The following is a 57,671-nucleotide window of genomic DNA, read 5'->3' on the forward strand; positions in this document are numbered from 1 at the left end:
AGCGTATCACAAGTCATGCAAACAACGTTGTTATGGTTTCGACCATGATTTTTGCGGCGGGGATTTTTACCGGTATTTTGACCGGAACAAAAATGATTGATGCTATGGCGCTTTCTATGGTGTCGGTTATTCCTGAAGCGCTGGCGGGCTACTTACCTATTTTGACAGCTATAACAAGCATGCCTCTAAGTTTAGTTTTTACACCGGATGCTTACTATTTTGGAGTCTTACCTATCATTAGTCAAACCGCTTCTACTTTTGGAATTGATCCCATTGAAATTGGCCGGGCAGCTATACTGGGGCAAATGACAACCGGCTTCCCATTAAGTCCATTAACAGCCTCTACGTTTATTCTTATAGGAATGACAGGCGTCGATTTAGGGGATCATCAGCGTTTTATTTTTAAATGGGCATTTGGAACAACGATTATCATGACTATCGTAGCCCTGCTAACAGGAGCTATTACTATAATTTGAGGTGATTATGTTGATTAGAATCGGTTCAGGTGCAGGATTTTCAGGTGATCGGTTGGAACCCGCACTACTCCTTGCAGAAAAAGGGAATTTGGATTATCTAGTGTTGGAATGTTTGGCGGAACGGACAATCGCGCTGGCGCACAAGCGAAAAAAAGAGAATTCTTCATTAGGCTATGATCCGCTGCTTGAAAAGAGGATGGAGCTATTACTTCCAACACTCATTCAAAATGGTGTGCGATTAATTACAAATATGGGAGCAGCCAACCCGGTCAGTGGCGCTGAAAAAGTAATTGAAATTGCCCAACGACTAGGTCTTTCTATCAAAGTGGCGGCTGTGACAGGGGATGATGTATCGTCATTCCTGGATACAGATGCCCGGACTATGGAAACAAATAAGCCTCTACATTCGTATGGCCCAATTTTATCGGCAAATGCCTATCTTGGTGTGGAAGCTATTTTACCTGCGTTAGAAAAAGAAGCAGACATTATTCTGACCGGGAGAGTGGCGGATCCATCCTTATTTTTAGCGCCAATGGTTCACCACTTCGGATGGTCGATTGACGAGACAGATTTGATTGCAAAGGGCACCATTATTGGCCACCTTTTGGAATGCGGTGGTCAAATTGCTGGCGGTTATTACGCAGATCCTGGAAAAAAGGATGTTCCACACTTGGAGAACTTAGGATTTCCGTATGCAGAGGTACGAGCAGACGGTTCTGCCTTGATTACAAAAATTTCAAATACAGGTGGAGTTATCAATCTAATGACGGCGAAAGAACAGCTTTTATATGAAGTCACAAATCCGAACGAATACATTACACCTGATGTAATTGCAGACTTTATGTCAGTAAAGCTTCGAGAGGCAGGGCCGAATCGAATTGAAGTAACAGGAGGGAAAGGAAAGAAACGGCCGGAAACGTTAAAAGTAAGCGTCGGTTACCATGCAGGGTTTATAGGTGAAGGAGAAATTTCATATGCCGGTTCAAATGCATGGGGACGGGCACAACTAGCTGGAGACATTATGAGAACGAGACTTGAGAAGAGTTTTGATGAGTTGCGGATTGATTATATCGGTGTTTCATCCACACACCGGAATACGTTTGGACAATGGAATGAACCATACGAAGTCCGACTAAGGGTCGCAGCTAAAGCACAAAGTCTAAGCGAAGCCGCTAAAATTGGTGAAGAGGTTGAATCTCTTTACACAAACGGGCCAGCCGGTGGAGGAGGAGCAAGAAAGTATACACACGAAGTTTTAGGAATTGTTTCTTCTCTACTTCCTCGTGAAGAAATTGAAGTGAATGTTGTAATAAAGGAGAGTGTACTGCATGAAGAGAAAACTATATGAGCTTGCCCACAGTCGCGCCGGTGATAAAGGGAATATTTTGATGCTTTCGCTTATTCCATATCATGAAAAAGACTATTCCCTTTTATGCAAAGAAGTAACAATCGAGAGAGTAAAACAACATTTTAAGGACATTGTTGATGGTGAAATTTTTCGATATGAGATTCCAAATATCGCTGCTCTTCAGTTCGTTTGCCATCAAGCTTTGCTTGGCGGGGTTACAATATCACTCGGTATGGATACGCATGGGAAAAGTTTGAGTTACGCCTTATTGGAGATGGAAATAGAGGTACAAGAAGCGTTATAGGAGGGGGATAAAAAAAATTTATAAATAGTATCGGACGTTATATCATCTGTTTGAAGACCATCTGCATCAAAGAAAAGGGTTTCTTTTTCAACACTCGGTGCGTTAAGTGGTATAAGAAGGAGCTGTTCCAAAAAACTGTTCTTAAGATAAAAATGTTCGTTCATGAGCAAATCTAAAGATATATAAATGTGGTTCTTAGCCATACTAATAAAGATTAAAATTCGTTAGGAGGCAATATAATGGGAAGATCAAACAATCATAAACCATCTAGCAGCAAAAAGGCGTTACCTCAAACTCCCGAAAACTTAAAAATAGAACCGGATCGTGTTGATGAAGAGTTTTCTCGTGAGCTAGGTGAAAGTGGAAAAATAAGAGCTACAAGACCTAAATGAAACAAAAAAAGTGAAAGATACGGAATGATTTTTACACTCCTTTTTAAATTTAAGTAAAACAAAAAAACGCGCTGTTTTTTTATTTTCTTATAGAATCAAAGGTGCGTTAGTGAAACAATAATCGCGGAACGGAAGTGGTTTGGCGAAAAAACTTTGCAAGCTTACTTAAGAGATCGATTTTATAGTTAATGAAAAAAGGATCTTCAATTTGGAGATCCTTTCATACTGTTTCTTCAACTAAAGATAATCTTAGTCGAAGAAACAGTGTCACTTTCATAAATATCAATAGTAGTTAACACTCATTTTTTCCGGATTTATAAGAAAAAGCCTTACTGAGATAGTCTTTTTAGGTAGTTACATGTTAAAAATATCTATATTTGTTGGCAATTTATAAATCTTGGATGATTTATTTAGACTCTTTCTTACCTAGTTCCTTACATACCTTACTTCATGATCTAGAATATCAAGGCTTGCCCGCCGTAATCAGCCGTTTGATTCTAGAGGGCTTGCCATCCTCCAATTTAGCTGAAATTAGCCCAAGTACTACTCCAAGCAGCGCACCTGCTCCCACTTCCACAGGCTGATGTCCGAGCAGTTCATTCAGTTCTTTCTCACGCTCCACATACTCAAAGCTTGGAAACTCTCCAGAAAATTTCGCCATATTATCTTCAAGATCATTCACAAGCTTAGCAATTTCGCCTGTATGGCGCCGAATCCCCTGAGCATCATACATCACAATTACGCCGAACACTGTCGCAAGCGATGTTTCCGTATGCAGCCAGCCTTTATTAGCTGCCACATAAGATGCCAGTGCGGCCACACCTGCAGAGTGCGAACTTGGCATGCCACCTGTTGAGAAAGCCTGTTTCAAATCCCACTTTCCTGTCAGCTTATTATGCGTTAAAATTTTCAGTCCTTGTGCAATGCCGATCGCCGACAGCGCCGTTAAAATTCCCCGATTCATCTTTTCCATGAGCAACTCCTCCACTCCAGACCAGTCCAACCTAATCCAGGAATTTATCTTCTTTCTTTTGATACCCAAAAAATAATTTTTATATGCGGAAGATCCATGATTATCGGCATTTATTAAAAGTCTACTTGTGTTAAGTTTCATGTATATAATGGCCCTTTTTCAGTGTCCGTGTTCGATTATTTCATAATAATATTTATAGGATGGGTACCTTAAGGAAAATATATAACGGAAGATTATTAACATGGTGTTAAGGGTGGCAATGGGATGAACAAGATCAAGGATATAAATCCGGAAGAGTTAAAAAAGATCATGAAGGTAACCGAGCGAATGACTTTTACAAAAAACTTCAGGTCCGCTACGGCTGAAGAATGGTTTGTTTTCATTCCAGGCTTTAATGATCCAATTACTGAAGGAGCTGCTGGAAAGGCTATAGTGCACTACAATCTATATGGAAACAAAGATATGTTCATTAACACGACAGTAATTCTGGATGATCCTATACTATTTAAGGAAGAAAATTTTCAGCTGGTTTACTCAATTTGTGATGAACTTATAAATCGTCTAGTAGGATACGCTGATACTTTACTGTCAGTACACGCAGGTTCAAATTCTTATAATGCTGAATACAAACGATAATGTTCGTAAAAGAACAAGGAGGAAAAACAGTGCATCATAATCTGGTTCAGTCAATAATCGAACAATCAGTCAAGCTTAAAAGTGAAGCAGATTGGGATAAGCTCATTCAACAAGTCAAAAATTCAAAATTTGTTTTGCTGGGAGAGGCATCGCATGGAACATCCGAGTTTTACACGGCCCGAGTTGAAATAACAAAAAAACTGATTCAAGAAAAAGGGTTCACCTTTGTAGCCGTTGAAGGCGATTGGCCCGCATGCCAGGCAATTAATAGGTATGTTAAAGGCTATGACCAAGTATCTAAATCGGCAAAGGATGTGCTTAAAATTTTTGACCGCTGGCCGACCTGGATGTGGGCGAACGAGGAAATGATAGACTTGATTGAATGGATGAAAGAATACAATGAGTCTGGACAAAATCAAACAAAAGTAGGATTTTATGGGATAGATATCTATAGTCTCTGGGAATCCATGGATGAAGTTATCCATTACTTAAAACAAATTGATTCGCCTGACCTCGAAGCTGCAAGACGGGCGTTCACATGTTTTGAGCCTTTCAATCGTAATAATGAGGAGTACGCAGTTTCCGCAGGCATTTTTTCAGAAGACTGTATAGAGGAAGTAGCCAAATTACTGACAACGATACAACGAAAAAAAGAAAAATACCCCCATCATGAAGAATTGAATTTGAATCTTCAAGTGAATGCATTAGTAGCGTATAATGCAGAAAATTATTACAGGACAATGGTGGTACATGATGATAAATCATGGAATATTCGAGATATGCATATGGTGGATGCACTTAATGAAATTATGGATTTTTACGGTTCAAAAGGCAAGGCGATTGTATGGGAACATAATACCCATGTTGGCGATGCCAGCGCTACTGATATGAGAGATTCCGGGATGATTAACGTAGGTCAGGTCATTCGTGAGCAAAACCCAACCGAGGATGTATTTATCACAGGATTCGGAACCTACAGAGGAACTGTTATTGCAGCAGATGAGTGGGGCAAGGATCTTGAAATAAAAACAGTACCCCCTGCAATTAATGGAAGTTGGGAGGAGGCCATGCATCTTTCGGGGGCGTATGATAAATTGCTCATTTTCACTGATGAAAATCGTCAGCTATTCCAAGATAGGATCGGACATCGGGCGATTGGGGTTGTATACAGACCTGAATATGAACAATATGGAAACTATGTACCTTCTGTAATGTCAGATAGATATGATGCTTTTATTTACATTGATGAAACTCAGGCGCTTCACCCGCTTGTTCATGAAACAGAAACAGCACCCGTTGTGTAATATATTACAAGCCCTTAATGACATTCCATGTTATTAAGGGCTTGTTCGTGCTTATTCCTATTGCCCAATGTTGGTGTTTTAAAAAATTGTCCTCGCCAAAATGAAAAATATCACTGCCCCAATGACTGTGAAAGACGGAGAACTTTCACTGCTAAATATAAATCCGCTTTTTGTTGATTGAACTTTCGTTTTATTTTGAAGAGTCAGAAAAACGTTCGACTTTGGTATAACAATACTAAGACCTGTTATTAAAGCAGGTAGTAGAAGCATAAATTCTGGTTTCTTCCTTTCTTTTAAGCGAACTTAAAAGTATCGTGTGGAAAAAATCAGACCAGAATGGCAGCAAATGGTGAGGTTCCACGGTCTGATTGTATCGTTAAAGAACAACCTATAGTAAATAGCATGATCCCCTCAAATATAGGTTAATGTTTGTTTTATTCACATTTAACACACTTATTCATTCATTAATTCTTTTATCATTAAAAGATGTGGACCGCCATCTTCCATAAAGACATCGGATGAAGCCTGATAGCCGAGTTTTTTATAAAACCCCTCTGCCTGTGTCTGTCCATGTAATTTAACCTTGGATAATTCCTTTTCCATTGCGATCTCTTCTAACGTTTTAATTATTATTTTTCCAAGGCCAAATTTACGGTAAGGCTCCAATATGCAAATTCTCTCCAATTTACCTAAACCATCAACAACTCTTAACCTTCCAGTTCCTACTGGTTTTTCATTATAATAGACTAATATGTGTTCAGAAGAAGCATTAAGTGCATCAAATTCATCAAATTCAATTTCTAATTGGAAACCCTGTTCCTCAACAAATACTTCTTTTCTGATATGAAAGGCTATTTTTAAATCATTTTCAGTAGTAATTCTCTTTGAATCCAATGTTCTTCATCCCTTTTCTAGATTTATGCAATAAGACAAGTCATAATAAATGTATATCCTTTTTTAGTATAAACGAAATTATTTTTGTTGTAAATACAACAAAAAAGTTAGGGGCACTTTGAATGAAAGAAATACTCCGTGAAATTGGAATGATAGCAAGGGCATTGGACTCTATAAGTAATATTGAATTTAAAGAATTTGACCTTACAAAAGGGCAGTATTTGTATCTTGTCCGAATATGTGAAAATCCAGGAATCATTCAGGAAAAGTTAGCAGAAATGATAAAGGTTGACCGAACGACAGCGGCTCGTGCCATTAAAAAACTTGAAATTCAAGGTTTTATTGAAAAGAAAAATGATGAGGGCAACAAAAAAATTAAAAAGTTATATGCTACTGATAAAGGTGAAAAGGTCTATCCCTTTTTGAAAAAAGAAGGGGAGTATACCGACAAGGTTGCATTATCTGGGTTTTCTTTGGAGGAAACGGAAACGATGTTGCATCTTCTTCAAAGGGTCAGAAAAAATATTGAGGTAGATTGGGAATTTGTTAAAAAGGGAAATAAAAGGGGATATTGATACAGCTTATAAGTTATCGCTGATTTATGGATGCCTAATTGGTGTGAGCCTCCATGGAATGTTTGTGGATAGAAAATTTATAAAGAGAGGCTCGATTCCGATTGGAAATTGAGCCTCTTTCTTATTATCCAGCTGCATTTTCAGTAAACTGACTATTGTAAAGATCTGCGTAGAAACCATTCAGCCTCAAAAGGTCTGAATGGGTTCCCTTCTCTATCACTTTTCCTTGATCCATAACAAGAATCAAATCTGCATCCTTAATCGTTGAGAGACGATGGGCAATGACAAAGCTAGTTCTTCCTTCCATCAGTCGGTTCATGGCTTTTTGGATAAAGACTTCAGTCCGAGTGTCCACACTAGACGTCGCTTCATCCAATATCATGATTGGTGGATCTGCTAGAACAGCTCGGGCGATTGTCAAAAGCTGCTTTTGGCCTTGGGAGATGTTCGAAGCTTCTTCGTTTAAGACTGTCTCATAGCCATCTGGCAGTGTCCGAATGAAATGGTCGGCATGTGCCGTACGAGCAGCTGCGAAAATTTCTTCATCAGTTGCTCCATTCTTGCCATAAGCGATATTTTCTTTAATCGTGCCATTAAAGAGCCATGTATCTTGAAGCACCATCCCAAAGTTCTTTCGAAGATCACTACGGGACATACTCCTTGTATCAAGACCATCAATATTAATCTTTCCGCCATTTAGTTCATAAAATCTCATCAAGAGATTTATCATGGTCGTTTTTCCAGCACCAGTCGGTCCAACGATTGCGACCGTCTGTCCAGACATGACATCGATGTTCATATCTTTAATTAACATTTCTTCCCCATATCCAAAGTCCACATGTTCGAAAGAGACAGCACCAATTGCCCTTTTTATATTAGCTGTGGTTTGTTCTTTCATTTCCTCTTCTTCATCAAGTAGTTCAAAAACACGCTCAGCTGCTGCAACCGTCGACTGAATAATGTTTGCGATGTTAGCCGTTTGTGTGATTGGCTGGGTGAACTGCTTTGAATAAGTGATGAACGCTTGAATATCACCAATTGAAATCGAACGTTGCGTTACCAATATTCCGCCGACAACGCTGATGAGGACATAGCTCAAATTTCCGATAAAGAACATCAGCGGCATGATGATACCAGATATAAACTGTGCTCTGCTTCCCGCTTTATACAATTCTTCATTAACCGCAGTAAACTGGGCACTCGCCTTTTTTTCATGTCCGAATGCTTTAACGACTTGATGGCCGGTATACATCTCTTCAATGTGCCCATTTAATTGTCCGAGTTTACGTTGTTGATCGGCAAAGTACTTTTGGGATTTTTTCAAAATAGGCCGGATTGCAAATATTGATAAAGGTAAACTGACTATCGAGATTAATGTCAATAACGGGCTAATTGAAAGCATCATGATGATAATCCCCAAAATCGTTACGATTGATGTGATGAACTGCGTTAAGCTTTGCTGAAGGGTGCTCCCGATTGTATCAATATCATTTGTCATTCGGCTAAGTGTTTCTCCGTTTGGACGTCCTTCAAAATATTTGAGTGGAAGTTTCTCGAGCTTTTCGTTAACATCTTCTCGAAGATCATATACCGTGTCTTGTGCAACACTTGACATAATGTATTGTTGTACATAGTTGAAAAGGCTGCTTAAGGCATACAGTCCAGCAAGGAGCAGAAGGATATGACCAATTTTATCAAAGTTAATGGCTGCTCCTGGTATCCCTTGGAATTTTCCGTACGCTCCTTCGAATAATTCCGTAATTGCCGTTCCCATGATTTTTGGTCCGACAATCATAAAAATCGTACTCATGATTGCAGCAAAGAACACGGCAATCAATTTGTTGCGCCGAGGTTTTAAATAGGTCAAAAGACGTCTTAGTGTTCCTTTAAAATCTTTAGCTTTTTGACCCATCATCATCATGTTACCGCCACCAGGACCATGCCCAACATGACCGCCGCTTTGAGGTTTTTTTTGATTACTCATGCAATTTCCTCCTCCGTGAGCTGTGATAAGGCGATTTCACGGTATATGTCGTTTGTACTTAGCAACTCTTGGTGTGTGCCCATACCTACAATGTGTCCTTCGTCTAACACAATGATTCGATCAGCGTCAACCACCGTACTGACACGCTGGGCAACGAGCAGTACCGTCGAATTTTTCGTTTCATCTTTCAGGGCTGCGCGAAGTTTGGCATCCGTCTTGAAGTCAAGTGCAGAAAAACTATCATCGAATATATAAATATCGGGTTTCCGAATGAGTGCCCGTGCAATCGAAAGCCGTTGTTTTTGCCCGCCTGATAGGTTTGAACCGCCTTGTTCGATTTCTGCCTGATAGCCGTCTTTCATGTTGCTGATAAAATCTTCCGCTTGCGCGATCCGAGCAGCACGCTCGACTTCATCTTGTGTGGCTGTTTGTTTTCCAAAGCGAATGTTTTCAGCGATCGTACCTGTAAAGAGGACAGCCTTTTGTGGTACAAAGCCAATTTTTGAACGAACTTCATCTTGTGAAGACTTACGAATATCAACACCATTGACGCGAATCGTTCCGCTTGAAATATCATAGAAGCGGGGGATCAAATTGACGAGCGTTGTTTTCCCTGAGCCTGTTCCACCGATTATTGCGGTGATTTCACCAGGACTTGCAGAGAAACTAATATCCGATAATGCAGGTTCTTCTGCTCCTGGGTAACTGAACGTCACATGTTCAAATTCAAGTGTACCGTATTCACGATCTGCCTTTTCTGTACCCTCATCCAGGAATGAAGGTTTCATGTCAAGGACTTCGTTTATCCTTGTTGCCGACACGGCCGCTCGTGGTACCATAACGAACATCATGGAAGCCATAACGAGAGCGAACATAATTTGCATAACATATTGGATAAAGGCCATTAGGTCCCCGATCTGCATACCGCCGTTATCAATACGAACTCCACCAAACCAAATGATGCCAACTACCGTCAAGTTCATTACAAGCATCATTACAGGCATCATGAAGGCCATGATTTTATTGACTTTGATCGAAACATCCGTCAATTCTTTATTCGCTTTCTTTAGACGTTCTTTCTCTTGTGTTTCACGATTGAAAGCTCGAATGACGCGAATACCAGTTAAATTTTCTCGTAATACAAGGTTCAACCGATCTAATCGTTTTTGCACCGTTTGAAAGAGTGGTACACCTTTATATAGAATAAGCAAGATCGACCCAATCAATAAAGGCATTGTGACAACAATGACAAGTGATAATCTTGCATCCATGGATACAGCCATTATCACTCCGCCGATTAACATGATAGGTGCACTGATTACCATACGAAGCATCATGATAACCACTTGCTGGACTTGCGTTATATCATTGGTCGTCCGTGTAATCAATGACGCCGTACCGACTTCATCAAATTCTTGTAACGAAAATTTTTCAACATGATTAAAGACTTTCAGGCGGAGATCGCGTCCCATTCCCATTGCCGCTTTGGAAGAATAGTAGCTTGCGATTATGGATGCACAAGCGCCAAGTGCGGAAACCAACAGCATCAAACCACCGATTTCCCAAATGTATGGAATGTCTCCTCGAACGACGCCTTTGTCAATAATATCAGCCATTAGTGTAGGCAAAAAGAGGTCCGACATGGATTGAATAAAAACCAGACCGATAACTGCTGAAATAATCCACTTATAAACGGATAAATTTTTCAGTATTTTTATCATTTTGAACACTCTCCCTGTTCGGTAGCTTGCGCTTCTAAAAAGTTTGTAATTTGAAGATGCGTTTCTAGCAACCCTTCAAACTGTTCGTCGGAAAGCATTTCAATGGCCGTTTGAAAGACTTGGTGAATGCTTCCTTCGTGAAAATGAATCGTTTTTAATAAATTTTTCCCCTGATCGGTGATTGACAACTGAATCTCACGCCGGTTGCCCTCCACATGCTCACGGTGGAGCATGCCTGCCCGAACGAGACCATCGACCGCTTGGCTCAAGGTGCTTTTTGGAAGAAATGTTTTCTCCCCCACATTTTTTTGAGTGGTTTCTTTGTAAAGGGTAATGGTCATCAAAATGGAATATTGAGGAACTGTTAATCCATTTTCCGCGGCTGTCTTTTGAACGAAACGCATGATATTTTTCTGCACGCTCCAAAATGAACGCAATAGTTGTACGGAACGCATTAATTGTTTTTCATTCTCCACTCAACATCACCATTCTTTCTGTTTTGAACTGTTCCATTTCGAACATTTAATTTTATGAATCACTTTAATTTACAGCTATTTTTCCGCTTAGTCAACAAAAAAACGATCACATAATTTCGGTGTTTATCTAGACCTTGGTCGTACATAAAAATAAGCTTTGTTTCTTCAGCGAAAATCTGAATTGTCTAGGCAATTCATCATCGCGTGAGAAAACCCACTTTTCCATATACTTGATTCAATAGACATAAAAATGTCCTTTTAACAGAGTGAAATTAGTTGGAAATTTGAGATAAAAAGTGGTAGGATAATATTGCATTGAGTTAGTACCAGGTAATAATACTAGATGATAACGCATTTGAGGGTGTTAGATGGCAAGCATGCATACATAAACGCGATTTTTCTTCCTTAGATAAATACCGGATATAAAGTTTGTTTTAACAGAAAAATGTATTGATTATTAGGAGGGATGATGACATATGGTTGAAAACCGTCATCTACAGGCAGGTCTCAGTGATGAGCAGGTGCTTGAGATGTATAGAATAATGTTATTGGCAAGACGTATAGATGAACGGATGTGGCTGTTGAACAGATCTGGAAAAATTCCTTTTGTCGTTTCTTGTCAAGGGCAAGAAGCAGCTCAAGTGGGAGCTGCATTTGCATTGAATCGTGAAACGGATTATGTCCTTCCTTATTACCGCGATCTCGGTGTGGTGCTTGCGTTTGGGATGACCGCAAGGGATTTAATGTTATCCAGTTTTGCAAAAGCGGAAGATCCAAATTCGGGCGGGCGTCAAATGCCTGGGCATTTTGGGCAAAAAAAGAATCGCATCGTGACGGGATCTTCGCCAGTTACCACTCAAGTCCCACATGCAGTGGGGATTGCACTCGCTGCAAAAATGGAAGGAAAAGATATTGTTTCATTCGTTACATTCGGAGAGGGGTCATCAAACCAGGGTGATTTCCATGAAGGAGCGAATTTCGCAGGTGTACATAAACTTCCGGTTATCTTGATGTGCGAGAATAATCAGTATGCCATCTCCGTACCGATTGAAAAGCAATTGGCTTGCGGGAAAGTGTCGGACCGGGCGATTGGTTATGGCATGCCAGGGGTGACGGTTGATGGAAATGACCCGATCGAAGTATACCGGGTGGTGAAAGAAGCGGCAGAGAGAGGCAGGCGTGGTGAAGGACCAAGCTTAATCGAAACGGTTTCATACAGGCTTACACCACACTCGAGCGATGATGATGATAGTCAATACAGGTCGCCTGATGAAGTGGCGGAGGCAAAAAAAATAGATTCGATCATCACTTTCGGTGCCTATTTAAAAGAAGCAGGAATCATGGATGATCAAACGGAGAAACAAATGAACGAGGAAATAATGGAAATTGTGAACGAAGCGACTGACTATGCGGAAAATGCTCCATTTGCAAGTGAAGACACGCTCTCAAATTACGTTTACGCAGGTAAGTAAGGAGGAAAGAAGATGGCAGTGATATCTTATATAGATGCCGTGATAATGGCGATGAGGGAAGAAATGGAACGTGATCCCCGTGTATTTGTATTAGGTGAGGACGTAGGGGTAAAAGGCGGAGTGTTTAAAGCGACTACAGGGTTATACGAACAATTCGGGGAACAGCGTGTCATTGATACGCCGCTTGCTGAATCCGCAATCGCAGGAGTTGGTATCGGCGCGGCCATGTATGGAATGAGGCCGATTGCGGAAATGCAATTCGCTGATTTTATCATGCCCGCAATCAACCAAATCATTTCGGAAGCTGCAAAAATCCGCTATCGCTCCAATAATGACTGGCATTGCCCTATCGTCATCAGAGCTCCATACGGCGGGGGTGTACATGGGGCGTTATACCATTCACAATCCGTTGAAGCCATTTTTGCCAATCAACCGGGACTTAAAATTGTCATGCCCTCTACACCCTACGACGTGAAAGGTTTATTGAAAGCAGCCATTCGCGATGAAGATCCAGTCCTTTTCTTTGAACATAAACGTGCCTATCGCCTTATTAAAGAAGAAGTGCCGAATGATGATTATGTTTTACCGATTGGGAAAGCGGATGTAAAACGTGAAGGCGAGGACGTTACAGTGATCACTTACGGCCTTTGTGTTCATTTTGCGCTTCAGGCAGCTGAAAGGCTGGCCAGTGATGGCATTTCCGTTCATATTCTTGATTTACGAACCGTTTATCCATTAGATCAGGAAGCCATTATGGAAGCTGCATCTAAAACAGGAAAAGTCCTATTGGTTACTGAAGATAATAAGGAAGGAAGCATCATTAGTGAAGTATCGGCGATCATTGCAGAAAACTGCCTCTTCGATCTGGATGCCCCAATCATGAGACTCGCGGGCCCGGATGTCCCAGCGATGCCATATTCACCATCATTGGAGAAATCCTTCATGGTGAATCCTGAAAAAGTGGAAAAGGCACTTAGGGACCTTGTTGCCTATTGAACGAATCTTAAAATAGTACAAACAAAGCATCCTCCATCTGGGGGATGCTTTGTTTGTTCACGTGATTGATCATGCCCATGAAAAATCAATTAAGGAAATCGCCAAGGATGTCACTTGATCAAAAATACGCATGAATAAAAAAATCATTGAAACGGCATTTGAAATGCGTGGTATTATATGGTAAAGAATTCTATGTAAAGGAGCTTAAGATGAATACTGGACAATTCTCCAATAATAAACTATTAGATATAGTGTTTGAAAGTACATATTATGGAATTGTAATTGTCGATAGTAATGGGAAAATTCAATACATTAGCAATAAATATTGTGAATTTTTAAATGTTGAACGCGACACAGTGATTGGTGAACATGTGACGAATATAATTGAAAATACAAGGCTACACCTTGTAGTGCAAATAGGTAAATCGGAAATCGCTGATATACATTTTATTCGTGGTGATTTTGTTATTGCAAATCGCATTCCTATCATCGAAAATAATGAAATAATTGGTGCAATCGGGACAATAATGTTTCGTGATCTTGATGACTGGAATAAAATGAATAGTCACATTAAGGAGATACTGACAAAAAATAATTTTTACAGAAATGAAATAGATGTTACAAATGGAGTAAAGTATTCCTTACACAACTTAATTGGAACTTCTCAAGAAATACAACAGTTAAAAGAACGTGTGAAAAGGTTGGCTAGAGGTGATATCTCTGTACTAATTAGAGGAGAAAGCGGTACAGGCAAGGAAATAATAGCACATAGCATTCATCAGTTAAGTGGAAGAAGCGACAAGCCGCTTGTGAAAATAAATTGTAGTTCAATTCCGGAACACTTGCTAGAATCTGAACTTTTCGGATATGAAGAAGGTGCCTTTACAGGGGCAAAAAAGGGAGGTAAAATAGGAAAGTTTCAATTTGCTGATGGTGGGACGGTTTTCCTAGACGAAATTGGTGATATGCCTCAGCAAATGCAAGTCAAGTTATTAAGGGTCCTTCAGGAGAAAGAGTTTGAGCCTGTAGGTTCGCTTTACCCAAAAAAACTAAATGTACGAGTGATTGCTGCAACAAATCGCCCTTTAGAAAAATTGGTTGAAGAAAAGCTATTTCGTGAAGACTTATTTTATAGAATTAATGCTGTCCAATTATTTGTTCCTCCTTTAAGAGATAGAATTGAAGATATCCCTGTACTTGTAGATTATTTTTTTAAAAAAATCACAGCTCGAATAGGAAAACGAGTAACCTCCATACACCCAGAGGTGATTTCATTAATAGAGCGCCATAACTGGCCAGGGAATATCAGAGAACTAGAGAATGTGATTGAAGCAGGTGTTCACCTATCAAATGAAGAGGTAATGGGAAAGGATGCTTTACCTGATTATCTAAAACTTCATAAGGTGCATATGAAAGAATTAAGTTTAAAGGATTGTGTAGAGGAAACAGAAAAGAAGGAAATCGAAAGAGCGTTAAGGAGGTTTAAGTTTGATAAAAAAAGGGTTGCGGAAGCTCTTGGAATAGGGAATTCTACCCTTTACGATAAAATTAGAAAATATCAGATTTCTGACCAATAAAAATAAATCCGGGATTTCAGAATTCATTCCGAAATCCCGGATTTATTTTTTAATTTCCGTATTAATGTTGATAGAGTTCACATTAAAGGAGAAACAAGGCTATAAATTATGAAAATTAATGAATGAAAAATCAGCTGATCTTACTTCAGTTGATTTTTTTTGGTTATTTTCCGAAAAATCGGAAAATAAGTTTATTGGGTTTTCCTCGATTATTAAGGACAGTAAGTCAGTAAGGGTTTTTTCCGTTTTGGAATGAATCTTGCATTTAAAATTAGAAGAAAGGAGGAAAGAAAACGATAAAGATGAGTGGTCAAAATAATGGCATGTAAGAGGGCCCCGTTTAGAAAGTTTGAGAATTGATTTGAACATTATTGAATTTAGCGGCATTGCAGCCTAAATTTTGTCTGTATTTTTTTAATTAAAAAGGAGGGATTTCATTGGATGTCGGTTTTATCACAAGAAAAATGGCGAATGATTTAAATAATATAAATCCTAAAAAAATAGCAATAAAAGAAGAAGTAGGGAAGTCGATGACGTACATGGATCTCCACCTTATATCAAATGCGTATGCAAACAAGCTTTACGAAATTGGAGTGCGAAAAGGGGATCGTGTCGGTATTTTACTATACAACTGTCTCGAATATTTTAGTCTATATTTTGCCATTGCGAAAATCGGTGCAATTGCAGTTCGACTTAATTTTAGGCTTTCAAGTGCTGAGCTTGAGTATGCATTAAATGATTCACAGACAAAAATATTGTGCTTCCATTCTAATTTAGCCAATCAGCTGGAATCAGTTCGTAATCATGTTTCTGTTGAGCGTTATTTTTGTCTTCCTCATAGAAATGGCTCAGCTCCAGGGTGGTCTGAGTCATGGAGTGTTTTAGAAAGTGGTTCGGTAGATGAGGTCAAAGTCGATAATATTAAATTAAACGATCCAGTTATGCTTATGTACACATCAGGAACAACGGGAAGACCTAAAGGTGCGATTTGGACTCATGATACAACTTTCTGGTTTTCCACGATACAAGCTCTGAAATGGAAATTTACAGGGCGAGAAGTTGCGATGACGACAGGGCCACTATACCATGTTGGAGCGATGGAAGATATTGCACTTCCCATTCTACTGATGGGTGGAAGGGTAATAATTACAAAAAGCCAAGAATTCGAGATTGGAAGAATTCTTTCTGTTATTGAAGAGGAAAATGTGACCGATTCTTTTTTATTCCCTTTCATGATTTATGAAATGCTAAATTTGCCTGAAATTGAAAAGTATCAGCTTAAATCTTTAAAGACTATTTATACAGGTGGTGACCCGCTTATGCCATGGGCACTGGAACAATTAAAAAAGAGGTATCCTCAAATTGGAGTTGTTCAAGTTTACGGGTTAACTGAAGGACAGCCAATTGCGGCTTCGCTTGAACCAAAGGATGCTTTTACAAAAAGCCATACCGTTGGAAAGCCGATGCCACTTACAGAAATAAATATTATCGATGAAGAGGGAACGCCTTTGCCAGTTGGTGAAATTGGTGAAATTGCTATTAAAAGTCCAGCGGTGTCTGAGGGGTATTGGAGGAAACCAGATGCCACTATGGAAACATTTGTGAATGGGTGGTGTAAAACAGGAGACATGGGAAAATTCGATCATGATGGGTATCTATCAATTGCAGGCAGAAAAAAAGATATGATTCGGAGCGGTGGTGAAAACATTTACTCAGCGGAAATTGAAGATGTCTTATACCGCCATGAGGAAGTGAAGGAAGTTTCAATAATCGGTATTCCTGATCCCAAATATATTGAGGCTGTATGTGCTGTTATTGTTAAAAAAGAAGGAGCCAAACTGACGGAGGAAGATGTTGTTAATTATTGTAAGGAACATCTTGCTAGCTACAAAAAACCTAGAAAGGTCACATTTGTTGATGAAATACCACGTACCCCATCCGGGAAGGTTCAAAAGTTTATTCTTCGTAAACAATTTAGTGGAATGGATAAATAAGGGGTTTATGGAGGGGTGAAAAAGGTTTTGTGAATACATTATTTCACTTTGTTTTAAAAGTCACACAACCACAAAGGATTCTCTCATAAATATCTGGGGCACCCACTGATTCACGTTTTTTAAATATGCCAGAGCATTTGGAACCCACATGTACACTTTAGGTTTAGGAGGAAAGCTGATGAAGAATAAGGATCAAGTTGTTTCATGGTCAAAACAGAGTAATATTGCAACGATTATTATTGATAATCCACCTGTTAATGTATTGAGCGCAGATGTAATAGAACAATTGAATCTTGTGGTGGATGAAATTGAAAGCGATTACAATATTAAGGTCATTATACTTACCGGTGAAGGCGAAAGAGCTTTTGTTGCTGGAGGAGATATTAAAGAATTTCCGGAATGGATTGGAAAAGGAGTGGAGGAAGGAAAGGGGAAATCACTTTGGCTTCAGGAACCACTTAATAAAATTGAACGGTTATCTCGACCAACTATTGCTGCAATCAACGGGTTAGCACTAGGTGGAGGATGTGAACTTGCCTTAAGTTGTGATATTCGAATTGCGGAGGAACATATTAGGATTGGTCTTCCTGAAATTAAATTGGGATTGTTTCCAGGTGCAGGGGGAACTCAAAGACTTCCTAGACTGATAGGTAAAGCCAAAGCAAAAGAAATGATCTTTACTGGAGAACCACTGAATGCAGAAGATGCCAAACAAATAGGGCTTGTTAATCATGTTGTGCCAAAGGGCGAATCTTTAGAAAAAGCAAAGGAAATGGCAAAATGTATTTGCAATTATTCTTTACAATCTTTAACTTTTGCAAAGCATTCTATTGATTTTGGTTATGAACAAACACTTGAAGATGGACTTCTGGTTGAAGCTGAAAATTTTGGTCATGTTTTCCAGACTAAGGACGTAAAGGAAGGAGTTGAAGCCTTTATCAATAAAAGAGATCCAAACTTCATTGATCAGTAATCCCTCATGACTAAACCAGACAAGCCCAATGTTGAAAAAGGTTCTGAAGCTGGGATTGGAAAAATGGCAAATTCTAAAGTAACTCATCTTTGTTAATAAACAAAATCGTTTAATAGGAACAGTGGATTTACTCGGGAAATTAATTAGAGTTATTAACTAAATGTGCACCGGAAAACTGTCCTAAAATGCCAATAAGTCTTGGGGCAAAGCATTCAAACCAGCAACAAATGATCACATATTATATTTTAAGAAAAAAGGGGGAAGTCGAATTGGATGTATTGATCATTATTATTTCACTAGGATTACTCATGTTTCTAGCATATCGAGGATTTTCCGTTATACTTTTTGCACCATTGTGCGCTTTGTTTGCTGTATTTTTAACGGATCCTGGACATGTTTTACCTTTCTTCTCTAATATATTTATGGTTAAGTTAGTCGAATTTGTTAAATTATATTTTCCGGTTTTTCTACTAGGTGCTATTTTTGGGAAATTGGTTGAAATAAGTGGTGTTGCAAAAAGCATAGCTAAAATTATTGTCCGTTTTATCGGAGCTAAACAAGCCATTCTAGCCATTGTGATAATGGGCGCAATCCTGACATATAGCGGAGTTAGTTTGTTTGTTGCAGTGTTTGCCATCTATCCATTTGCTGCTCAGCTGTTTCGCGAAGCTAATATTCCAAAGCGATTAATTCCTGCGACAATCGCAGTTAGTGCATTTACCTTTTCCATGGATTCACTTCCAGGTTCTCCACAAATTCAGAATGTCATTCCGACGGGATTCTTTAAAACTGACATCTATGCTGCACCGACATTGGGGATCATTGGGGCAATATTCATCATTTCGTTGAGCCTTTTATACTTAAATCATTGTCGACATAAGGCAGCTAGAAACGGTGAAGGGTATTTTGGAATTGGTGATAAAGCTATTGATAAGGAAGCCGCTGAAGCAGAAATGGCAGCCAGTTCTGCTATATCAGTGGAAACGACTAACAAGTTGGGAATCGATTCTGAAAAAGCTATAAATAGAAAAGACTGGCTTGCTTTTATTCCGTTGGTGTTAGTCGGAGTGATGAATAAGTTTTTTACTGAGTCTTTTCCTCTTTGGTATGCCAAAGGATTCGATTTTGCTACGATTGGGTTAAAAGATTATGGTATTGTCGATATGTCTAAAGTTATTGGTGTCTGGTCTGTAGAGATGGCTCTTATTCTCGGAATAATAGCCATCGTCTTATTAAACTTTAAAGCTGTTAAATTAAATTTCAATACGAGTATTAATATAGGCATTAGTGGGGCATTGCTAGCAACCATGAATACGGCAACCGAATATGGCTTTGGAGGTGTGATTGCAGCTTTACCCGGCTTTACTGTGGTACAGGATTATCTCACTGGAATGTTTTCGAATCCTTTAATTAATGGGGCGATCATGACAAATGTTTTGTGTGGCATTACTGGATCAGGATCTGGTGGCATGAGCATTACGTTGAGTTTAATGGCGGATACGTATATACAAACTGCTGCTCATTTTGACATTCCGTTGGAAGTTTTACATCGTGTCATTTCTATGTCAGCAGGTGGATTTGATACTTTGCCACATAACGGAGCTATAATAACTCTTCTAGCTGTTACTGGACTCACACATCGCCAGGCATATAAAGACATTTTTGTTATTACCATTATAAAGACACTTGCTGTATTCTTTGTAATTGGTATATTCAGCTTGTTTGCAATCGTTTAACCATTTCCCGTTGAACATAGGAATATACATTTCTATTTCTAGCTTTAACCGCTATTTATATGGAATAATATGTATCATAAATGAAAAAAATTATTCGTGAATAATATTTAATATCAGAATCTTCCGACTGATGATTCAATCACAAATAAAGGGGGATGAAGTAATGTTTAATAAATATTTTCATCAATATGAAATCGGAGAAACATGGATGTCGAAAGGACGTACTATAACCGAGGCTGATTTAGTAATGTTTTCTGCATTTAGCGGTGACTGGTTTCCTCTCCATACTGATAAGGAGTATGCAGCAAATACACAATTTAAGCAACGCATAGCCCACGGAATGCTTATACTTTCGGTTGCAACCGGCTTATTTCATTTTGAACCGGGAATCGTTGTTGCATTTTACGGTTTGGAGAAAGTTCGGTTTATAAACCCAACTTTTGTTGGGGACACGATACATGTAGAATTAAAGGTGATTGACCTTTTTGAAAAAGGCTATCAAGGTGTTGTGACAGTCATCCAAGAAATAAAAAAACAAACCGGAGAAACTGTAGCCATAGCCAACATGAAAATAATGGTCAATTCTGATGCCAATGTAAAAATATAGTAGTCACTTGATTTATTAGGCGACAAACATAAAAATAATTGAAAAGGTAATACGAGCTTTGGACTACTATCACTATCATTAGTATAGTCAATCGAATTAGCTTATAGATAGAAGAGGAAATTCGGAGTAAATGTATTACACCAAAATTTAGCACTGAATATAAACGGGCGGTAGGAGGAAACGAAATAACATGCTGCGTTTTTAAGGCAAGCCTATAGACTGGTTTGCCTTTTTTATGACCTTCAGCACTTATATTTATTCACATGGTTGCAACCCTTTGACTCCGTTCGTTTAATCATTTTGGCAATTTCACTGATGGTTTTACCTTCAAGATAAAGGAAGCAGCATGTATCGTTCGAACATTCTTTTGCAATAGGAAAAAGCATGGCTTATCTTCATCATTCATTTGATTCGAAATCTGCGGCATTTTTTTTGCCTTTATAAGGTTTTGTTTATTCTATATCCAATTTGGCGGAAAATAACTTTCAAGTTCTTAAATGGCAAGATTTTATATGAAATCCATAACAATGTTTGTCATAATAAGAAAGTAGGAAGGGGGGAACATCATGCTTCGATTATACGGGGCTTTAATCGGCCTTAGTTTGATATGGGGTTTATCGTTCGTTTTCATGAAGTGGCTGCTCCCGCCAGCGGGAATTTGGGGGATTGTGTTTCTCCGCTGTTTGGCGGGTGCTGTTGTTCTGCTTCCCATTTTATGGTGGAAGCGCAGTGAAATCAACTGGGGATTGCCATGGAAAGCGCTGGTTGTTGTCGGAATCTTCAATTGCGGATTAGCATGGGGTTTAATTGCTTTAAGTGAAACAGAGATTAACAGCAGCACGGCATCGATTCTTAATGCCACCACTCCGATCTGGACGGGGATCATCGGATTTATCATTTTTTCTTATGTTTTAACCGCCCGACAATGGATGGGCATTCTTATCGGTTTTTTCGGAATTCTAGTGTTGATGGATTTTCAAGTCGGTCAGCTTTTCGGCAAGGAATTCATCGGGATCGGGACAATGCTGCTTGCGTCCACCTGTTATGGTTTTGCCGGCCAATATACGAAAAGATTTCTTTCCAGTACCAGCATATTGGTCATTACTACGTTTACGCTGCTCACGGGTGCCTTTATCGGTTTGATAGGGATGTTAATAACAGGTCCGATTAAGCCAGTGATGTTGATGGACCCGCTAACGATTTTCTCCATAGTCGGTCTTGGGTGCTTTGGCTCTGGGCTCGGCCAGCTGATCTATTTCTACATTAATAAAAATGGCAGCCCAGAGTTAGCCGCAACGGTTACATACCTTATTCCTGCAAGCGCTATGGTTTGGGGGTATGTCCTGCTTGGAGAAGCGATTAATCCTAATGTAATTATTGGCCTGCTGATTATTTTCGCAGGGGTTTATCTTTCTTCTAAAAAGTCAAAAGAAAAAGATGGTGCTAACTCTTCATCGGGAAAACAAGCGGAATTCCGTCATGTAAAATAAGTAACCAAAAAGAAATGGCCCTCACGTAAAGGTTTTGTCTTTACCTGGTGGGCTTTTGTATTGAAATACTGATTCTATTTTACAAACAACTGATTGATCGTCTTTGCCGCGAATTATATCTATAGACAGTAACCCCTATTCGGAATGGCATTTGCTTTAGAACATTCTGTTTCCATGATTCTTTCGAAAAACAATTAAATTCAATTGAAAATTGACAAATTTTTTTAGAATTTATTTTGACTTTGAGATATATTAATTTGAGATAATGTGGTTGACAGCGAATTTTATTCATGTTAAATTATCTTTAAGTAAAGATATATTAATTCAAGATAATAATGAAACCTTATCCAAACCCTATAATGAATAGCCACTCTTCTTGAAGGAAAAATATTGGGGATTAATTCAAAAGCTGAACATCCAAAAATTGAATCGTTTTAATGGGAGGAATAATTTATGAATGGATTAAAAGGTATACACCATGTAACGGCCATAACAAGCAGTGCAGAAAAGAACTATGAATTTTTCACAAATATATTAGGCATGCGTTTAGTCAAGAAAACAGTTAACCAAGATGATATCCAAACCTATCACCTGTTTTTTGCCGACGATGTTGGCGGTCCAGGTACTGACATGACATTCTTTGATTTTCCTGGTATTCCTAAAGGAGTGCATGGGACTAATGAGATTTCAAAAACATCCTTCCGTGTACCGAATGATGCGGCATTGGAGTATTGGGTTAAGCGATTCGACCGTTTGGAAGTAAAGAATACAGGGATCCAGGAACAGTTTGGTAAAAAGAACATTTCATTTGTGGATTTTGATGATCAGCAATATCAATTGATTTCCGATGAAAACAATGAAGGGGTTGCAGCGGGGATTCCTTGGCAAAAAGGACCGATTCCCCTGGAATATGCCATTACAGGATTAGGACCAATTTTCATTCGGATCGCCAACTTCGATTATTTTAAAGAAATGATGGAAAAAGTTCTATTATTCAAAGAAATAGACAAGGAAGGATCTTTTCACCTATTTGAAGTAGGGGAAGGTGGGAATGGTGCACAAGTGATTGTTGAGCATAATTCGATCCTTCCTCAGGCACGGCAGGGTTTTGGGACTGTTCACCATACAGCCTTCCGTGTTGAAGACCGTTCCGTTCTGGAAGAATGGATCAAACGAATGGAAAGCTTCCAATTCCATACGTCCGGTTATGTTGATCGTCACTTTTTTGAGTCGCTTTACGTACGAGTGGCGCCGCAAATATTATTCGAATTTGCCACGGATGGTCCTGGATTTATGGGGGATGAGCCGTATGAAACGCTTGGGGAAAAGTTATCTTTACCACCGTTCTTGGAACCGAAAAGGGATCAAATTGAAAAGTTGGTCCGTCCCATTGATACAGTAAGAAGCACCAAGGAATTCATTAAAGAATAATTGACAACCTTTAGCGAATGATATATTGGTTTATGCCCATACTAAAACAGGTAGAAATAATAAATGGAATAATCATTTGAAATAGAAAAAATGCTCTGGAGGAATGAATCATGACAAAAGATTTTTACACGGCGATTAAAGAGAGACGTTCATATTATGGAATCAATAAAGAGGTCCAAGTTTCGGAAGAGAAAATTAAAGAAATTGTTGAATTTGCGGTAAAACACACGCCATCGGCTTTTAATTCCCAATCTTCCCGCCTTGTTGTTTTGACAGGCTCTGCCCATGATAAATTATGGGATATTACGACGCAGGCTTTAAGGAAGGCGGTTGGTGAGGGGGATTTCTCTGGAACTCAACAAAAAATGGATTCCTTTAAAGCGGGATATGGGTCAATATTATTCTTTGAAGATGAATCTGTTGTGAAATCACTTCAAGAACAATTTGCAACGTATGCCGATAACTTCCCAATCTGGTCACAACAAACATCAGGCATGCATCAATTAGTTGTTTGGACTGCACTTGAATCAGAAGGATTGGGAGCAACTTTACAGCATTATAATCCACTAATTGATGATGATGTGAAAAAAGAATGGGATGTTCCGAGCAATTGGAAATTGATTGCGCAAATGCCATTTGGAAATCCAACAGCTCAACCGGGTGAAAAAGAATTCAAACCACTTGAGGATCGTATAAAATTTTATAAATGAGTGAGATGCTAAATATCTCTACAGAGAGCCAACCCTGATTGGCTCTTTTTTTCGTTGTTCCGCGATATCTTGACAATGACAATGTCATATTATATATTTACGTCAGTCGATACTGACATAAGATTGATGATAGAGGGTATTTAAATGAATGGTAATAGAAAACAAGACACTTCTGATAAAATTATGATCGCTGCTATAGATCTTATGGCAGAAAGAGGATACAATGGCGTATCCACCCAAGAAATAGCTGATGCGGCGGGTTTAAGCGAAAAGACGCTATTTCGCCATTTCGGCAGCAAACAAAACCTTCTTGAAACCGCGTTTGACCGATTTCATTATGCTGAAGAGATGAGAAGCCTTTTTGAGGGGAAACTCGTTTTTGATTTGTCTCAGGATTTGCTTCTGATCAGTCGAAAGTATCATGAAATTATGAACCATAACCGAAAGCTGATTCAAATCGGAATGAAAGAGCAAGTTAATTTGCCTGGTTTACACGAAAAAATGCAAAAGCATCCTCAACAATTATTGATGATCTTATCCAATTATTTAAGGGGAATGTCGGAAAAAGGAAAAGTCATTCGGTCCAATCCTGAATCGCAAGCCTTATCATTTATGATGATGCATTTTGGTGCTTATATGAACGAGATAGAAACCATCGCAGACTTTCCAAGCATATCATTGGATGATTTTATCAAAGAGAGTGTCACCATATTCACTAGGGCTTTAACCCCTTAATATATTTTTAAGACATTCCTATATTAAAATCATTTTCCAAGTGCTTTTCCAAAAAAGCAGGAGAATTCACAAAGGCTGGCCAAACTATATAAAAAACAAAGCAACAGGCAATCTTTTAGTTAAGAGAGCCTGTTGCTTTGCTGTTACCTGTCTTTGCAAAAGAAGGCTGGCGTGTTTTTACATTCATTCATCCAACGGCTGTGGTGTGATTTTTTCCATCTTCATTATAATGAATCCACTCCAGGCAAACATTAAGGAAGCAATGTAAAAGATGCTGCCGATCGTTAAAAAGTCGACTAAATATCCGGTTGCAATCACCGCAGCTGCAGCACCGATGGATGTCCAAACATGGTAGTTTCCAATTTCCTCACCCGCCGTTTTCTTCGTAACATACCTTGCAAGTACAGTTTTTTCTGTGTTTTTTTGTACTGCCCCTAGTACCCCCATAATGATTTGCAGGAGATAGACATGCCAAATTTCATATGCGAGAGGAAAGGCAAGAAGGATTAGTGCCATCCCCCATGAATAGAAAAGGAGAAATGCTTTGTCACCTGCTTTGTCAGTGAATTTTCCGATTAAAGGATAGCTTAGTGCTGCAGTCAATGAGAATATTCCATAAGCCCACCCGAATTGCGAATAACTGGTGCCTACATTTTTGATTAACAAAATATAAAAAGGGAAAATCATGCTGGCAGCCATTCCAACAGTGCCTTGGTAAAAAACAAAACGGTTATAATTCATGAATGATACTCCTCATAGAAAAGATTCATGAAGCGATTATCAGGATCATATTTCTTCTTTAATTGAAAGAATTCCTCAGTACGCGGATACGCTTCAAATAATTGTGTCTTGGTTGGATACCCATAATAGGGCAAATAGTAGCTACCGTTATGGTCAAGCGTCACATCAATCATGTTTCGGATGACCCTTCCGGTGTTTGCCTTACTTTCGTCATCAGTCCCTTGATTGATGAGCATTACAAGAGCGAACATATCATCCTTGGCATAGGACATGAGTGATTCATCATTATGCTCCACATAACGTATTGTAATATTTAATAAGTTAAAATCTTTTTCATCAGATAAGGTTTTTCTTAAATCATCGATATAATCAGCAAATTGATCAATCGGAACGAAGTATTCTTGCAGTACTTCAGTTTTGGTGGGGTTGCTGTAATCCATAAAGGCTGAGTCCGACCGCATCACATTATTCCTCGAAACCAAGTTACCATCAATATTGGCCGTGTAGGTTTTTTGAGTTTCCCAAAACTTTTCTTTACCCCAGTCATTATAACGTGAGAGTCCAAGAAAGAATTTAGGCACGGCAATGATCGTTTCCCGTTTGAGAGTATTGTAGTTAGATAGCTGTGTTTGGTCATTTGCTCTATGATAATCAGTTACATACATTTCATCAAAATAGGAGCCAGGAGCCACAGATATTCTTGCAAGATGCATTTTAACATCATCGTTTTGAAGAACTTCTCTTTTAAAGTACGAAGTATATTCATCATAATGGAGTGATTTGGTTTTAATTTTATAAAGTTCGTCATCGGTAAGGTGGAGTGTTACATCGAGTATTACTCCAAACAAACCATACCCGCCAATAACCGAATGGAAGAGCTCAGAATTTTCTTCGCGGCTCACTGTTAGGATTTGGCCTTTTGCGTTAAGCAACCTAAAAGATTCCACGGTTTCTATCAAGGCATGATGACGGATATCGCGGCCATGGACATTAACGCTCAATGAACCGCCAATGGTAAAAATGTTTTGAGATTGACTGACCTTCAGTGCAAGTCCATATGGGTTGATATATTCCTGAAGAGCAGCCCAGGTTGCTCCGCTTTGGACCGTGATGAGTTTTTCTTTTACATCTAAATCAAGTATTTTATCATGGTGCTTCATATCGAGCAGGATCCCATTTGGATATAATGTCTGACCTCCTTGGCTATGTTGCATACCGGCAATGGAAATGGGATCATCGTTTTTTTTGGCATCCAAAACGACCATTTTGATTGCTTCTTCACTATCTTCTGCCTTTATCGCTTTCATTTTAACTGGCATCAGACGGCTGATATCTTCTGCAATAGGGTGGTCAAGCTTGAAATTAAAAGCCTGCAGTGATAATCCAAATAATAGTGTATATAGGATGATAAAGAAAAATTGTTTCATGATATCTAGCTTTCGACTCCTCGTTTAATATGCCTGACACTCATTTGAATAATGAAAATGTATGAACTTATAGATTAATGGAGTTACCCTGACCATTCAGTGTGATTGAAAACGAATCCTTTGATTTATGTATTAGTTCTTCGTTTTCAGCCCATCAATGATTGTTTTGGTTAGCGGTATGGATAGCGATTCCAAGCTTTGTTCTGAGTTGTTTAATCCCCAATGATAGATGATTCCCATCAGGCTTTGGGTGATAAGTTGTGAAATTTCGTTAACTGATTGATCAGTGCCAATGGCGTTTTGTTCTTTCGCCTCTTCAACTAATGAACGAATAATTTGGAAGAGTGAGCGATTCGAATTTAAAAAATAAGTATGTTCTTTTGAATCTAAAGCGGAACTGTAAATCACTTTCATTAAATCTTTGCCCATTTCTTCTTCCAGAAAACGCATCAATTTGCGTATGAAAATAAACAATTTCTCGGTAGCGTCCATATCGACTGGGAACGAACGGAAGACTTCGCGATAGTAATCATCGACTTCTATGAATCTCGCTAAAAAAATGTCCGATTTCGCTGAAAAGTGTTGGTAAAATGACCCTTTTGATGTGCCGCTTTTTTTCACGATCTCGTCAACGGTAACTTTATCATAACCTTTTTCGCTAAATAGCTTTAAAGATATTTTTAAAATTTTTTCACGAGTCTTTTCTCCCCTAAGCTGTTTCTTTCTGGGTTCAATCATAAAAAACCTCCAAATGATAATTGACAGAATATTCCTTCTTAGTTTAATATCAGACTACAGTCTAGTTAACTGATTGGTGGTCTATTTAATCTAACGTAGATCATCAATAATCACAACGCTTTCTTAATTTCATTTTGTATATTTAGAAAGCGCTTACAAAAATGTTGTTGGATTCAGTAAATGTAAATGGAGGGAAGTGGTATCAGGATAAGTTGTTGGTCCTATGAATGAACCAGAGTGTCGGGAAACAGGAGAAGAGATGTGCGGTAAACGAATTATTTTTTGGGAAATTGTAGCATGAAAAGGGAGGAAATAATCATGAATCATTCCATTGGCGAAATAGAGAAAAGAACGATCGGTAAAACGATGAAACGTATTCTTCCATTTATCTTGCTCCTATACATCATTGCTTACTTGGACAGGGTCAATTTAGGCTATGCTGCTTTACAAATGAATGCAGAATTAGCCTTATCCGCTGAAGTTTTTGGATTGCTATCCGGCATTTTTTTTATAGGCTATTTCTTCTTTGAAGTTCCAAGCAACATGATCATGCATAAAGTGGGAGCTCGGATATGGATTGCCCGTATAATGATTTCGTGGGGACTCGTGGTAATATTGACAGGTTTTGCGCAAACAACGATGCATTTATATATTCTCCGTTTTTTATTAGGTGTCGCCGAGGCTGGTTTTTTCCCAGGTATAATTTTGTATTTAACTTATTGGTTCAGGGCCCGCGAAAGAGGAAGGGCAACAGCGGTTTTGCTTTTAGCCCTACCGATTGGCGGATTGATTGGTGCACCTGTGTCGACATGGATTCTTGACAATATTTCCTGGTTCGGTATGGCAGGCTGGAGATGGATGTTCATCCTTGAAGGCATTCCGGCCATTATGATCGGAATTGTTGTTGTTTTCTATTTAACTAATAGACCGACCAACGCTAAATGGTTATCTAAGGAAGAAAGTGAATGGTTAGAAGGGGAATTGAGTGCGGAAAGAAAGGTTAGTTCGAAAATAAATAAAGTCACTAAGCTTGATATGCTGAAAGATTTGAAAATCTGGAAGTTGGCCCTTTTTTATTTCGCAGGTTACACATCTATCTATGGATTGTCATTCTGGATGCCAACCATTATAAAATCTTTATCGGAAAATGCAACAACCAATTTAGAAATTGGCTGGTTAGCGATGATTCCATCATTAGTCGGAATACCTGCCATTATGTTTGTAGGCTGGAATTCAGATCGGACCAATGAACATAAATCACATTTGCTCGTTTGCCTCATGATAGCAGTTGTCGGATTTATCGGGTGCGGCTTTTCCGATAGTGTCTTTATGATGGTACTTATGTTAACAATCACATCTTTCGGGTTATACGGGTTCAGTGGATGTTTCTTTGCCTATATGACATTTTTCTTCACTGAGTCCACTGCGCCAGTTGGAATAGCCATAGTCAATTCATTTGCAGCTTTAGGCGGTTTTGTAGGACCGATGATTCTCGGAACTGTTGCATTTACTCAAGGGATGTTTATTTTATCCGGATTACTTATGATAGGAGTCATCACCCTATTATCATTAAAATTGACAAGTGCTTCAAATGAAAACATCGTAGAAGAAGTTGAAGTCAATATCAATCAATTATAAAGGTTCTAAATGTATTGAAGATTAAAAGTGACAATAATAGAAACATCATTGGAAATCATAACGTTTCAATGATGTTTCTTTTTATATTGGATTTCAGGTTGATTGGAGCGCAAGTGCGAGACTCCTGCGGGAGCAGCGGGACAGGTGAGACCCCACAGGCGCTTACGCCGAGGAGGCTCACCGCCCGCCCCGCGGAAAGCGAGCATCTGGAGGGGAAATCAACCACACCGCTTTACTTGGTAAATAGCAACAAAGTATGCGAAAACAGCCTTATATTTTCATATAGGAAATCCATATTGGGATGAAAATACCGGTTAAGCATGTCAAAATCCAATCTAAATCGAAGGTTCTGCCCAATAAGACTTGTTTGTGGTTTTCGGCGGGATTAGAATGGAGATGAGATACAAGTGCTTTTGAAAGACAAGATTCCTTTTCTTAACAAGTACTGACTTCATATTTATTCATTACAGGAATAACAGCAGAAATGAGGTGATGATGTGGAAATTCATTTGGTGGCGAAAGATGAGATTGAGGCTCAAGGAATTCGTTGGATAGTGGAGTCCCACCTAACGGGAGTTAGACTGATCTTTTGGAAAACGATTGAAGAATTTGATAAGGGCATACGCAATCAGCATCCTGAATTCGTTATTTTGGATATGGATATTTGGACGGATGAAAGTGAGGCGATGGGTGTTTCGTTAAAGCGGAAGGGAATACGATGGTTAGGCATATCATCTGAGCGAATCTTTCAAACGGCTTATCGAGCCTTACGTTTTCGTGCTGAAGATGTTTTATTCCGCCCTTTTTCTTCGGCGGATTTGGTAAAACATATCCAACAATTGCGTTTTCAATTGAGAAATGGTCCAGGGCTTCTTTCGACAAACACCATGGATGGTGGGAATGCTCTGGATATTGGATATCCGGATTTTTTCTTGACAGACCGGAGGCATGAAAGCCGAATAACCATGGTCGCTTTTTTGACACCTGATAACAAGACCCTTCCTTTGGTTTATGATGAACTGCAACGATATTCTTTTACTGGGAAGAATCAAATCTTCGCTTTATCGGATTTTATTTTATGTGTCCAGGAACCGAAGGAAAATGAGGTATATAAGGAAGAGTACCAAGCGTTCCTTGCCCACTGGAAAGAAAGAATGGATGAGCCCCTTGCCATCATAATAAAAGCGGCAACTTCAGATGAATCTTTAAAAAGGATGTATCAGCAAACACGTGAATTTACGAGACAAATCTTTTTCGATGGATACGATATCATTTTAGCCGAAAGTCAACAGACTTCGCCTCGAGAGATGGATCCATTCCTCACTCCCCTTGAACAAAGACTTTGGATAGAAATGCTCGAAAGGCGGGATGCAAAAGCCATCAGGAACTGGATTGAGCGTGAATTCCTTACTTTTGAACGACCATACCCCGACCCGGAAATTGTTCGTATCCGCCTTACAAGCGTACTCGCACAGATTCGTAGGCATATGAAATCATACGACTTGCAAAATGCTTCTCTAGAAGCAATATACTATGATGTATTTCAGCAAATTGTACATAAACCTGTCATCCATCAAATAGTAAAGGAGCTGCATGCGTTCACTACCCATATGCTTCTGCAAGATCATGGACAATTACAGGAAGGGGCACGCACACTTAGCGAAAAAGCAAGGGAGCTGATCGAGTCCAACTATTGGGACGCCCAGTGGAATCTAGCGAGTTGTGCAGATACTCTGCGTATCAATAAAAGCACACTCAGCCGTCGTTTTGCAGCTGAATCCGGCGAGTCTTTTCGAAATACTCTGCATCAAGTTCGAATTAGGGAAGCTAAACGTTTATTAAAGGAAACGGATTTATCACTGGAGGAAATCTCACAATTAGCCGGTTATTCACATCAAACTTATTTCAATGCCAAATTCAAACTGCTTGAAGGTTGTACACCATCAGCATATCGGTCTGGATTATAAAAAAGGACGATTCAATAAATGAATCGTCCTTTTTTATTTAGGCTCTTTTCCTAAAGATTGTTGTTTTTAAAACGAAACGATTTAAGGTTGATTGGAGCGGAAGTGCGAAACTCCTGCGGGAGCAGCGGGACAGGTGAGGCCCCACAGGCGTTCACGCCGAGGAGGCTCACCGCCCGCCCCGCGGAAAGCGAGCATCTGGAGGGGAAATCAACCACACCGCATTACTTGGTAAATAGCAACAAGTATGTGAAAACAACCTTTATTTATTTCATAACAATGTAATTCGTGAAATTAATCATAAAATAATAAAGTTAACTACAAAAATGTAAAATAAATTATAAAATAATCATTAAACTATAATTAATTATTCTGAATTTTTCTTATAGAATGAATATATAACAAAAACAAGGGGGAAATGAAAATGAACACGATTACAAACAAGGTTATCCGTTATACTGGAACAGAATTGCATACTAAAGGATGGCAACAAGAAGCAGTGCTTAGAATGCTTATGAATAATTTGGATCCTGAAGTTGCTGAACGTCCAGAAGATTTGGTGGTATACGGAGGGATTGGGAAAGCAGCTCGTAACTGGGAATGCTTTGATGCAATCGTCAAATCACTAAAAGAGCTTGAAGAAGATGAAACTTTACTTGTCCAATCAGGGAAACCGGTGGCCATTTTTAAAACGCATTCGGATGCACCACGTGTCCTGCTTGCAAATTCAAATATCGTGCCTGCATACGCGAACTGGGAAACATTCCATGAACTTGATAAAAAAGGATTGATGATGTATGGGCAGATGACAGCAGGCAGCTGGATATATATCGGATCTCAAGGGATCGTACAAGGTACATACGAGACCTTTGCGGAGCTTGCAAAACAACATTTCAATAACTCGTTAAAAGGCACCATTACACTAACGGCAGGTTTAGGCGGAATGGGAGGGGCACAGCCGCTTGCAGTTACGATGAACGGTGGTGTCTGTATCGGGATCGATGTAGATGAGACGAGAATTGACAGGAGGATTGAGACTCGTTATACCGATGTGAAAACGGATTCATTGGATGAAGCCATTCGTTTAGCCAATGAAGCTAAACTTGCAGGGAAAGCATTATCGATTGGTTTGATTGGGAATGCTTCAGATATTCTACCGGAAATGATCGCAAGGAACTTCATCCCTGATGTCTTGACGGATCAGACTTCGGCCCATGATCCGCTAAATGGATATACTCCTTCAGGCCTGTCAATGGTGGAAGCGGCAGAATTACGAAATTCGGATCCAGAAAAGTATATTGAACTCTCTAAAGCTTCAATGGCCAAACATGTTAGAGCGATGCTTGAAATGATGGAAAAAGGAGCCGTGACGTTTGATTATGGCAACAATATCCGTCAAGTTGCGAAAGATGAAGGGGTAGAGAATGCTTTTGACTTCCCGGGATTCGTTCCAGCTTATATCCGTCCACAATTTTGTGAAGGTAAAGGTCCATTCCGCTGGGTTGCTTTATCTGGGGATCCAGAAGATATTTATAAAACAGACCAAGCCATTTTACGCGAATTCGCTGATAATGAACATTTATGTAACTGGATCAGAATGGCTCAAGAAAAAATTCAGTTCCAAGGTCTGCCTTCCCGCATATGCTGGCTTGGTTATGGGGAGCGCGCCCGTTTTGGTAAAATCCTCAATGATATGGTTGCAAGCGGTGAATTGAAGGCCCCGATTGTGATTGGGCGTGACCATTTGGATTCTGGCTCTGTCGCTTCGCCGAATCGTGAAACGGAAGCAATGAAGGATGGTTCCGATGTTGTGGCTGACTGGCCGATCTTAAATGCAATGGTGAATGCTGTGGGCGGTGCAACTTGGGTTTCAGTACATCATGGCGGCGGCGTAGGAATGGGTTACTCCATGCATGCAGGCGTTGTAATTGTGGCAGACGGCACAAAAGAAGCAGCAGCCAGGATTGAGCGAGTGTTGACAACTGACCCTGGGATGGGTGTAGTGCGTCATGTTGACGCAGGATATGAACTGGCAGAGGAAACAGCACGTGAAAGAGGTATTAATATCCCGATGCTTGATAAAGGAATTGATAAATAATGACAAAACCAATTTGGATAAAACATGCCGCTCAACTTGCAACCCTTACCTCTGATAGGAAAGGTCCTCGTTCCAAAGAGGCAATGTCAGAGCTTGGGTTGATTGAAGATGGAAGTATATGGATGGAATCTGGTTTGATCCAAGCGGTCGGTACGACCAAAGAATTGGAAGAACTCTATGCAGATAGAATGCATGAAGCTGAAGTCTTTGATGCAACTGGTCATTTGGTGACACCTGGGCTAGTTGACCCACATACGCATGTTGTATATGGCGGGAGTCGGGAACGTGAATTTGAAATGCGTCTGGAAGGCGCAACATATATGGACATTATGAACGCAGGTGGGGGCATTCATGCTACCACCCGCATGACAAGGGAAGCAAGTGAAGAAGAATTGATGGAGCAAACCATGCGACGACTTGATTCGTTTCTCGCTCATGGTGTGACTACAGTAGAAGGTAAAAGCGGTTATGGAATGAATTTGGAAACCGAATTGAAACAGTTGCGGGTGATGAAGAAGTTACAGGAAGATCATCCGATTGATCTGGTTCCTACTTTTATGGGTGCCCATGCGGTTCCAAAGGATTACAAAGGCCGTGAGGATGAATTTGTCGATCATCTGATTAATGATATGCTTCCAATCGTCTCAGAAGAAAAGCTTGCAGAATTCAATGATGTCTTTTGTGAAAAGGGGGTTTTTACCCCTGAACAATCAGAGCGGATTTTAAATGCGGGGAAAAAGTACGGCTTGATCCCTAAAATTCATGCTGATGAAATTGAGCCATACGGTGGAGCTGAATTAGCTGCGAAGATAGGAGCCATTTCAGCTGAGCATTTGTTAAAAGCTTCCGATGAGGGGATTACTGCTATGGCGAAATCAGGCACCATTGCCTGTTTGCTTCCAGCTACCGCCTTGTATTTACGAGAAGAAGCGGCCCCTGGACGACGAATGGTTGATGAAGGTGTGGCTGTTGCCATTTCGACCGATTGCAATCCCGGATCTTCGCCGACGACATCCATGCCGCTTGTCATGAACCTGGCATGCATTTCGATGCGGCTTACCCCTGCAGAAGCTCTGACGGCGGCGACATACAATGCTGCTTGTGCAATCAACAGGCAAGAAAGGGTCGGATCGCTTGAAGTCGGAAAACAAGCGGATGTCGTTTTATGGAATGTTGAAAACTATCAGGAGTTGCAATATTTATTTGGAGTCAATCACGTTAAGTCTGTTTGGAAAAATGGTGTGCAAGTAGTGAATGATAAAGTGAAGACTGATTCCAAAAGCCTGACTGGTCTATAAAATTCACTAAAAGAAGAGAGGCTATACCCATCGACCCATCATTAGGTTGACCGGATCTCTCATGAAACGCCCATATAATGAACTTCTATCTATGTATCAGGAGCCTCTTTATATCCGCTGGAATTTTGGCGGATGTAAAAAGGCTTTGATACGTACAACCTGATCTAACAGTATTCCAAGTTGTCAAAGCAAGAAATGTATCTGATATTTCAGTTGCACTGGTATTTATGCTTCTACCTATGGTGGATTGCCTGCTGATGGGTTTTTTAAAATTTTACTAGAATTTGGCCAGTATCCGATTGTCATGCAAATTGATTTTTTCTGTCTTGATCAGAGCTTCTCTATGGGGGGTGAAACAGTCAAGACCAGGGTATTCATGGCGGTATAATGCAGACTAGATTTAGGGTTTTAAGATAACTGTTTTTATGTTTTAAAATCAGTCAGTATTGCTGCTCTCTAACAAACATCAAGGAGTGATTACATGTTGAGAAATAACTATCGTTATTTTATCATTTTTATGATCATTGTTATTACAATCATAAATTATATTGATAGAGGTGCACTTTCATATGCCCAAGCTGAAATAATCAAGGAGTTCAATTTAGATCCAGTAAGTTGGGGGGCGATCCTGGGGTATTTTGGATATGGATATATATTCGGTGCACTATTTGGTGGGGCTTTAGCAGATAAGAAAGGTCCTAAATTCATGTGGATCATTGCCGGAACGACATGGTCTTTTTTTGAAATTGGGACAATATTCGCAGGTCACATAGGTGCAGCATTATTTGGAGGCTCTGCCTTGGCAGGATTTGCGGTGTTTCGTGTATTATTTGGTTTAGCTGAGGGACCTACATTATCAACGATGAACAAAACGATGGCAAACTGGGTATCTCCTAAAGAAAAAGGGTTTGCTGTAGCGCTTGGATTAGTTGGAACGCCAATTGGAGCATTAATTACTGCACCCGTCGTAGTAGGTCTTCTAACATACACTAACTGGAAAGTAACATTTGTTATTCTCGGTATATTAGGCTTTATTTGGGTAGCAATTTGGAACAAGGTATTTACAAACTTACCTGAAGATCATCCAAGAGTCTCGAAAACCGAGCTAGAAGAAATTCGAAGTGCAGATATTTTAATAAAAGGTGAGACGAAATTAGACGAACAAATAAATGTACCATGGTACCATTTTTTTAAAAACCCTACGTTAGTATTTAATGCAATTGGATATTTTGCCTTTTTATATGTAAATATTTTATTACTTACATGGACACCCAAATATTTGCAAGATGAATTTAATTATTCACTTTCTTCTCTTTCATATATTGGCATGATTCCCTGGGTAGGAGCTATTATCACTGGATTATTAGGTGGTAAAATCTCGGATATATTACGTAGAAAAACAGGGAATTTACGTATTGCCAGATCTTGGTTCACAGTAGTCTCCTTATTTTGTACAGCTGTATGTTTTATGTTGATTCCGACTGTCGATAGTGCGGCGGCCGTACTTGCTTTAATGTGTATAGGAAATGCCTTTAATTATTTACCGAATTCCATTTATTGGATCGTGGTTCTGGATACAGAACCGAATAAAGCTGGAACATTTGGCGGGGTAACTCATTTCATTGCCAATCTGGCTACCATTATTGCCCCTACCTTGACAGGAAGTCTTGTCGCCATATATGGATATAATGCCATGTTTATTGCAGCATCAATAGCCGTCACGATTGGCATGATAGCCATGGTTTTCGTGAAGCCTGGCAAGCAAGGAAACTCATCGGAAACCACCAATAATATGGTTAGCTAAGATAAGGCATAAATGGATTTATATTGATTACGGATTATGTATTTCACTTTCAGAAGAAATTTACAAGAGGAGCATCCGATGCCTGAATCGCCTTTAAGAATCACTAAAAAAGATAAGGGCTTGATCTTCCATTTCACCAGATGAATTAGGCTTTTAGAAGTATTTATCCACATGTAATGGTGTTGAATAGTAGGATGGTGTTTTATCATCCTACCCATTGGCAGCGTTCAATGCTTTACTGCTTTACAGTGAAATTAAATGAAAGCGTTTCAGGAAATCGGGAAATTAATCTTCCATGTGGAGGGAATTTTATGTGGGTAATCACTATCCATTCGAAAAATGGCATAAAAATGTTTGAGTTTACCACAGAAAAGGAAGCTAGGGATAAACTTGAGGGAATAGAAGGCTGTAAAATCCTTAGTGAAGTCATTTATTTCAATGATAAACAATTGATCGAATCCTAAAACTATATGTTCCATAATGAAATAGAAATTAAATAGTATAATGGTTGAAATAAATCATAAAAAGATTACTATTTCATAATATTCTTTGCTGAATTTTAGTACTAGTCTCAACCATAAAATGAAAACTACCTGTAAGTGCTAGTTGTCTAACATGCATGCAGATGTACATTCCTTGTTGGGAAGGTCAGTAAAATGTCATCATTTAGTGTGTACTGAAATCCATTCATATAATTTCAGGTTCAATACCGGAGTATGGCAGTAAAATTTTTTTCGATCCATAAATCTGATAAATCAAAAAAATGGAGGGAATTCTTTGAACGAACAAAAATACACTATTGACGATGCCCCATTTAACAAGTTTCATTTTCGAATTGCAGGACTTACATTCGGTTCAAGCTTCTGTGATGGCTATTCACTTGGGATCATCGCGATGGCCCTTACAGTATTCGGGCCTCAAATGAATATGAATGCGATGTGGACAGGACTGATCGGCAGTTCTGCTTTAATCGGTCTCTTTGCAGGATCTTTAATACTTGGAAGACTTTCCGATCGTGTAGGCAGACAGAAAATCTTTCTCGTAAACTTTTTACTTATTACGGTAGCTACTATTTTACAATTTTTTGTCAGCAGTCCAGAACAGCTTTTTATTTTACGGTTGCTAATCGGTTTTGGACTTGGAGGAGATTACGCTGTCGGTACTACTTTACTCGCCGAGTTTTCACCAAAAAAGTATCGCTCCTCGCTCCTCGCGTCCATAAACGTAGTATGGACGCTTGGATATGTAGCATCAAACTTTGTTGGTCATTACCTGGGACAGGGTGGTTCAGACTCATGGCGTTGGATGCTTGTCAGTGCTGCCATTCCAGCTATAGTGGTTTTAATCTTAAGAATAGGAACGCCCGAATCACCAAGATGGCTTGTCAGCATGGGACGTGTCGAAGAAGCTCGCCAGATTGTAAAAAAACACCTTGGACCGAACGTTGAAATGGGAGAAATGACGGCTGGCACTGAAAACCAAAAGACTTTAGGGTTTCGTGGACTTTTCAGTAAAAAGCTTCGTAAGCGCATGGCTTTTGGTGGAATATTCAAATTAACTCTTGTTATTCCGTACTTTGCTATTTATACTTTCCTGCCGTCCATACTAAGTACAATGGGTTTTGAACAAAACTTTTTTGCCGATACGATGCTGAATCTATTCTTGCTTGTTGGGGCAATTGTTGGTCTTTGGTTGCTTGCAAAATTTTCTCGTAGAGGATTTACCATCGGGGCATTTACAATCCTTACAGTTTCATTGTTTTCACTCAGCTTCTTACACAATAGTTCTCAATTCTTAATGTTGATTGCCTTTTTGATCTTTACTTTTTTCATGTCGGCAGCATCGAACCTTACATTAGTATACCCAGCCGAGCTTTTTCCAACTGAGATTCGTGGATCGGGAATAGGTATGGTTACGGCAATTAGTCGAATTGGTTCTGCGATTGGAACATTTCTGCTGCCTGTTTCTTTAAGTTCATTTGGATTAAGTGCCTCAATGGCAGGAATGGCAGCCATTCTGCTGGTCGGATTGATCGTATCGATCGCTTGGGCACCTGAGACAAAATCGCTTTCCCTTAATGATGCCAGTAATCCTTTACTTGAAGCGGGGCACCTTCCGAAGGAAACCGATATTCCCTTTACAAAAAATGAAAAAATAACATAAGATTAAAAGCAATAAATGAGAAGGACCAAAACTTTTTTCTCCTTCTTGATGAGTCATATGAGAGGAGATGTGTAAGGATGACAACTACAGTTTGTTCACATCCTATGGATATTAAAGAGGTGGCACTAGGGGATGGCGCCATCTCGATCCAAGAGGTAATTGCGGTTGCAAGATATGGTGCAAAAGTTACTTTCACTGAGACATATTGTGAAAGGGTAAATAAATCGCGAAACTTAATAGAAAAGTTTTTAGATGATAATAGATTGATTTACGGTGTAACGACTGGTTTTGGCAGTAATATGACAGAAGTGATTTCTCCACAGGACGCAGAAACCCTTCAACGGAATATTGTTCGTTCACATGCTGTTTCAGTAGGGGAAACCCTTGAAAAAGAAGTCGTTAGAGCCATTCAATTGATGATCCTTGTGAATTTGGGCCAGGGTTATTCAGGAGTCCGTTTACAAGTTTTAAAGCTGATCGCTTCACTGTTAAATCACGATATACTTCCCTATGTTCCAGGTGAGGGGTCTGTGGGGTATCTGTCTCCTGAAGCGCACATGTCCTTATTGGTGATCGGGGAGGGGCAAGCGTGGTACAACGATGAGCTTCTCCCGGGAAAGGATGCGTTAGCGCAATCTGGATTGAAGCCAGTTACGCTTGGGTGTAAAGAAGGACTGGCTCTTATAAGCGGAACTCCTTCCGTCACTGCGATGGCCGTTCTGGCTTTATACAATAGCATGCAAGCAGCGAAAACCGCGGACATTACGGGAGCTATTTCCTTAGAAGTGCTAAAAGGGACAATAAAAGCATTTGATCCCCGTCCCCATGGATTGAAAAAACATGAGGAACAGGCAAAGACAGCCAGAAATGTAACAAGGATTCTTGAAGGTAGCCAGATCATTGATACATACAAGGATCATAGATTACAAGATGCACTTAGTTTACGATGCATTCCACAAGCCCATGGAGCGATAAAAAGAGTATTGAAAGACGCTGCAGTTTCGATTGAGAATGAAATGAATTCCGTAAGTGACAATCCTCTGATCTTTCCGGAAGAGGAAGATGGAATGGCACTAATGGCTGGAAATTTTGATGGTTCATTTGTTGGGATATACGCGGATGCGATGTCCATAGCGCTAGCAAACTTAGCAAAAATAACAGAACGCAGAATTGATCGGCTTGTAAACCATCACCTTAGTGAATTACCTAATTTCTTAGTGGTTAACCCAGGGTTAAATAGTGGCTACATGATTCCACAATATACAGCTGCCGGGCTACTAAACGAAATCAGGGTGCTCTCGCATCCAGCCACTATAGATAATATCCCTACATGCGCAAATCAAGAAGACGTGATAAGTTTTGCCTATTTCGCTTCGAAGAAAGCGTATCGGATTTCGAAGAAACTTGAATATATTTTAGCCATTGAACTGATGACGGCAACGCAAGCAATGGATTTTCATCTGCCATTGAAACCGTCACCGGTCACGGAGGGGGTATATCAGTTAGTTAGGAGCGAAGTCCCGATGGTTGAAGAAGATCGCTTTTTCCATCCTGACATTGAAGCGGTTTATCGGCAAATTCATGAAGGAGAAATAGTGAAGCTCGTTGAAATGAAAATCGGGGAAATAGAGTTCTAAAAACCATGTGGAAGCTGTTTTACTTTATTTTATAAGGTAAAGTGGCTTCCTTTTTTTAAAATGAAGGTTCATATTTAAAAGAGGAGGGATGTAAGATGCACTATGATGTAATTGTAATTGGAGCTGGATCTATGGGAATGTCTTCAGGTTATTACCTTTCAAAAAAAGGACAAAAAGTATTATTATTGGATTCCTTTGCTCCTCCTCATAATAAGGGCAGCCATCACGGGGAAACAAGAATTATTAGACATGCTTATGGTGAAGGAAGGGAGTATGTTTCGTTGGCACTTAAAGCCCAAAAGCTATGGGGTGACTTGGAAAGAAATTCGGGGGAACAATTATTTCTTCCAACGGGGGTCCTGAATGCTGGAAGCGAAAATTCCACTTTCATTAATCAAGTGAAAGTGGGGGCAAAGGAATATGGTTTACCTATGGAAATCTTGGATTCACATGAAATTCATGATAGATGGCCTGGTATAACACTGCCAGAAGATTACATTGGGTGCTATGAATCGACTTCGGGCGTGTTGAAAAGTGAAGAGTGCATAAGAGCGTATCAACAACTCGCGAATTCTAATGGTGCCGACATCATTGTAAACAGTGAAGTAAGGAACATAGTAGTTCATGGTGATGGGGTCACGGTTATAACGGATGAACAGTCATTCCACTCAGAATCTTTAGTGGTTGCAGTTGGGGCATGGGCCCCGAAAATACTGGCGATGTTAGATTTAAATCTGCCGCTAGAACCCATTAGAAAAACATTTGCTTGGTTTCATGCAAATGAAAAATTATATAATCATAATGATTTTCCGGCTTTTTCTTTTGATACTTCAGTTGGTACATACTATGGCTTTCCTAGTATAAATGGTTCCGGATTGAAAATAGGGAGACATGATGGAGGAAACCTTATAAATCCTGATGGCTGTATTGAAGGGTTTGGTGATTTGGATGATGATGAGGGTGATTTGGTGAAGTTTTTACGGAAATATATGCCTGCCGATCAAAAAATGAAATATGGGAAAACTTGCATCTACACCATGACCCCTGATGAGCATTTCATAGTGGATAAACATCCTCATTATCCACACATTGCTATAGCAGCGGGTTTCTCTGGACACGGTTTTAAATTCAGCAGTGTCATGGGTGAAATTTTGAGTGACTTGATTATCTCCGGTACTAGCCAGGAAGATATTTCATTGTTTTCGATTAATCGATTCAATAATTGAATGTCATAATATTTTAATGCTCTAATCATGGCCGTTGCTTTCTTCCAAAGGAAACAACGGTTCTTTTTATTGCTTATATTTATTAAGGGCTTTTCTTGAATCCAACTTTAATGTCAGGTTATCTAACAAAGTATTGTCGAAATAATTAGAATATGATAGAATGAGAATATTCCGAAATACGAAACTGGAATTCCGAATTTCGGAACTTATAGTGATGAGTGAATGAAAGAGTACCTACATATTCATATGGATTATTTACTGAAATTTTCGTTAATAAAGGAGAGGATCGTATGAACACGGTTGATTTGAATTGTGATTTAGGAGAAAGTTTTGGCGCTTACCGTATTGGTAATGATCAAGAGATTTTGGATTATGTAACATCTGTCAATGTAGCTTGTGGATTCCACGCTGGTGATCCGACAGTCATGAGAAAAACGGTTCAGCTTGCTTTAGGGAAAAATGTCAAAATCGGAGCCCACCCAGGTTTACAGGATTTAATAGGATTTGGCAGGCGCAATATGAATATTTCACCACAGGAAGCTTATGATATTGTCGTCTATCAAATTGGTGCATTAAATGGCTTTCTGCAATCCGAAGGCGGAAGTATGCAGCATGTGAAACCGCATGGGGCTTTGTACAATATGGCCGCAAAGAACAAAGAGTTATCCATGGCCATTGCCGAAGCTGTATATAAAGTGAATCCCGAGCTTATCTTATTTGGTTTGTCGGGCAGTGAATTAATACGTGCCGGACAGGCTATCGGATTGCAAACCGGGAGTGAAGTATTTGCCGATCGTACCTACCAACATGACGGTTCATTGACTTCCCGATTGGAAAAGGACGCAATGATCGAAAACGATGATGATGCCGTTGCGCAAGTCATTCGCATGGTGAAGGAAGGGAAGGTTCTGTCCCAACAAGGCACAGATGTGGCTTTAAAAGCAGATACTGTTTGTATTCACGGGGACGGAACACATGCTTTATCCTTTGCTCGGCATGTTAAAAAGTCTTTAGAATTATCTGAAATAACAGTCAAGTCCTTTTCTTGAAAGAACAAAACAATCAGGAGGTAGATTCCATTGGAGCCAATCAAAAATACAACAGCACAGGAAAAGAGTCCGAATAAGTCAAAAACAAACCGCACTTTATTGTTAGGTGCAGCATTCCTGATGGCAACATCGGCAATAGGACCAGGTTTTTTAATGCAAACAACGGTTTATACACAAAGTCTTGCGGCAAGTTTCGGATTCGTCATTCTTATTTCGGTCATTCTTGATATATTTGCCCAAACAAATGTATGGCGCATTATAGCTGTATCCGAAAAACGGGGTCAAGAGATTGCAAACATGGTCCTTCCTGGGCTGGGTTATGTACTTGCCGCACTGATCGTTATGGGCGGGCTGGCATTTAATATTGGAAATATCGCAGGAGCCGGATTAGGTCTAAATGCGATGACGGGAATATCCCCCACGGCCGGGGCGGCAATAAGCGCGGTCATCGCCGTACTGATTTTTGTAGTGAAAGAAGCAGGAAAAGCGATGGACCGTTTTACGCAAATTGCCGGATTTTTCATGATTTGTTTGATGATTTATGTTGCTTGGACAACCTCTCCTCCAGTCGGGGAAGCGGTAGTGAGGACTTTTGCACCTGATAAAATCGATATTATCGCAATCGTTACATTAGTGGGTGGATCTGTAGGCGGCTATATTACATTTGCAGGGGGACACCGTCTCTTGGATGCAGGCGTGAAAGGTGTTGGAGCATTACCTGAAGTCACAAAGAGTTCGATAATGGGGATATTGATCACTACGGTCATGCGTGTTGCATTATTTCTAGCCGTATTGGGTGTTGTTTCGAAAGGTTTACAAATTGATCCGGGTAACCCTGCAGCATCCGTTTTTCAACTCGCAGCTGGTAATGTAGGATATAAAATCTTCGGTATCGTAATGTGGGCGGCCGCAATCACATCAGTAGTTGGAGCGGCATATACTTCCGTTTCATTCATCAGAACATTCAGCGAAAAAATTAATAAGAAGGCGAACTGGATAATCATTGGTTTTATTGTCGTTTCGACCATTTGCTTTCTATTAATTGGTCAACCGGTTAAAGTACTGCTAGTAGTCGGGGCCATCAATGGACTCATTTTACCAATTGCCCTTGGGACATTGCTAATTGCCGCATATAAGAAAAACATCGTGGGTGATTATAAGCATCCTTTATGGTTAACGATTTCCGGTGTGTTCGTGGTAGTCATCATGGCGTTAATGGGCGTATATACATTAATGAAACAACTGCCAGCACTTTTTTAATGATTAATGAACGAATATCCATTAAATTTAGGTCGAAGTGGTTTGCCAGTTTGCCACTGGCTGCCATTTCTTAATAGGAGTTGAATACTAATGATCGATCTTTCTCAAGCTACCCCGGCTGAGTTGCGTTCAATGATTCGAAACAACGAATTGATTAAACCGACTGCCGGCATGGCTAACGGTTATGCACAAGCGAACTTAGCCATCTTAAAAAAAGAGCATGCTTTTGATTTTTTATTATTCTGTCAGCGCAACCCTAAATCCTGTCCATTGCTGGACGTTACGGAAATTGGTTCACCCATTCCTGCATTCGCAGCAAAGTCTGGGGATATACGTACCGATATACCTAAATATAGGGTATATAGATATGGGGAATTAGTGGAAGAAGTAACGGATATCTCAAACTATTGGGAAGACGATATGGTTGGATTTTTGATCGGGTGCAGCTTTACATTCGAACACGCCCTTTTGAATAATGATATTTCGATTCGCCATATTGAAGAGGGATGCAATGTGCCTATGTATAAAACCAATATTCCATGCATTGAAGCAGGGATTTTTCATGGGAAAATGGTAGCTAGCATGAGGCCGATTCCACAAAAGGATGTGGTGAGGGCAACGCAAGTGACATCGCGGTTTCCTGCAGTTCATGGGTCACCAATCCATATTGGTGACCCTGAAGCGATCGGAGTTTCCAACATTCAGCATCCGGATTTTGGTGATCCAGTCACGATTCGTGATGGGGAAGTCCCGGTTTTTTGGGCATGTGGTGTAACGCCGCAATCCATTGCTATGGAGACCAAACCGGAGATCATGATCACGCATGCACCTGGACATATGTTCATTACGGACATTCGTGATGAGAAATTAGGAGTTTTATAACTGACAGAAAGAGATGAGTCCCTATGCCTGAAAAGCTATTGAATATAACTGCATGTACACTTTCTCCATTGGGCGATTCCGCAATCGTGATTACATTCGGGAATGGAATGGAATACAGCATACACAAAAAAATAAAATTGTTAATGGATTTACTTGAAGATGAACCTTTTGCAGGATTTATAGAATGTGTACCCGCATTTACTAATTTGACGGTTTTTTATGATCCATTTGTTGTTTATAAGGATCAAAAAAAAAGCAATGATACGGAAATATCTCCTTATGAAGCGGTCCGTTCCATCATGGAAATGAAATTACAGGATTTAAAAGAAATTAAGGAAATCTCACATCGAACAGTTTCCATTCCCGTGTGCTATGGGAAGGAATATGGACCGGATTTGGAATATGTTGCCCGTTATAATGATTTGACTACTGATGAAGTCATTCACATTCATTCAACCGGGGAGTATTTGGCCTATATGATCGGGTTCGCACCAGGTTTCCCGTTTCTTGGCGGAATGTCGGAAGAAATAGCGACACCTAGGCGTTCCTCTCCCCGAATGACCATTCCTGCAGGGGCAGTAGGAATCGCCGGTATGCAAACGGGTGTATATCCTATATCTACACCTGGTGGATGGCAATTGATCGGACAGACGCCAACCAAACTATTTTTACCGAATGTAAATCCTCCAAGTCTATTACAAGCAGGAGACATCGTGAAGTTCCAACCGATAACGGATCAAGAATATAAAGAAATGATCCTTAAGGAGGGATTACAGTGAGCCTGCGCGTAATCAAACCGGGATTATTGACGAGTATACAGGATCTTGGAAGAAAAGGATTTCAGCAACATGGGGTGATCGTAAGCGGGGCGATGGATGGACATTCTTTACGAATTGCCAATATGCTGGTTGGCAATGAAGAAGGAGAAGCGGCATTGGAAATTACTTTAATGGGTCCGACCATTAAAATCGAGAAAAATTGCCTGATTTCGATAACGGGTGGAAATTTATCACCTACAATCGATAATCACGCTATTCCGATGTGGAGGCCCATTCTTGTGAAAAATGGATCGATGCTTCGATTTGAAGGGTGTAAATCAGGTTGCAGGGCTTATTTAACAGTGGCGGGAGGCTTCGCCATTCCTGAAGTTATGGAGAGCAAAAGCACTTATCTAAGGGCTGGGATTGGCGGCTTTATGGGGAGGGCATTAAAGGCTGACGATGTCTTGGAGTTTAATGAACCTTCGAAAACTCTTGGTGATAAGGCGTTCAACGGGTCATTTTCCTTCCCAAATTGGTTTGTCAATGAGAAGGAGTTCATGCCAGGAGGAAAACCTCTCATCCGTTTCATCGATGGAAGCCAATATGAAAGTTTCACAGATTCAAGTAAAGATAGTTTTGTAGCGGGGGCATTTAAAGTTTCCAATCAATCCGACCGCATGGGATATAGATTATCAGGACCGACACTGGAATTAAAGGATAATGGGGAGTTATTATCTGAAGCGGTCACAAATGGGTCCGTTCAGGTTCCTCCTGATGGAAACCCGATCATTCTCCTTGCGGATAGCCAAACGACTGGCGGATATCCTAAGATGGCACAGGTGATCACGGCAGATTTACCAAGTATCGCGCAGGTTAAACCAGGGGAATCCATTCAGTTCTCACGGGTGAACCTGAAGGAGGCTGAAAAGCTTTTGCTTCAAAAAGAACGACAATTGAAGGAATTGCAGGTTTCGATATCCTTAGCCCTGAACAAATGGCTGGATACATAATTCCGCCTGCAAAACGATGAGAAAGTACTCTTTAAGAGTACTTTCTTTTTTTGATTCCTTGTACAAAGTAAATGATAAGACGTTTCCGTTCTTAGCCCTTTACCAATTTAAAGTGTTGACCGTTCTGACATCAGTACGGTTTTTTTATTTGCAAAAGTTAAGGGGATTTTTCCAAAAGGATAGGGAAGTTCCCCGATATGGAACATTCGGGCAAGATCTTACAATAAGGGTATGGTAATTGTTTGTAATGAGGAGGAATAGTAATGCAGGCAAAGGTCACAGCAATTCAAAAAACAGGAAAATCGATTGATGATGCTTTTGCATCACATTTTGCCAAGTCTATGTTTCTAGCAGTTTGCGGACTTGTATTCTTATCGTTTATTGGTACGAGAATGTTTACCCACGTAGATTTAAACCTTTATGGCTATATGGTGGGGACGTTAATTTTTATTGGGGGTTTTTTTTACAGATTTATCGCATGGGGAGAAAGGCCGCCAACAAAGGTTTTCATAAAAAAAGGAATCAAGATTCTATTTAGGAAATCAACGCCTAAAACAACAGTTGAACAGTTAGCGACATACAACTTCATCTGGAACAGGGGAATTTACCGATGGACTCAGCACGTTCTAATGGGCTGGGGATGCATTCTTTCCTGCTTCGTGACATTTCCTCTGGTATTTGGATGGATGTATTTCACCATGGACGACAACGGTTACTACCACATCATCGCAATGGGGATCCAGGTAATGACAGTACCAGCTAATGGGATCATTGCGTACTTATCATATAACGCCCTGAACATTACCGCTCTAATGGTCATTGCCGGAGTATGCATGGCTCTTTATCGTCGCTTGAAAAATATGCAGGCAAGGGCGGAACAACAATTCATGTATGACTTCCTACCATTATTCATGCTGTTATTGGTCAGCGTTACAGGATTGGCATTAACGTTCATGAACATCTTTTTGCACGGTGCAGGACAGCCAGCCATGTCCTTGATTCACCAGTGGTCCGTCATCATTACATTGATTTATCTTCCGTTCGGAAAACTTGCTCACATACCATTCCGCCCACTGAGTGTATTTGCTAGAAACTACAGAGAGCATTATGCGGAACAATCGATGAAAGGATGCAAAGTTTGCGGTAATGAGTTTGTTTCAAAAGAACAATCAAAAGATGTCATAGAGGTTCTCGGTAAGAATGATATAGAATTTCAAACGAAGGATGGCCACCATCTTGCTGAAATGTGCCTACCTTGCCGAAGAAAATACCGGATAGCCCAATTTTCCGGTTTCCCTGTCCACGAGGTAAAAGTTAAGGAGGCGAACCAGAATGCAAAGGGATAAGTTTTTCAAAGAGGTGGAGAATGTGTTGCACCCTAATGAAACATTGGTTAAAACGCATTGTGCATATTGCGGAATGCAGTGCGGGATGAATTTACGGGTAAATAGAGCGACAAATAAAGTCATTGGGGTTGAACCACGTTATGACTGGCCCGTAACTGTTGGGAAAATGTGTCCAAAAGGGGTTACAGCTTACCAGCAGACGAACCATGATGATCGCATTTTAACACCGCTTATTCGTGATGATGCATCATTAAAGGGAACAAAGGAAGGCTTCCGAGAAGCAAGCTGGGATGAAGCATATGATTTAATCGCGAAAAAATTCAGTGCGCTTCAAAAAAAATATGGAAAAGATGCATTATCCGTTTTCAGCGGCGTATCAATGACGAATGAAAAATGTTATTTAACAGGGAAATTTGCACGTGTGGCTCTTGGAACACGCTACATTGACTATAATGGCAGATTCTGCATGTCTAGTGCGGCCGGGGGATTCCTTCGTTCTTTCGGTGTGGATAGAGGTTCAACTTTACCCTGGACAGATATTCATGAAACGGATTGTTTATTTCTTGCAGGAAGCAACACAGCAGAATGCCATCCAACTTCTATGTTCCGTGTTTGGAACGTTCAAGAAAGAGGCGGTTACATTATCGTGGCGGATCCCCGCGAAACGCCTGTTGCAAGAAGGGCGGATGTTCATCTTGATTTGAGACCGGGAACGGACCTTGCCCTTGCTAATGGAATCTTAAATGAATTAATTCAAAATGGTTATGCTGATGAAGAATTTATTAATTATCATACAAATGGATTTGAAGAAACAAAAGAGCTTGTAAAAGAATTTACGCCGGAATATACGAGTGAGCTTACAGGTGTTGCACCGGAAAAGATCATTCGCGCAGCAGAGATTTACGGAAAAGCACCGAATGCAGTTGTCATGTTTGCCCGTGGAATTGAACAGCAGCATAAGGGCGTTGACAATGTTTCGGGATATACAAACATGGCGCTTGTGACAGGTAAGATTGGCCGTCCGAAGTCTGGTGTAGCAACATTCACTGGTCAAGGAAACGGACAGGGTGGACGCGAGCATGGTCAGAAAGCGGATTTATTGCCAGGATACCGGAAAATCACGAATCCTGAACATGTAAAAGAAGTTTGTAACGTATGGAATATCACTCCGGAGGAAATGCCTAAGCCTGGTGTTTCGGCATATGAAATGTTTGAACTGATGGAGCAAAAAACGATTCGCGGATTGTATCTGCTATGTTCTAACCCTGCAGTATCTGCCCCTAATTTGAATTTTGTCAGAAGCGCGATGAAAAACCTGGATTTTATGCTGTGTTCCGATTTCTATCTTTCTGAATCAGCAGAGTTTGCAGATGTGATCCTGCCGTCCGTAACGTGGTCGGAAGATGAAGGAACAGTTACAAATCTTGAAGGACGCATTATAAAGATAAATAAAGCACAAGAACCAATCGGAGAATCTAAGCCAGATTGGCAAATGCAAGTAGAGCTTGCAGAACGTCTTGGGAGAGGAAGATATTTTTCCCATATGAAAACTGCAAAAGATGTGGCAGATGAATTCAGACTGGCCAGTAAAGGCGGAAATGCAGATTATTACGGCGCCACATGGGATAAGATTGACAAACAGGACGGAGTATTTTGGCCTTGTAAGGATGAAAATGACAAGGGAACGCCGCATATGTTCCTGGATAAAAAATTCTATCACGCAGACGGTAAAGCGAAAATTTGTGCACTTCCTTACCGTCCCCCTGCTGAGGAGCCAGATGACAAATATCCGCTTCGTTTAACAACTGGACGTGTCGTTTACCACTATTTATCAGGGAACCAGACGAGAAGAATTCAGTTCCTTCGTGATATGTGTCCGGAACCTTATGTGGAAGTACATCCGGATACAGCAAAAAAATACAATATGGACCATGAGGATAAGGTCCGCCTGTATACCCGAAGAGGTGAGGCAATCTATAAAGTGAAAATTACAGAAGCAATTCGTGAAGACACTGTATTTGTTCCATACCACTTTGGGCACGAGCAATCCATCAATCTATTAACCATTGCAGCGCTTGATCCAATCTCTCGTATGCCGGAATTTAAGGTCTGTGCAGCCCAAATGGAAAAAGTCGAAATAAAGAAGGTGCAATAAATGAAAAAGAGGCTCTACTTAGAACTTGAAAACTGCATAGGATGCAGGTCATGCCTAGCGGCTTGTACACAATGCGGAGGGCATGAAGAGCGGAACAGAAACTATGTATATGATGTAAACCCTCTGGTCAATCGGCAAACGATGCCTCTTATGTGCCTTCATTGTGTAAATCCTGCCTGTGCAAGGAGTTGTCCGGCCCAGGCAATCCAAATCCATGAGACAGGGGCCGTGTTATCAGCACTTGTTGAAAAATGTATCGGCTGTCAAAATTGTACGATTGCTTGCCCATACGGGATACCAAAATTTGACACTGAACAAAACTTAATGTACAAATGCGATCTGTGTATCGACCGGACAAAAGACAGGATCCCGCCAATGTGTGCAAGTGTTTGTCCGTCCAATACACTTCAATGGTTAACAGATGAAGAAATTGAAAATAAGAGAAATCAGTTTAATCTGGATAATGGAAAATGGGTGACTAGCCTTCCTTATCTTGAAAGTGAAACGAACGTTAAGGTGAATCTCCCAGGTATTTTACAGGGGATAACTAAGCTATATTAGGAGGGATTAAAATGCCGTCAGATAAAAATAATAAAATTCCCTTTAATGAAGATAATTACACTCATAATATTGAACGGAATAATGAAAGAAAGCTTGACAGACGTGGGTTCATGAAAACATTGGTGGGTGCTGCTGGCGTATTCGCCATTTCCTCCCTTCCTTGGGGGATGGTAGCGGCTAAAGAATTGATGGGGCTTGGGGAGAAGGAGTATCCTCACAAAAAAATCACAGATGTAAGCAAACTTGCAATTGGTGACGCAATGAATTTTAAATTTCCAGGTGATCATGATGATGCCATTTTGATCAGATTGTCAGAAAAGAAATACGTAGCATACCAAAATGCATGCACACATCTTCGCTGCCCGGTTTTCTGGGTGAAGGAAGAGGGAGAGATGATCTGTCCTTGCCATCATGGGAAATTTGATGTTGAAACAGGTGTTCCGACTGCAGGGCCGCCAAGAAGGCCGCTGCCTGAGATTCAGGTGAAAGTGGAAAATGGGGCGGTATACGCAGTAAGGGTGAAGCGTTATGAAGTTTAAGTTTATAGGTGTCGCATTGCTTTGTGCCTTCTTGATGATGAATATTGTATTTACCCAATTCATGGTTCACCAATTTTATTATGAAAATTATATAAATGTTCTAATTTTTGGTGGATTAAACATTGTTGTGTTTCCTTTAGCGTTATATACGTATAAAAAAACTAAATACGAAAAGGCGTGAATCAAATGAACAGCGAAACTTACATTGATTTATGTTTTGTAAAAGAGGCATCCGTAAACTTTTCTTCTGAAATCGATAAGCTTCTTTCAGAATTATTTAAAGGCTCCCGCCTTAACTGGTATTTGGATGAAAAGTCAATGGATGGGTTAGATATTGTAGTTGCCGAAGTAAAGGGAATGAGTGGTTGGGAATCTGAAGAAGAAACAATTGAATTCATCGAGAATCATGCAGATGATAGATTATGGAAATATTTACATGGTTATCAAATATATGTATACAGTGCAAAGAGAGGGTGCAATACATGTGGCACACATTAAATTGGAAGGTTTACAATCATTAGTCTCGGAAAATGCTAGAGTGGCAATCTTGGATGATGATGGACAGGATAAAGCGCATTTTGTTTCTAAAACGATTGTTAAGGTGGAAATTTGTCCTGACAAGACACATATACGGATATATTTTGACCACCATAATTTTTTCGCTGTCCCTTTGGCATGCAATATTGCTAAAAATAAAAATGAGTGGTCAGCTTTTGACGAAAGCACTGGTTTACAATATGTAATTAGAAGAGAGTGTGATCAGATTGATTAGGAAAATACAGCTTCCATTACAGACTTTAAACTTAGTAGTAGGATTTATGGTGTGGGTATTAATTTCCTCCCTGATGCCATTTATTAAAGAAGATATTGCTATACCGGAAGGTCAGCTTGCACTGGTGACAGCCGTTCCGGTTATATTGGGATCAGTACTTCGTATCCCCCTTGGCTTTTACGCCAATCAGTTCGGGGCAAGGAAAATTTTCCTGATTAGCTTTATTTTACTATTGTTTCCTGTTTATTATATCAGTATTGCCGATTCCCTTGCCGATTTATTGATTGGAGGACTTTTCCTTGGTATTGGCGGAGCCGTATTCTCTGTTGGAGTAACCTCTTTACCTAAGTATTATCCAAAGGAACGTCATGGCTTTGTAAACGGCATTTACGGTGCAGGGAACCTTGGTACGGCAGTATCGGCTTTTGCAGCACCTGTTGTAGCCGAGAATTTTGGCTGGTCAACAACTGTACAGCTTTATCTTGTGATTTTGGCGGTCTTTATCGCAGGTAACTTTCTGTTAGGGGATAAAAAAGAGCTGAAAGTAAAAACACCGCTTTTAGAACAAGTGAAGAGTGTCTACAAAAATGAAAAGCTATGGCTGCTAAGTTTATTCTATTTTATAACATTCGGTTCTTTTGTTGCATTTACTATCTATCTGCCAAACTTTCTGGTAGCGAACTTTGGATTGGATAAAGTTGACGCCGGTTTGAGGACAGCAGGCTTTATTGTTCTTGCCACTCTTATGAGACCAATTGGCGGATGGCTTGCAGATCGCTTTCATTCTCTCATTCTGCTCATGTTCGTTTTCGGAGTGTATACAGTTTCAGCTATGATTTTATCCTTTGCTCCATCGATTGGCTGGTACACTTTTGGTTGTTTGAGTATTGCCCTATGTGCGGGAATGGGAAATGGTGTCATTTTCAAACTGGTGCCCATGTATTTCCAAAAGCAGGCTGGTATTGTGAATGGTATTGTTTCCGCAATGGGCGGTTTGGGAGGTTTTTTTCCGCCATTAATTTTATCCTTGTTATTCAATATCACAGGACATTATGCAATCGGGTTCATGGCATTGTCAGAAGTTGCCCTTGCAAGTTTGATTTTAGTTGTCTGGATGTATTTCCAAGGCAAAATGGGGCTTGCCAAAGAAGTGATTGATCATACAATAGAAGGGATTCTCATTACCGATACCACCGGCAAGATCATTTCAGTAAACCCTTCGTTTTGCAGTATTACGGGTTATCAGGAAAATGAAGTAATAGGGAAGAACCCCAGTATACTTAAGTCAGGTAGACAGCCTCAAACTTTTTATGAGGATTTGTGGAAATCCATTGAGATAAATGGGTTCTGGCAAGGTGAAATCTGGAATAGCCGAAAGGATGGACAGCAATACCTACAATGGCTGACCATTAGTTCGATAAAGAATGATGCAGGGGATGTCGTTCAATATGCAGGAATGTTTAGTGACATTTCAAGTCATAGAGTGAAAAAGGCATAAAATGAACTGTGTACATGAAAACATTGGATTTGAAGGCTGAATGGGAGTTTTCAAGAACCAGAAATTCTAACTGAATGGCCAATAATCAGCGACAATCGAAGAAGGAGGGTGGGAATGAATACTCAGCCACTCAAAAACAACCTCAGTTCTTATATCATACAAACACATGAAGAAGAAATTAAAAGAATTGCCATGGAGCTTCATGAAGGAGTGGGGCAGTCCCTTTCCAGTCTCTTTTCCGGAATGCAGCTCATTGAAACGGCAATCGAACAGCCTGCCATGAAAAGCTATGCAGGTGATCTGAATCTATTATTGGAAAAGACAATTCAAGAAATCAGGCATTTGGCTGTAGAATTGCATCCGCCTACCCTTACAACTCTTGGGCTTATTTCAGCGATAAAAAGCTACATAAGATTATACACTTCAACCTACGGCCTTGAGGTTGAGCTGGAGAACCATGGGATTGAATCGCAAATCTCTGATAGGGTTAGCATTACACTTTTCAGGGTCTGCCAAGAAGCATTGGTGAATATAGCAAGGTATGCTGACACAACGAAGGCATGTATGATATTTAAATGGGAAAAAAGCAGGTTATTGATTATGATTAAAGATTCAGGGAAAGGGTTTGAGGTTGAAGCCGCTATGAATAAGTTGAGCGGGCTTGCTGCCATGTGTGAAAGAATGCATTTGATTGGCGGAAATTGTACCATTGTTTCAAAAATAGATGACGGGACTTCTATAGAGATTTCTCTGCCATTATATTAAAATGCTAAACAAGGGGTTTGCGAATTTTGCAATCCCCATTGTTGTTTCATATTCATTTATAACGATAGAAATACGAACAAAGCTAAGGGGGAGCTGCTTTGATAAAAATTTTGCTTTGCGATGATCACGCCGTTGTAAGGATGGGCTTAAAGATGCTATTAAACAATCATACGGATATGGAAGTGATAGGGGAAGCTTCAGACGGGAACGAGGGAATACAACGAGCACTAGAGCTTCAGCCTAATGTGATAGTCATGGATTTAAGCATGCCTCATGGGAAAGATGGCTTATCGGCGACTTCCGAACTAAAAAAATTAATGCCTGAGGTAGCCATATTAATACTTACCATGCATGATGATGATGAATATTTGTTCAGAACCATTCAAGCGGGGGCTTCAGGCTGTATTTTAAAAAGCGCACCCCATGAAGAATTATTGGTAGCCATCCGATCTTTAGCGAACGGAAATGCTTACCTTCATCCATCTGCAACAAAAAGGGTAATGGAAGAATACTTAGGCAGTGTGAAGCAGGGGGCCGCTGATTCTTTCAATCTGTTGTCTGACCGGGAAAAAGAGGTACTGACCTTGATAGCGAAAGGGTTTTCCAATAAAGAGATTGCCGGACAGCTTGTCATAAGCGTGAAAACGGTTGAAAGCCATAAAGGAAACCTAATGGAAAAGCTCAAGATGAAAACAAGGCATGAACTTGTTGCGTTCGCTTTAAAAAAGGGGTTATTAGGGTATGGAATTTAGCGGGGGGAGTAAATCGAAAGAGGATCAAACGTTTAAAGAAGCGTGTGAACATGCATTAGAAGAAATGAACTGTGACTTTGTAGGCCTTGCTTTACAAAACAGTAAAGGTCCTGACATAAGCTGGCATTATGCCGCCGGAAACAGCAATGATAAATACAAAAGGATAACTGTTCGATATGGAAAAGGAATAGCAGGTAAGGTCATATCAACGGGGAGGCCGATGAAAATCGAGGGCTTTCCAAATAATATTCATGGCAAAGCCTTGGAATATCCCATCATGCTTGCGGAAAATCTCAATTGTGCCTTCGCAGTTCCCATTCATTTTAAAGGTGTTCCAAAAGGGGTATTATTAGTAGGTAAACGAACAGATCAGCCTATTTCTGAAAGTGACCAGCATACGATCCTTGATGCAGCGGAAAAATTGGAAAAGGAAATGAACAGCTCGATTTAACATGGCAACAAGGAGGATTATGTATGGACTTGAATAAACATTTGGAAATGAATAAAGGGATTATTCCTGGATCTAGTGATGCGACAATCCTTGTCAATGAATCAGGAGTCATCTCTTTTGCGAATCAACAAGTATATGAAAGCTTTGGTTATGAACAACATGAATTGAATGGTGAAAATCTCCTGAATCTTATACCAGGGGTAAACCTTCAGTCAAGTGGGGAAGGGGAAATTATCCACCATTTTGGAATTCACCGGGATGGTCATGCTTTTTCGCTATTTTTCAGGGTGAACTCCTTTCAGCTTGCGAGTGAGCTCTATTCTTTAATCGTGGTCCATAAAGTGAAAGACCAATCACGGATTAACCAGCAGCAATCCTATCCGATAAATGAGCTGGTTGATTTAAGTTACGCACTTGATGAATCAACGATTGTTGCATTTACGGATGAAAAGGGCAAGATAATATACTTGAATAAGAAATTTTGTGAGGTATCCAAATATTCAGCAGCAGAGCTTATTGGGAAGGACCACCGAATTATCAATTCAGGTTTTCATTCAAAGCGATTTATGCAAGATCTTTGGCGTACAATTTCATCAGGAAGAGTATGGCGGGGTGAAATTAAGAACAAAGCGAAGGATGGAACTTATTATTGGGTGGATACCACAATTGTCCCTTTCTTAAATGAAAACGGGAACCCTTATAAATACCTGGCAATCCGGAAGGAAATCACCGAATATAAACGAGTTTTGGAGGAATTAGGGAAATCCGTTAATAAAATGGCCGATGTTCAATTTGCTTTGGATTCTTCCTCAATTGTGGCAATAACCGATCAAAGAGGGACGATCAAATATGTCAATGATCAATTTTGCCGGATTTCAAAGTTTTCCAAAGAAGAGCTGATCGGACAGGATCATCGAATTATTAACTCGGGATTTCATTCGAGAGAGTTTTTCAACAATCTTTGGAAAACAATATCAGCAGGGGAAGTATGGAAAGGCGAGATTAAAAATAAGACCAAGGATGGAACTTATTATTGGGTGGATACGACAATCGTTCCATTTCTTGATGAGTTCAAAAAACCTTACCAGTATTTAGCGATTCGTCATGAAGTGACCCAGCGCAAGCTTGCGGAAGAAGAGATTCAGAAAATGACCGGGAAAATCATTGATGTGCAGGAAGAAGAAAGAAAACGCATTTCCCGGGAGCTTCATGATGATATCGGACAAAACTTATACAGCCACCTCATAACGATTAACAGGCTGCAGACGGAAATGGATCATCCCCTGTTAGATCAGATGCAGGATGAAACGACCGAAATTATCGAAGCACTCCGGCATCTATCCTGGGAATTAAGGCCATCCGTACTTGATGATCTTGGTCTGTTCCCTGCGATTCGCTCTTTATTGGTGCAATTCTCAGAGCATCATCATATCAAGGTCCATTTTGACTGCTATTTGAATTGCCGTATGAATACAAACAAAGAAATTACCATTTACCGTATTATTCAAGAAGCATTAACAAATATAAGGAAATATGCTCAAACCGAAGATGCTACAGTCACGATCCGGGAAATAGAGGAAGAAGTTCGTGTGGAAATAGAAGATAAAGGAAAGGGCTTTGATATAGAAAAAGTTACCCGCGGAGTAGGCTTATTCAGTATGGAGGAAAGAGCCAGAGCTTCCGGCGGAAACCTTATTCTTCATTCTGGTGAAGGGAAAGGGACAAAAGTAATATTGAAAATGCCTTTATAGTGAATTGGTTTTCGTAATGATGAAGAAATTAATCCTCTTAATATGAAAACTTGCAGGGTGTTAAAATGATTCGATCACGATCAAAATAAAGAAGGAAAATCAAATGAGAATACAGTCAGGGCATTTACGAAAAAACAATGAATACGGTTATATTGCATTACATCCCTTCTTCCATGTTTTATAATAGAATGATTAAGGAAAACATGTATCATGAAAGGAGACAATGTATGCAGGCACATAACAAAACCGTCGTGAAATCCATGCAAATCCTAACCCTTTTCATAAATCATCCGAAACTGACATTTAATGAAATGATGGAACTTTCCAATTTGCCGAAAACGTCGTTACACCGAATGGTGGGATCATTGGAGGAAATGGGGTTTTTAACAAAAGACGATGATGGCCATTATTCACTTGGACTGATATTCCTGCAGTTTGGCCAACTGGTAGGGGAGCGTTTGGATATCAGGTCTATCGCCTATCCCATCATGAAAGACCTTCGGGATGATGTTGAAGAAGCAGTGAATTTAATTGTGAGGGATAAGGATGAAGCGATGTATATTGAAAAGGTGGACACCCTG

At 40.0% G+C, this 57,671-nt stretch carries 53 protein-coding genes (2 of these 53 only partly in view); 45 read left to right on the plus strand and 8 right to left on the minus strand.

What is annotated here, in order from left to right:
• The 4 genes from QNH43_RS11630 to QNH43_RS11645 form a co-directional block, all read left to right on the plus strand.
• On the plus strand, positions 1-476 hold the final stretch of the coding sequence (locus tag QNH43_RS11630; RefSeq protein WP_283917944.1) for a CitMHS family transporter. 829 nt of this gene lie to the left of the window's left edge; the window shows 476 of its 1,305 coding nt (coding positions 830-1,305); its start codon lies off the left edge, out of view; it ends in the stop codon at positions 474-476.
• 7 nt (positions 477-483) lie between these two features.
• The gene (locus QNH43_RS11635; RefSeq protein ID WP_349654812.1) at positions 484-1,824 is read left to right on the plus strand and encodes an acyclic terpene utilization AtuA family protein; all 1,341 of its coding nucleotides are present in this window, start codon (positions 484-486) and stop codon (positions 1,822-1,824) included.
• Positions 1,805-2,128: an AtuA-related protein gene (locus tag QNH43_RS11640; RefSeq protein WP_283917945.1), complete on the plus strand. Its 324-nt coding sequence runs from the start codon at positions 1,805-1,807 to the stop codon at positions 2,126-2,128. Before QNH43_RS11635 ends, QNH43_RS11640 begins: the two co-directional genes overlap by 20 nt.
• A 239-nt stretch (positions 2,129-2,367) precedes the next feature.
• The gene (locus tag QNH43_RS11645; RefSeq protein WP_076368975.1) at positions 2,368-2,520 is read left to right on the plus strand and encodes a YfhD family protein; all 153 of its coding nucleotides are present in this window, start codon (positions 2,368-2,370) and stop codon (positions 2,518-2,520) included.
• 463 nt (positions 2,521-2,983) lie between these two features.
• On the opposite strand, the gene QNH43_RS11650 is transcribed toward QNH43_RS11645, so the two are convergent.
• On the minus strand, positions 2,984-3,493 hold the full coding sequence (locus QNH43_RS11650) for a divergent PAP2 family protein (RefSeq protein WP_283918342.1): 510 nt from the start codon (positions 3,491-3,493) through the stop codon (positions 2,984-2,986).
• 264 nt (positions 3,494-3,757) lie between these two features.
• Here QNH43_RS11650 and QNH43_RS11655 point away from each other — a divergent pair, with 264 nt between their 5' ends.
• The gene (locus QNH43_RS11655; RefSeq protein WP_283917946.1) at positions 3,758-4,129 is read left to right on the plus strand and encodes a hypothetical protein; all 372 of its coding nucleotides are present in this window, start codon (positions 3,758-3,760) and stop codon (positions 4,127-4,129) included.
• 29 nt (positions 4,130-4,158) lie between these two features.
• Positions 4,159-5,433: an erythromycin esterase family protein gene (locus tag QNH43_RS11660; protein ID WP_283917947.1), complete on the plus strand. Its 1,275-nt coding sequence runs from the start codon at positions 4,159-4,161 to the stop codon at positions 5,431-5,433.
• A gap of 453 nt (positions 5,434-5,886) precedes the next feature.
• On the opposite strand, the gene QNH43_RS11665 is transcribed toward QNH43_RS11660, so the two are convergent.
• Positions 5,887-6,327: a GNAT family N-acetyltransferase gene (locus QNH43_RS11665; RefSeq protein WP_283917948.1), complete on the minus strand. Its 441-nt coding sequence runs from the start codon at positions 6,325-6,327 to the stop codon at positions 5,887-5,889.
• Between the two features lie 122 nt (positions 6,328-6,449).
• On the opposite strand from QNH43_RS11665, the gene QNH43_RS11670 reads away from it, so the two are divergent.
• A complete protein-coding gene (locus tag QNH43_RS11670; protein ID WP_076368980.1) occupies positions 6,450-6,902 on the plus strand; it encodes a MarR family winged helix-turn-helix transcriptional regulator in 453 nt (150 codons plus the stop codon).
• A 124-nt stretch (positions 6,903-7,026) separates the two neighbouring features.
• Here QNH43_RS11670 and QNH43_RS11675 read toward each other — a convergent pair whose 3' ends face one another.
• Genes QNH43_RS11675 through QNH43_RS11685 form a run of 3 tightly spaced genes read right to left on the minus strand, consistent with a single transcriptional unit; the run spans position 7,027 to position 11,083 of the window.
• Complete coding sequence (locus QNH43_RS11675) at positions 7,027-8,886, minus strand: ABC transporter ATP-binding protein (protein WP_283917949.1); 1,860 nt, start codon at positions 8,884-8,886, stop codon at positions 7,027-7,029.
• The gene (locus QNH43_RS11680; RefSeq protein ID WP_283917950.1) at positions 8,883-10,607 is read right to left on the minus strand and encodes an ABC transporter ATP-binding protein; all 1,725 of its coding nucleotides are present in this window, start codon (positions 10,605-10,607) and stop codon (positions 8,883-8,885) included. The genes QNH43_RS11675 and QNH43_RS11680 overlap by 4 nt, the downstream gene beginning before the upstream one ends.
• A complete protein-coding gene (locus QNH43_RS11685) occupies positions 10,604-11,083 on the minus strand; it encodes a MarR family winged helix-turn-helix transcriptional regulator (protein ID WP_283917951.1) in 480 nt (159 codons plus the stop codon). The genes QNH43_RS11680 and QNH43_RS11685 overlap by 4 nt, the downstream gene beginning before the upstream one ends.
• A 476-nt stretch (positions 11,084-11,559) precedes the next feature.
• Here QNH43_RS11685 and QNH43_RS11690 point away from each other — a divergent pair, with 476 nt between their 5' ends.
• The 11 genes from QNH43_RS11690 (at position 11,560) to QNH43_RS11740 (ending at position 24,804) form a co-directional block, all read left to right on the plus strand.
• Complete coding sequence (locus QNH43_RS11690) at positions 11,560-12,555, plus strand: thiamine pyrophosphate-dependent dehydrogenase E1 component subunit alpha (RefSeq protein WP_283917952.1); 996 nt, start codon at positions 11,560-11,562, stop codon at positions 12,553-12,555.
• Positions 12,556-12,567: 12 nt separating this feature from the next.
• Entirely contained in the window at positions 12,568-13,551 is a 984-nt protein-coding gene (locus QNH43_RS11695; RefSeq protein ID WP_076368985.1) for an alpha-ketoacid dehydrogenase subunit beta, read from the plus strand.
• Positions 13,552-13,760: 209 nt separating this feature from the next.
• On the plus strand, positions 13,761-15,128 hold the full coding sequence (locus QNH43_RS11700; RefSeq protein ID WP_283917953.1) for a sigma-54 interaction domain-containing protein: 1,368 nt from the start codon (positions 13,761-13,763) through the stop codon (positions 15,126-15,128).
• Positions 15,129-15,565: 437 nt separating this feature from the next.
• Positions 15,566-17,122: an acyl-CoA synthetase gene (locus tag QNH43_RS11705; RefSeq protein WP_283917954.1), complete on the plus strand. Its 1,557-nt coding sequence runs from the start codon at positions 15,566-15,568 to the stop codon at positions 17,120-17,122.
• Positions 17,123-17,300: 178 nt separating this feature from the next.
• Positions 17,301-18,095 (plus strand): enoyl-CoA hydratase/isomerase family protein, encoded by a 795-nt coding sequence (locus tag QNH43_RS11710; RefSeq protein ID WP_283917955.1) that lies wholly within the window; start codon positions 17,301-17,303, stop codon positions 18,093-18,095.
• A 269-nt stretch (positions 18,096-18,364) separates the two neighbouring features.
• Positions 18,365-19,831 carry a GntP family permease gene (locus QNH43_RS11715; RefSeq protein WP_283917956.1) on the plus strand — a complete coding sequence of 489 codons (1,467 nt, stop codon included), beginning with the start codon at positions 18,365-18,367 and terminating at the stop codon, positions 19,829-19,831.
• Positions 19,832-19,994: 163 nt separating this feature from the next.
• Positions 19,995-20,438 (plus strand): MaoC/PaaZ C-terminal domain-containing protein, encoded by a 444-nt coding sequence (locus QNH43_RS11720; protein ID WP_283917957.1) that lies wholly within the window; start codon positions 19,995-19,997, stop codon positions 20,436-20,438.
• Positions 20,439-21,004: 566 nt separating this feature from the next.
• Complete coding sequence (locus QNH43_RS11725) at positions 21,005-21,928, plus strand: DMT family transporter (protein WP_076368991.1); 924 nt, start codon at positions 21,005-21,007, stop codon at positions 21,926-21,928.
• Positions 21,929-22,381: 453 nt separating this feature from the next.
• Entirely contained in the window at positions 22,382-23,359 is a 978-nt protein-coding gene (locus QNH43_RS11730) for a ring-cleaving dioxygenase (protein ID WP_283917958.1), read from the plus strand.
• A 110-nt stretch (positions 23,360-23,469) separates the two neighbouring features.
• Positions 23,470-24,069, plus strand: coding sequence for a nitroreductase family protein (locus QNH43_RS11735; RefSeq protein ID WP_283917959.1), 600 nt, complete (start codon positions 23,470-23,472; stop codon positions 24,067-24,069).
• A gap of 144 nt (positions 24,070-24,213) precedes the next feature.
• Positions 24,214-24,804, plus strand: a complete 591-nt coding sequence (locus QNH43_RS11740) for a TetR/AcrR family transcriptional regulator (protein ID WP_283917960.1) — start codon at positions 24,214-24,216, stop codon at positions 24,802-24,804.
• Between the two features lie 183 nt (positions 24,805-24,987).
• Here the strand turns inward: QNH43_RS11740 and QNH43_RS11745 are convergent, their stop codons facing one another.
• The 3 genes from QNH43_RS11745 to QNH43_RS11755 all read right to left on the minus strand — a co-directional run bounded on the left by QNH43_RS11745 (position 24,988) and on the right by QNH43_RS11755 (position 27,710).
• Positions 24,988-25,545 carry an MFS transporter gene (locus tag QNH43_RS11745; RefSeq protein ID WP_283917961.1) on the minus strand — a complete coding sequence of 186 codons (558 nt, stop codon included), beginning with the start codon at positions 25,543-25,545 and terminating at the stop codon, positions 24,988-24,990.
• Positions 25,542-26,972, minus strand: a complete 1,431-nt coding sequence (locus tag QNH43_RS11750) for an FAD-binding oxidoreductase (RefSeq protein WP_283917962.1) — start codon at positions 26,970-26,972, stop codon at positions 25,542-25,544. Before QNH43_RS11750 ends, QNH43_RS11745 begins: the two co-directional genes overlap by 4 nt.
• Before the next feature lie 132 nt (positions 26,973-27,104).
• Positions 27,105-27,710 carry a TetR/AcrR family transcriptional regulator gene (locus QNH43_RS11755; RefSeq protein ID WP_283917963.1) on the minus strand — a complete coding sequence of 202 codons (606 nt, stop codon included), beginning with the start codon at positions 27,708-27,710 and terminating at the stop codon, positions 27,105-27,107.
• 318 nt (positions 27,711-28,028) lie between these two features.
• Between QNH43_RS11755 and QNH43_RS11760 the strand changes: the two genes are divergently transcribed.
• The 27 genes from QNH43_RS11760 to QNH43_RS11890 all read left to right on the plus strand — a co-directional run.
• Positions 28,029-29,348 (plus strand): MFS transporter, encoded by a 1,320-nt coding sequence (locus tag QNH43_RS11760; RefSeq protein WP_283917964.1) that lies wholly within the window; start codon positions 28,029-28,031, stop codon positions 29,346-29,348.
• Positions 29,349-29,845: 497 nt separating this feature from the next.
• Complete coding sequence (locus QNH43_RS11765) at positions 29,846-31,315, plus strand: helix-turn-helix transcriptional regulator (RefSeq protein WP_283917965.1); 1,470 nt, start codon at positions 29,846-29,848, stop codon at positions 31,313-31,315.
• A 421-nt stretch (positions 31,316-31,736) separates the two neighbouring features.
• A complete protein-coding gene (hutU, locus tag QNH43_RS11770) occupies positions 31,737-33,410 on the plus strand; it encodes a urocanate hydratase (RefSeq protein ID WP_283917966.1) in 1,674 nt (557 codons plus the stop codon).
• Positions 33,410-34,708: an imidazolonepropionase gene (gene hutI, locus QNH43_RS11775; protein ID WP_283917967.1), complete on the plus strand. Its 1,299-nt coding sequence runs from the start codon at positions 33,410-33,412 to the stop codon at positions 34,706-34,708. The genes hutU and hutI overlap by 1 nt, the downstream gene beginning before the upstream one ends.
• 481 nt (positions 34,709-35,189) lie before the next feature.
• Entirely contained in the window at positions 35,190-36,512 is a 1,323-nt protein-coding gene (locus QNH43_RS11780) for an MFS transporter (protein WP_283917968.1), read from the plus strand.
• A gap of 311 nt (positions 36,513-36,823) precedes the next feature.
• Positions 36,824-36,976, plus strand: a complete 153-nt coding sequence (locus QNH43_RS11785; RefSeq protein WP_283917969.1) for a hypothetical protein — start codon at positions 36,824-36,826, stop codon at positions 36,974-36,976.
• 313 nt (positions 36,977-37,289) lie between these two features.
• Positions 37,290-38,675, plus strand: coding sequence for an MFS transporter (locus tag QNH43_RS11790; protein ID WP_283917970.1), 1,386 nt, complete (start codon positions 37,290-37,292; stop codon positions 38,673-38,675).
• Positions 38,676-38,752: 77 nt separating this feature from the next.
• A complete protein-coding gene (hutH, locus tag QNH43_RS11795; RefSeq protein ID WP_283917971.1) occupies positions 38,753-40,312 on the plus strand; it encodes a histidine ammonia-lyase in 1,560 nt (519 codons plus the stop codon).
• A 95-nt stretch (positions 40,313-40,407) separates the two neighbouring features.
• Positions 40,408-41,538, plus strand: coding sequence for an N-methyl-L-tryptophan oxidase (gene solA / locus QNH43_RS11800; protein ID WP_283917972.1), 1,131 nt, complete (start codon positions 40,408-40,410; stop codon positions 41,536-41,538).
• Positions 41,539-41,828: 290 nt separating this feature from the next.
• On the plus strand, positions 41,829-42,587 hold the full coding sequence (gene pxpA / locus QNH43_RS11805; RefSeq protein WP_283917973.1) for a 5-oxoprolinase subunit PxpA: 759 nt from the start codon (positions 41,829-41,831) through the stop codon (positions 42,585-42,587).
• A 120-nt stretch (positions 42,588-42,707) separates the two neighbouring features.
• Positions 42,708-43,847 (plus strand): NRAMP family divalent metal transporter, encoded by a 1,140-nt coding sequence (locus QNH43_RS11810; RefSeq protein WP_283918343.1) that lies wholly within the window; start codon positions 42,708-42,710, stop codon positions 43,845-43,847.
• Positions 43,848-43,937: 90 nt separating this feature from the next.
• Complete coding sequence (locus tag QNH43_RS11815) at positions 43,938-44,729, plus strand: putative hydro-lyase (protein ID WP_283917974.1); 792 nt, start codon at positions 43,938-43,940, stop codon at positions 44,727-44,729.
• A gap of 23 nt (positions 44,730-44,752) precedes the next feature.
• Positions 44,753-45,508, plus strand: a complete 756-nt coding sequence (pxpB, locus tag QNH43_RS11820; RefSeq protein ID WP_283917975.1) for a 5-oxoprolinase subunit PxpB — start codon at positions 44,753-44,755, stop codon at positions 45,506-45,508.
• The gene (locus QNH43_RS11825) at positions 45,505-46,500 is read left to right on the plus strand and encodes a 5-oxoprolinase subunit C family protein (RefSeq protein WP_283917976.1); all 996 of its coding nucleotides are present in this window, start codon (positions 45,505-45,507) and stop codon (positions 46,498-46,500) included. Before pxpB ends, QNH43_RS11825 begins: the two co-directional genes overlap by 4 nt.
• Before the next feature lie 263 nt (positions 46,501-46,763).
• Positions 46,764-47,846, plus strand: a complete 1,083-nt coding sequence (locus QNH43_RS11830) for a hypothetical protein (RefSeq protein ID WP_283917977.1) — start codon at positions 46,764-46,766, stop codon at positions 47,844-47,846.
• On the plus strand, positions 47,833-50,001 hold the full coding sequence (locus QNH43_RS11835) for a molybdopterin oxidoreductase family protein (RefSeq protein ID WP_283917978.1): 2,169 nt from the start codon (positions 47,833-47,835) through the stop codon (positions 49,999-50,001). Before QNH43_RS11830 ends, QNH43_RS11835 begins: the two co-directional genes overlap by 14 nt.
• A complete protein-coding gene (locus QNH43_RS11840; protein ID WP_283917979.1) occupies positions 50,002-50,562 on the plus strand; it encodes a 4Fe-4S dicluster domain-containing protein in 561 nt (186 codons plus the stop codon).
• Between the two features lie 11 nt (positions 50,563-50,573).
• Positions 50,574-51,101, plus strand: a complete 528-nt coding sequence (locus tag QNH43_RS11845) for a QcrA and Rieske domain-containing protein (RefSeq protein WP_283917980.1) — start codon at positions 50,574-50,576, stop codon at positions 51,099-51,101.
• Positions 51,091-51,282 (plus strand): hypothetical protein, encoded by a 192-nt coding sequence (locus QNH43_RS11850; RefSeq protein WP_283917981.1) that lies wholly within the window; start codon positions 51,091-51,093, stop codon positions 51,280-51,282. Before QNH43_RS11845 ends, QNH43_RS11850 begins: the two co-directional genes overlap by 11 nt.
• 5 nt (positions 51,283-51,287) lie before the next feature.
• Positions 51,288-51,599 carry a hypothetical protein gene (locus QNH43_RS11855; RefSeq protein WP_283917982.1) on the plus strand — a complete coding sequence of 104 codons (312 nt, stop codon included), beginning with the start codon at positions 51,288-51,290 and terminating at the stop codon, positions 51,597-51,599.
• A complete protein-coding gene (locus tag QNH43_RS11860) occupies positions 51,586-51,873 on the plus strand; it encodes a hypothetical protein (protein ID WP_283917983.1) in 288 nt (95 codons plus the stop codon). Before QNH43_RS11855 ends, QNH43_RS11860 begins: the two co-directional genes overlap by 14 nt.
• Entirely contained in the window at positions 51,866-53,371 is a 1,506-nt protein-coding gene (locus tag QNH43_RS11865) for a nitrate/nitrite transporter (protein ID WP_098371814.1), read from the plus strand. Before QNH43_RS11860 ends, QNH43_RS11865 begins: the two co-directional genes overlap by 8 nt.
• A 114-nt stretch (positions 53,372-53,485) precedes the next feature.
• Entirely contained in the window at positions 53,486-54,136 is a 651-nt protein-coding gene (locus QNH43_RS11870) for a sensor histidine kinase (RefSeq protein WP_283917984.1), read from the plus strand.
• Between the two features lie 98 nt (positions 54,137-54,234).
• Positions 54,235-54,888: a response regulator transcription factor gene (locus QNH43_RS11875; RefSeq protein ID WP_283917985.1), complete on the plus strand. Its 654-nt coding sequence runs from the start codon at positions 54,235-54,237 to the stop codon at positions 54,886-54,888.
• A complete protein-coding gene (locus tag QNH43_RS11880; protein WP_283917986.1) occupies positions 54,878-55,339 on the plus strand; it encodes a GAF domain-containing protein in 462 nt (153 codons plus the stop codon). The genes QNH43_RS11875 and QNH43_RS11880 overlap by 11 nt, the downstream gene beginning before the upstream one ends.
• A gap of 23 nt (positions 55,340-55,362) precedes the next feature.
• A complete protein-coding gene (locus QNH43_RS11885; RefSeq protein WP_283917987.1) occupies positions 55,363-57,090 on the plus strand; it encodes a sensor histidine kinase in 1,728 nt (575 codons plus the stop codon).
• 227 nt (positions 57,091-57,317) lie between these two features.
• On the plus strand, positions 57,318-57,671 hold the 5' end (the start) of the coding sequence (locus tag QNH43_RS11890) for an IclR family transcriptional regulator (protein ID WP_283917988.1). It continues 402 nt past the right edge of the window; 354 of the gene's 756 nt are visible here — the first part of the coding sequence; the start codon lies at positions 57,318-57,320; its stop codon lies off the right edge, out of view.

The organism is Peribacillus simplex, assembly GCF_030123325.1.
Classification (GTDB): Bacteria; Bacillota; Bacilli; order Bacillales; family DSM-1321; genus Peribacillus; species Peribacillus simplex_D.

Coding starts and splice junctions, on each gene's coding strand:
- QNH43_RS11635 (WP_349654812.1), top strand. CDS start 484: ATGTTGATTAGAATCGGTTCAGGTGCAGGATTTTCAGGTGATCGGTTG.
- QNH43_RS11640 (WP_283917945.1), top strand. CDS start 1,805: ATGAAGAGAAAACTATATGAGCTTGCCCACAGTCGCGCCGGTGATAAA.
- QNH43_RS11645 (WP_076368975.1), top strand. CDS start 2,368: ATGGGAAGATCAAACAATCATAAACCATCTAGCAGCAAAAAGGCGTTA.
- QNH43_RS11650 (WP_283918342.1), bottom strand. CDS start 3,493: ATGGAAAAGATGAATCGGGGAATTTTAACGGCGCTGTCGGCGATCGGC.
- QNH43_RS11655 (WP_283917946.1), top strand. CDS start 3,758: ATGAACAAGATCAAGGATATAAATCCGGAAGAGTTAAAAAAGATCATG.
- QNH43_RS11670 (WP_076368980.1), top strand. CDS start 6,450: ATGAAAGAAATACTCCGTGAAATTGGAATGATAGCAAGGGCATTGGAC.
- QNH43_RS11675 (WP_283917949.1), bottom strand. CDS start 8,886: ATGAGTAATCAAAAAAAACCTCAAAGCGGCGGTCATGTTGGGCATGGT.
- QNH43_RS11680 (WP_283917950.1), bottom strand. CDS start 10,607: ATGATAAAAATACTGAAAAATTTATCCGTTTATAAGTGGATTATTTCA.
- QNH43_RS11690 (WP_283917952.1), top strand. CDS start 11,560: ATGGTTGAAAACCGTCATCTACAGGCAGGTCTCAGTGATGAGCAGGTG.
- QNH43_RS11695 (WP_076368985.1), top strand. CDS start 12,568: ATGGCAGTGATATCTTATATAGATGCCGTGATAATGGCGATGAGGGAA.
- QNH43_RS11700 (WP_283917953.1), top strand. CDS start 13,761: ATGAATACTGGACAATTCTCCAATAATAAACTATTAGATATAGTGTTT.
- QNH43_RS11710 (WP_283917955.1), top strand. CDS start 17,301: ATGAAGAATAAGGATCAAGTTGTTTCATGGTCAAAACAGAGTAATATT.
- QNH43_RS11720 (WP_283917957.1), top strand. CDS start 19,995: ATGTTTAATAAATATTTTCATCAATATGAAATCGGAGAAACATGGATG.
- QNH43_RS11725 (WP_076368991.1), top strand. CDS start 21,005: ATGCTTCGATTATACGGGGCTTTAATCGGCCTTAGTTTGATATGGGGT.
- QNH43_RS11730 (WP_283917958.1), top strand. CDS start 22,382: ATGAATGGATTAAAAGGTATACACCATGTAACGGCCATAACAAGCAGT.
- QNH43_RS11735 (WP_283917959.1), top strand. CDS start 23,470: ATGACAAAAGATTTTTACACGGCGATTAAAGAGAGACGTTCATATTAT.
- QNH43_RS11740 (WP_283917960.1), top strand. CDS start 24,214: ATGAATGGTAATAGAAAACAAGACACTTCTGATAAAATTATGATCGCT.
- QNH43_RS11745 (WP_283917961.1), bottom strand. CDS start 25,545: ATGAATTATAACCGTTTTGTTTTTTACCAAGGCACTGTTGGAATGGCT.
- QNH43_RS11750 (WP_283917962.1), bottom strand. CDS start 26,972: ATGAAACAATTTTTCTTTATCATCCTATATACACTATTATTTGGATTA.
- QNH43_RS11755 (WP_283917963.1), bottom strand. CDS start 27,710: ATGATTGAACCCAGAAAGAAACAGCTTAGGGGAGAAAAGACTCGTGAA.
- QNH43_RS11760 (WP_283917964.1), top strand. CDS start 28,029: ATGAATCATTCCATTGGCGAAATAGAGAAAAGAACGATCGGTAAAACG.
- hutU (WP_283917966.1), top strand. CDS start 31,737: ATGAACACGATTACAAACAAGGTTATCCGTTATACTGGAACAGAATTG.
- hutI (WP_283917967.1), top strand. CDS start 33,410: ATGACAAAACCAATTTGGATAAAACATGCCGCTCAACTTGCAACCCTT.
- QNH43_RS11780 (WP_283917968.1), top strand. CDS start 35,190: ATGTTGAGAAATAACTATCGTTATTTTATCATTTTTATGATCATTGTT.
- QNH43_RS11785 (WP_283917969.1), top strand. CDS start 36,824: ATGTGGGTAATCACTATCCATTCGAAAAATGGCATAAAAATGTTTGAG.
- hutH (WP_283917971.1), top strand. CDS start 38,753: ATGACAACTACAGTTTGTTCACATCCTATGGATATTAAAGAGGTGGCA.
- solA (WP_283917972.1), top strand. CDS start 40,408: ATGCACTATGATGTAATTGTAATTGGAGCTGGATCTATGGGAATGTCT.
- pxpA (WP_283917973.1), top strand. CDS start 41,829: ATGAACACGGTTGATTTGAATTGTGATTTAGGAGAAAGTTTTGGCGCT.
- QNH43_RS11810 (WP_283918343.1), top strand. CDS start 42,708: ATGGCAACATCGGCAATAGGACCAGGTTTTTTAATGCAAACAACGGTT.
- QNH43_RS11815 (WP_283917974.1), top strand. CDS start 43,938: ATGATCGATCTTTCTCAAGCTACCCCGGCTGAGTTGCGTTCAATGATT.
- pxpB (WP_283917975.1), top strand. CDS start 44,753: ATGCCTGAAAAGCTATTGAATATAACTGCATGTACACTTTCTCCATTG.
- QNH43_RS11830 (WP_283917977.1), top strand. CDS start 46,764: ATGCAGGCAAAGGTCACAGCAATTCAAAAAACAGGAAAATCGATTGAT.
- QNH43_RS11835 (WP_283917978.1), top strand. CDS start 47,833: ATGCAAAGGGATAAGTTTTTCAAAGAGGTGGAGAATGTGTTGCACCCT.
- QNH43_RS11840 (WP_283917979.1), top strand. CDS start 50,002: ATGAAAAAGAGGCTCTACTTAGAACTTGAAAACTGCATAGGATGCAGG.
- QNH43_RS11845 (WP_283917980.1), top strand. CDS start 50,574: ATGCCGTCAGATAAAAATAATAAAATTCCCTTTAATGAAGATAATTAC.
- QNH43_RS11850 (WP_283917981.1), top strand. CDS start 51,091: ATGAAGTTTAAGTTTATAGGTGTCGCATTGCTTTGTGCCTTCTTGATG.
- QNH43_RS11855 (WP_283917982.1), top strand. CDS start 51,288: ATGAACAGCGAAACTTACATTGATTTATGTTTTGTAAAAGAGGCATCC.
- QNH43_RS11870 (WP_283917984.1), top strand. CDS start 53,486: ATGAATACTCAGCCACTCAAAAACAACCTCAGTTCTTATATCATACAA.
- QNH43_RS11880 (WP_283917986.1), top strand. CDS start 54,878: ATGGAATTTAGCGGGGGGAGTAAATCGAAAGAGGATCAAACGTTTAAA.
- QNH43_RS11885 (WP_283917987.1), top strand. CDS start 55,363: ATGGACTTGAATAAACATTTGGAAATGAATAAAGGGATTATTCCTGGA.